Source organism: Prochlorococcus marinus XMU1405 (assembly GCF_017696275.1).
Classification (GTDB): Bacteria; Cyanobacteriota; Cyanobacteriia; order PCC-6307; family Cyanobiaceae; genus Prochlorococcus_A; species Prochlorococcus_A marinus_AB.
The window spans coordinates 284,469-339,498 of record NZ_JAAORF010000001.1 but is presented as its reverse complement, the minus strand read 5'-3'; the positions used below and the strand labels follow the sequence as shown (position 1 = coordinate 339,498).

General features: G+C 32.9%; 70 protein-coding genes, 4 tRNA genes and 3 rRNA genes (2 of these 77 only partly in view). 41 read left to right on the top strand and 36 right to left on the bottom strand.

Annotated elements, in window-relative coordinates; translation table 11 throughout:
• Both HA148_RS01925 and HA148_RS01920 read left to right on the top strand, forming a co-directional pair.
• Positions 1-348 carry the 3' end of an FAD-binding domain-containing protein gene (locus HA148_RS01925; protein ID WP_209129717.1) on the top strand. The gene continues 1,149 nt to the left of window position 1, outside the view, so 348 of the gene's 1,497 nt are visible here — the last part of the coding sequence; its start codon lies off the left edge, out of view; its stop codon occupies positions 346-348.
• 127 nt (positions 349-475) lie between these two features.
• Entirely contained in the window at positions 476-649 is a 174-nt protein-coding gene (locus HA148_RS01920; protein WP_179852285.1) for a hypothetical protein, read from the top strand.
• 23 nt (positions 650-672) lie between these two features.
• Here the strand turns inward: HA148_RS01920 and pip are convergent, their stop codons facing one another.
• From pip to HA148_RS01905, 3 genes are all read right to left on the bottom strand, one after another.
• On the bottom strand, positions 673-1,623 hold the full coding sequence (gene pip / locus HA148_RS01915) for a prolyl aminopeptidase (protein WP_209129715.1): 951 nt from the start codon (positions 1,621-1,623) through the stop codon (positions 673-675).
• A 507-nt stretch (positions 1,624-2,130) separates the two neighbouring features.
• Positions 2,131-2,313, bottom strand: coding sequence for a hypothetical protein (locus HA148_RS01910; protein WP_209129713.1), 183 nt, complete (start codon positions 2,311-2,313; stop codon positions 2,131-2,133).
• 2 nt (positions 2,314-2,315) lie between these two features.
• Positions 2,316-2,456 carry a hypothetical protein gene (locus HA148_RS01905; protein WP_209129711.1) on the bottom strand — a complete coding sequence of 47 codons (141 nt, stop codon included), beginning with the start codon at positions 2,454-2,456 and terminating at the stop codon, positions 2,316-2,318.
• 377 nt (positions 2,457-2,833) lie between these two features.
• On the opposite strand from HA148_RS01905, the gene HA148_RS01900 reads away from it, so the two are divergent.
• A complete protein-coding gene (locus HA148_RS01900) occupies positions 2,834-3,031 on the top strand; it encodes a hypothetical protein (RefSeq protein ID WP_209129709.1) in 198 nt (65 codons plus the stop codon).
• A gap of 29 nt (positions 3,032-3,060) precedes the next feature.
• Positions 3,061-3,909, top strand: a complete 849-nt coding sequence (locus HA148_RS01895; protein ID WP_245151976.1) for a CPBP family intramembrane glutamic endopeptidase — start codon at positions 3,061-3,063, stop codon at positions 3,907-3,909.
• A 254-nt stretch (positions 3,910-4,163) separates the two neighbouring features.
• On the opposite strand, the gene HA148_RS01890 is transcribed toward HA148_RS01895, so the two are convergent.
• Positions 4,164-4,412: a DUF1651 domain-containing protein gene (locus HA148_RS01890; RefSeq protein ID WP_209129705.1), complete on the bottom strand. Its 249-nt coding sequence runs from the start codon at positions 4,410-4,412 to the stop codon at positions 4,164-4,166.
• Between the two features lie 72 nt (positions 4,413-4,484).
• On the bottom strand, positions 4,485-4,913 hold the full coding sequence (arfB, locus tag HA148_RS01885) for an alternative ribosome rescue aminoacyl-tRNA hydrolase ArfB (protein WP_209129703.1): 429 nt from the start codon (positions 4,911-4,913) through the stop codon (positions 4,485-4,487).
• Between the two features lie 66 nt (positions 4,914-4,979).
• Between arfB and HA148_RS09545 the strand changes: the two genes are divergently transcribed.
• Complete coding sequence (locus HA148_RS09545; protein WP_245151975.1) at positions 4,980-5,354, top strand: hypothetical protein; 375 nt, start codon at positions 4,980-4,982, stop codon at positions 5,352-5,354.
• A gap of 229 nt (positions 5,355-5,583) precedes the next feature.
• Positions 5,584-5,928 (top strand): hypothetical protein, encoded by a 345-nt coding sequence (locus HA148_RS01875; protein ID WP_209129701.1) that lies wholly within the window; start codon positions 5,584-5,586, stop codon positions 5,926-5,928.
• A gap of 101 nt (positions 5,929-6,029) precedes the next feature.
• Here the strand turns inward: HA148_RS01875 and HA148_RS01870 are convergent, their stop codons facing one another.
• The 3 genes from HA148_RS01870 to HA148_RS01860 all read right to left on the bottom strand — a co-directional run bounded on the left by HA148_RS01870 (position 6,030) and on the right by HA148_RS01860 (position 7,360).
• Positions 6,030-6,302, bottom strand: coding sequence for a small RNA NsiR4-regulated ssr1528 family protein (locus tag HA148_RS01870; RefSeq protein WP_025953439.1), 273 nt, complete (start codon positions 6,300-6,302; stop codon positions 6,030-6,032).
• Positions 6,303-6,370: 68 nt separating this feature from the next.
• A complete protein-coding gene (locus tag HA148_RS01865) occupies positions 6,371-6,820 on the bottom strand; it encodes a peroxiredoxin (RefSeq protein WP_209129699.1) in 450 nt (149 codons plus the stop codon).
• Between the two features lie 300 nt (positions 6,821-7,120).
• Positions 7,121-7,360, bottom strand: a complete 240-nt coding sequence (locus HA148_RS01860) for a non-structural protein (NS2)-like protein (protein ID WP_209129697.1) — start codon at positions 7,358-7,360, stop codon at positions 7,121-7,123.
• A gap of 405 nt (positions 7,361-7,765) precedes the next feature.
• Between HA148_RS01860 and HA148_RS01855 the strand changes: the two genes are divergently transcribed.
• Entirely contained in the window at positions 7,766-8,032 is a 267-nt protein-coding gene (locus HA148_RS01855) for a TatA/E family twin arginine-targeting protein translocase (protein WP_209129695.1), read from the top strand.
• A gap of 4 nt (positions 8,033-8,036) precedes the next feature.
• Positions 8,037-8,429, top strand: a complete 393-nt coding sequence (locus tag HA148_RS01850; RefSeq protein WP_079299747.1) for a hypothetical protein — start codon at positions 8,037-8,039, stop codon at positions 8,427-8,429.
• A 1-nt stretch (position 8,430) separates the two neighbouring features.
• Here the strand turns inward: HA148_RS01850 and HA148_RS01845 are convergent, their stop codons facing one another.
• Positions 8,431-8,748, bottom strand: a complete 318-nt coding sequence (locus HA148_RS01845) for a hypothetical protein (RefSeq protein WP_209129693.1) — start codon at positions 8,746-8,748, stop codon at positions 8,431-8,433.
• A gap of 91 nt (positions 8,749-8,839) precedes the next feature.
• On the opposite strand from HA148_RS01845, the gene HA148_RS01840 reads away from it, so the two are divergent.
• Positions 8,840-9,055 (top strand): Nif11-like leader peptide family natural product precursor, encoded by a 216-nt coding sequence (locus tag HA148_RS01840; RefSeq protein WP_025891412.1) that lies wholly within the window; start codon positions 8,840-8,842, stop codon positions 9,053-9,055.
• Between the two features lies 1 nt (position 9,056).
• Here HA148_RS01840 and HA148_RS01835 read toward each other — a convergent pair whose 3' ends face one another.
• The gene (locus HA148_RS01835; protein WP_209129690.1) at positions 9,057-9,542 is read right to left on the bottom strand and encodes a hypothetical protein; all 486 of its coding nucleotides are present in this window, start codon (positions 9,540-9,542) and stop codon (positions 9,057-9,059) included.
• A 323-nt stretch (positions 9,543-9,865) separates the two neighbouring features.
• Here HA148_RS01835 and HA148_RS01830 point away from each other — a divergent pair, with 323 nt between their 5' ends.
• Together HA148_RS01830 and HA148_RS01825 are read left to right on the top strand one after the other, a co-directional pair.
• Positions 9,866-11,395, top strand: coding sequence for a phytoene desaturase family protein (locus HA148_RS01830; protein WP_209129688.1), 1,530 nt, complete (start codon positions 9,866-9,868; stop codon positions 11,393-11,395).
• Between the two features lie 117 nt (positions 11,396-11,512).
• Positions 11,513-11,716, top strand: coding sequence for a hypothetical protein (locus HA148_RS01825; protein WP_025931386.1), 204 nt, complete (start codon positions 11,513-11,515; stop codon positions 11,714-11,716).
• 11 nt (positions 11,717-11,727) lie between these two features.
• Here the strand turns inward: HA148_RS01825 and HA148_RS01820 are convergent, their stop codons facing one another.
• Positions 11,728-12,018 (bottom strand): TIGR03894 family protein, encoded by a 291-nt coding sequence (locus HA148_RS01820; RefSeq protein ID WP_025894015.1) that lies wholly within the window; start codon positions 12,016-12,018, stop codon positions 11,728-11,730.
• Positions 12,019-12,107: 89 nt separating this feature from the next.
• Positions 12,108-12,314 carry a hypothetical protein gene (locus tag HA148_RS01815; protein ID WP_209129686.1) on the bottom strand — a complete coding sequence of 69 codons (207 nt, stop codon included), beginning with the start codon at positions 12,312-12,314 and terminating at the stop codon, positions 12,108-12,110.
• Positions 12,315-12,614: 300 nt separating this feature from the next.
• Between HA148_RS01815 and HA148_RS01810 the strand changes: the two genes are divergently transcribed.
• The gene (locus tag HA148_RS01810) at positions 12,615-12,923 is read left to right on the top strand and encodes a hypothetical protein (protein WP_209130230.1); all 309 of its coding nucleotides are present in this window, start codon (positions 12,615-12,617) and stop codon (positions 12,921-12,923) included.
• 272 nt (positions 12,924-13,195) lie between these two features.
• On the opposite strand, the gene HA148_RS01805 is transcribed toward HA148_RS01810, so the two are convergent.
• Complete coding sequence (locus HA148_RS01805; protein ID WP_209129684.1) at positions 13,196-13,336, bottom strand: hypothetical protein; 141 nt, start codon at positions 13,334-13,336, stop codon at positions 13,196-13,198.
• A 154-nt stretch (positions 13,337-13,490) separates the two neighbouring features.
• Here HA148_RS01805 and HA148_RS01800 point away from each other — a divergent pair, with 154 nt between their 5' ends.
• Positions 13,491-14,000 carry an alternative oxidase gene (locus HA148_RS01800; protein ID WP_209129682.1) on the top strand — a complete coding sequence of 170 codons (510 nt, stop codon included), beginning with the start codon at positions 13,491-13,493 and terminating at the stop codon, positions 13,998-14,000.
• On the opposite strand, the gene HA148_RS01795 is transcribed toward HA148_RS01800, so the two are convergent.
• Positions 13,997-14,431, bottom strand: coding sequence for an NADH-quinone oxidoreductase (locus HA148_RS01795; protein WP_209129680.1), 435 nt, complete (start codon positions 14,429-14,431; stop codon positions 13,997-13,999). The genes HA148_RS01800 and HA148_RS01795 overlap by 4 nt on opposite strands.
• Before the next feature lie 359 nt (positions 14,432-14,790).
• On the opposite strand from HA148_RS01795, the gene HA148_RS01790 reads away from it, so the two are divergent.
• On the top strand, positions 14,791-14,928 hold the full coding sequence (locus HA148_RS01790) for a hypothetical protein (protein ID WP_002807298.1): 138 nt from the start codon (positions 14,791-14,793) through the stop codon (positions 14,926-14,928).
• Between the two features lie 450 nt (positions 14,929-15,378).
• A complete protein-coding gene (locus HA148_RS01785) occupies positions 15,379-15,627 on the top strand; it encodes a DUF3104 domain-containing protein (RefSeq protein WP_209129678.1) in 249 nt (82 codons plus the stop codon).
• Between the two features lie 65 nt (positions 15,628-15,692).
• Here the strand turns inward: HA148_RS01785 and HA148_RS01780 are convergent, their stop codons facing one another.
• Entirely contained in the window at positions 15,693-16,583 is an 891-nt protein-coding gene (locus HA148_RS01780; RefSeq protein WP_209129676.1) for a GNAT family N-acetyltransferase, read from the bottom strand.
• Positions 16,584-16,740: 157 nt separating this feature from the next.
• On the opposite strand from HA148_RS01780, the gene HA148_RS01775 reads away from it, so the two are divergent.
• The 4 genes from HA148_RS01775 to HA148_RS01760 all read left to right on the top strand — a co-directional run bounded on the left by HA148_RS01775 (position 16,741) and on the right by HA148_RS01760 (position 20,145).
• Positions 16,741-18,132: an aldehyde dehydrogenase family protein gene (locus tag HA148_RS01775; protein WP_209129673.1), complete on the top strand. Its 1,392-nt coding sequence runs from the start codon at positions 16,741-16,743 to the stop codon at positions 18,130-18,132.
• Between the two features lie 72 nt (positions 18,133-18,204).
• Complete coding sequence (locus HA148_RS01770) at positions 18,205-18,972, top strand: LysM peptidoglycan-binding domain-containing protein (RefSeq protein ID WP_209129671.1); 768 nt, start codon at positions 18,205-18,207, stop codon at positions 18,970-18,972.
• An 80-nt stretch (positions 18,973-19,052) separates the two neighbouring features.
• Positions 19,053-19,262 carry a photosystem I reaction center subunit IV gene (locus HA148_RS01765; RefSeq protein ID WP_011817817.1) on the top strand — a complete coding sequence of 70 codons (210 nt, stop codon included), beginning with the start codon at positions 19,053-19,055 and terminating at the stop codon, positions 19,260-19,262.
• A 4-nt stretch (positions 19,263-19,266) separates the two neighbouring features.
• On the top strand, positions 19,267-20,145 hold the full coding sequence (locus HA148_RS01760; protein ID WP_209129668.1) for a DNA-formamidopyrimidine glycosylase: 879 nt from the start codon (positions 19,267-19,269) through the stop codon (positions 20,143-20,145).
• Positions 20,146-20,188: 43 nt separating this feature from the next.
• On the opposite strand, the gene rrf is transcribed toward HA148_RS01760, so the two are convergent.
• From rrf to HA148_RS01730, 6 genes are all read right to left on the bottom strand, one after another.
• Positions 20,189-20,305: ribosomal RNA gene (gene rrf / locus HA148_RS01755) — 5S ribosomal RNA — on the bottom strand.
• A gap of 64 nt (positions 20,306-20,369) precedes the next feature.
• Positions 20,370-23,245 (bottom strand): 23S ribosomal RNA (locus HA148_RS01750).
• Positions 23,246-23,500: 255 nt separating this feature from the next.
• Positions 23,501-23,573, bottom strand: a tRNA-Ala gene (locus tag HA148_RS01745).
• A gap of 12 nt (positions 23,574-23,585) precedes the next feature.
• Positions 23,586-23,659 (bottom strand) — tRNA-Ile (locus HA148_RS01740).
• A 124-nt stretch (positions 23,660-23,783) separates the two neighbouring features.
• Positions 23,784-25,268, bottom strand: a 16S ribosomal RNA gene (locus tag HA148_RS01735).
• The 16S, 23S and 5S rRNA genes sit together here with 2 tRNA genes alongside, the layout of an rRNA operon.
• A gap of 102 nt (positions 25,269-25,370) precedes the next feature.
• Complete coding sequence (locus tag HA148_RS01730) at positions 25,371-25,601, bottom strand: hypothetical protein (protein WP_209129666.1); 231 nt, start codon at positions 25,599-25,601, stop codon at positions 25,371-25,373.
• Positions 25,602-25,869: 268 nt separating this feature from the next.
• Between HA148_RS01730 and HA148_RS01725 the strand changes: the two genes are divergently transcribed.
• Positions 25,870-27,309, top strand: coding sequence for a glycoside hydrolase 100 family protein (locus HA148_RS01725; RefSeq protein WP_209129664.1), 1,440 nt, complete (start codon positions 25,870-25,872; stop codon positions 27,307-27,309).
• A gap of 2 nt (positions 27,310-27,311) precedes the next feature.
• On the opposite strand, the gene petD is transcribed toward HA148_RS01725, so the two are convergent.
• Together petD and petB are read right to left on the bottom strand one after the other, a co-directional pair.
• Entirely contained in the window at positions 27,312-27,794 is a 483-nt protein-coding gene (petD, locus tag HA148_RS01720) for a cytochrome b6-f complex subunit IV (protein WP_002808353.1), read from the bottom strand.
• A 33-nt stretch (positions 27,795-27,827) separates the two neighbouring features.
• On the bottom strand, positions 27,828-28,484 hold the full coding sequence (gene petB, locus HA148_RS01715; protein WP_011817812.1) for a cytochrome b6: 657 nt from the start codon (positions 28,482-28,484) through the stop codon (positions 27,828-27,830).
• 71 nt (positions 28,485-28,555) lie between these two features.
• Here petB and ctpZ point away from each other — a divergent pair, with 71 nt between their 5' ends.
• The 6 genes from ctpZ (at position 28,556) to HA148_RS01685 (ending at position 33,200) form a co-directional block, all read left to right on the top strand.
• Positions 28,556-29,851 carry a carboxyl-terminal processing protease CtpZ gene (gene ctpZ, locus HA148_RS01710; RefSeq protein ID WP_209129662.1) on the top strand — a complete coding sequence of 432 codons (1,296 nt, stop codon included), beginning with the start codon at positions 28,556-28,558 and terminating at the stop codon, positions 29,849-29,851.
• Positions 29,852-29,878: 27 nt separating this feature from the next.
• A complete protein-coding gene (locus HA148_RS01705; protein ID WP_209129660.1) occupies positions 29,879-31,135 on the top strand; it encodes an HD domain-containing protein in 1,257 nt (418 codons plus the stop codon).
• A 10-nt stretch (positions 31,136-31,145) separates the two neighbouring features.
• Positions 31,146-31,808 carry a septum site-determining protein MinC gene (locus HA148_RS01700; RefSeq protein ID WP_209129658.1) on the top strand — a complete coding sequence of 221 codons (663 nt, stop codon included), beginning with the start codon at positions 31,146-31,148 and terminating at the stop codon, positions 31,806-31,808.
• Between the two features lie 111 nt (positions 31,809-31,919).
• On the top strand, positions 31,920-32,735 hold the full coding sequence (gene minD / locus HA148_RS01695) for a septum site-determining protein MinD (RefSeq protein ID WP_025945660.1): 816 nt from the start codon (positions 31,920-31,922) through the stop codon (positions 32,733-32,735).
• Between the two features lies 1 nt (position 32,736).
• The gene (minE, locus tag HA148_RS01690; protein WP_209129656.1) at positions 32,737-33,063 is read left to right on the top strand and encodes a cell division topological specificity factor MinE; all 327 of its coding nucleotides are present in this window, start codon (positions 32,737-32,739) and stop codon (positions 33,061-33,063) included.
• A gap of 65 nt (positions 33,064-33,128) precedes the next feature.
• A tRNA-Thr gene (locus tag HA148_RS01685) sits at positions 33,129-33,200 on the top strand.
• A 178-nt stretch (positions 33,201-33,378) separates the two neighbouring features.
• Here the strand turns inward: HA148_RS01685 and HA148_RS01680 are convergent.
• From HA148_RS01680 to HA148_RS01665, 4 genes are all read right to left on the bottom strand, one after another.
• Positions 33,379-33,960 carry an L-threonylcarbamoyladenylate synthase gene (locus tag HA148_RS01680; protein ID WP_209129654.1) on the bottom strand — a complete coding sequence of 194 codons (582 nt, stop codon included), beginning with the start codon at positions 33,958-33,960 and terminating at the stop codon, positions 33,379-33,381.
• Positions 33,961-33,983: 23 nt separating this feature from the next.
• The gene (gene prmC, locus HA148_RS01675; RefSeq protein WP_209129651.1) at positions 33,984-34,853 is read right to left on the bottom strand and encodes a peptide chain release factor N(5)-glutamine methyltransferase; all 870 of its coding nucleotides are present in this window, start codon (positions 34,851-34,853) and stop codon (positions 33,984-33,986) included.
• An 11-nt stretch (positions 34,854-34,864) separates the two neighbouring features.
• On the bottom strand, positions 34,865-35,017 hold the full coding sequence (gene psbM, locus HA148_RS01670) for a photosystem II reaction center protein PsbM (RefSeq protein WP_042849813.1): 153 nt from the start codon (positions 35,015-35,017) through the stop codon (positions 34,865-34,867).
• A 102-nt stretch (positions 35,018-35,119) separates the two neighbouring features.
• Entirely contained in the window at positions 35,120-35,482 is a 363-nt protein-coding gene (locus HA148_RS01665) for a 2Fe-2S iron-sulfur cluster-binding protein (RefSeq protein ID WP_209129649.1), read from the bottom strand.
• A gap of 222 nt (positions 35,483-35,704) precedes the next feature.
• Between HA148_RS01665 and psbB the strand changes: the two genes are divergently transcribed.
• The 7 genes from psbB (at position 35,705) to HA148_RS01630 (ending at position 41,918) form a co-directional block, all read left to right on the top strand.
• Complete coding sequence (gene psbB, locus HA148_RS01660) at positions 35,705-37,228, top strand: photosystem II chlorophyll-binding protein CP47 (protein WP_209129647.1); 1,524 nt, start codon at positions 35,705-35,707, stop codon at positions 37,226-37,228.
• Between the two features lie 23 nt (positions 37,229-37,251).
• A complete protein-coding gene (locus tag HA148_RS01655) occupies positions 37,252-37,350 on the top strand; it encodes a photosystem II reaction center protein T (protein WP_032527597.1) in 99 nt (32 codons plus the stop codon).
• A 102-nt stretch (positions 37,351-37,452) separates the two neighbouring features.
• Positions 37,453-37,932: a transcriptional regulator NrdR gene (gene nrdR / locus HA148_RS01650; RefSeq protein ID WP_079332025.1), complete on the top strand. Its 480-nt coding sequence runs from the start codon at positions 37,453-37,455 to the stop codon at positions 37,930-37,932.
• 108 nt (positions 37,933-38,040) lie between these two features.
• Positions 38,041-39,132, top strand: coding sequence for a 30S ribosomal protein S1 (locus HA148_RS01645; RefSeq protein WP_209129645.1), 1,092 nt, complete (start codon positions 38,041-38,043; stop codon positions 39,130-39,132).
• 136 nt (positions 39,133-39,268) lie between these two features.
• On the top strand, positions 39,269-40,510 hold the full coding sequence (gene metK, locus HA148_RS01640; RefSeq protein WP_209129643.1) for a methionine adenosyltransferase: 1,242 nt from the start codon (positions 39,269-39,271) through the stop codon (positions 40,508-40,510).
• Between the two features lie 13 nt (positions 40,511-40,523).
• On the top strand, positions 40,524-41,753 hold the full coding sequence (locus HA148_RS01635) for an FGGY-family carbohydrate kinase (RefSeq protein WP_209129641.1): 1,230 nt from the start codon (positions 40,524-40,526) through the stop codon (positions 41,751-41,753).
• A 92-nt stretch (positions 41,754-41,845) separates the two neighbouring features.
• Positions 41,846-41,918, top strand: a tRNA-Phe gene (locus HA148_RS01630).
• Positions 41,919-42,006: 88 nt separating this feature from the next.
• Here the strand turns inward: HA148_RS01630 and HA148_RS01625 are convergent.
• Positions 42,007-42,426 (bottom strand): hypothetical protein, encoded by a 420-nt coding sequence (locus tag HA148_RS01625; protein ID WP_209129639.1) that lies wholly within the window; start codon positions 42,424-42,426, stop codon positions 42,007-42,009.
• Positions 42,427-42,573: 147 nt separating this feature from the next.
• On the opposite strand from HA148_RS01625, the gene HA148_RS01620 reads away from it, so the two are divergent.
• From HA148_RS01620 to HA148_RS01610, 3 genes are all read left to right on the top strand, one after another.
• Complete coding sequence (locus HA148_RS01620) at positions 42,574-43,209, top strand: TVP38/TMEM64 family protein (RefSeq protein ID WP_209129637.1); 636 nt, start codon at positions 42,574-42,576, stop codon at positions 43,207-43,209.
• Between the two features lie 116 nt (positions 43,210-43,325).
• Positions 43,326-43,505: a hypothetical protein gene (locus HA148_RS01615; RefSeq protein ID WP_209129634.1), complete on the top strand. Its 180-nt coding sequence runs from the start codon at positions 43,326-43,328 to the stop codon at positions 43,503-43,505.
• Positions 43,480-44,031, top strand: a complete 552-nt coding sequence (locus HA148_RS01610) for a phycobiliprotein lyase (RefSeq protein WP_209129632.1) — start codon at positions 43,480-43,482, stop codon at positions 44,029-44,031. The genes HA148_RS01615 and HA148_RS01610 overlap by 26 nt, the downstream gene beginning before the upstream one ends.
• Here HA148_RS01610 and HA148_RS01605 read toward each other — a convergent pair.
• Positions 44,015-44,527 (bottom strand): R-phycoerythrin subunit beta, encoded by a 513-nt coding sequence (locus HA148_RS01605; RefSeq protein WP_209129630.1) that lies wholly within the window; start codon positions 44,525-44,527, stop codon positions 44,015-44,017. The genes HA148_RS01610 and HA148_RS01605 overlap by 17 nt on opposite strands.
• Positions 44,528-44,933: 406 nt before the next feature.
• Between HA148_RS01605 and HA148_RS01595 the strand changes: the two genes are divergently transcribed.
• Together HA148_RS01595 and HA148_RS01590 are read left to right on the top strand one after the other, a co-directional pair.
• On the top strand, positions 44,934-47,342 hold the full coding sequence (locus HA148_RS01595) for a UvrD-helicase domain-containing protein (protein ID WP_209129625.1): 2,409 nt from the start codon (positions 44,934-44,936) through the stop codon (positions 47,340-47,342).
• Positions 47,343-47,347: 5 nt separating this feature from the next.
• Entirely contained in the window at positions 47,348-48,595 is a 1,248-nt protein-coding gene (locus tag HA148_RS01590; RefSeq protein WP_209129623.1) for a CCA tRNA nucleotidyltransferase, read from the top strand.
• Here HA148_RS01590 and selD read toward each other — a convergent pair whose 3' ends face one another.
• Positions 48,596-50,767: a selenide, water dikinase SelD gene (gene selD / locus HA148_RS01585; protein WP_209129620.1), complete on the bottom strand. Its 2,172-nt coding sequence runs from the start codon at positions 50,765-50,767 to the stop codon at positions 48,596-48,598.
• Positions 50,768-50,777: 10 nt separating this feature from the next.
• Between selD and mtnP the strand changes: the two genes are divergently transcribed.
• Positions 50,778-51,671, top strand: a complete 894-nt coding sequence (gene mtnP, locus HA148_RS01580; protein ID WP_209129617.1) for an S-methyl-5'-thioadenosine phosphorylase — start codon at positions 50,778-50,780, stop codon at positions 51,669-51,671.
• Positions 51,672-51,714: 43 nt separating this feature from the next.
• Here mtnP and HA148_RS01575 read toward each other — a convergent pair whose 3' ends face one another.
• From HA148_RS01575 to HA148_RS01550, 6 genes are all read right to left on the bottom strand, one after another.
• The gene (locus tag HA148_RS01575) at positions 51,715-51,912 is read right to left on the bottom strand and encodes a photosystem II reaction center protein J (RefSeq protein ID WP_025922884.1); all 198 of its coding nucleotides are present in this window, start codon (positions 51,910-51,912) and stop codon (positions 51,715-51,717) included.
• A gap of 9 nt (positions 51,913-51,921) precedes the next feature.
• Positions 51,922-52,041 carry a photosystem II reaction center protein L gene (locus HA148_RS01570; protein ID WP_002806119.1) on the bottom strand — a complete coding sequence of 40 codons (120 nt, stop codon included), beginning with the start codon at positions 52,039-52,041 and terminating at the stop codon, positions 51,922-51,924.
• An 11-nt stretch (positions 52,042-52,052) separates the two neighbouring features.
• Positions 52,053-52,199 (bottom strand): cytochrome b559 subunit beta, encoded by a 147-nt coding sequence (gene psbF / locus HA148_RS01565; protein ID WP_011375863.1) that lies wholly within the window; start codon positions 52,197-52,199, stop codon positions 52,053-52,055.
• Between the two features lie 2 nt (positions 52,200-52,201).
• The gene (gene psbE, locus HA148_RS01560) at positions 52,202-52,450 is read right to left on the bottom strand and encodes a cytochrome b559 subunit alpha (RefSeq protein WP_002806020.1); all 249 of its coding nucleotides are present in this window, start codon (positions 52,448-52,450) and stop codon (positions 52,202-52,204) included.
• 136 nt (positions 52,451-52,586) lie between these two features.
• Positions 52,587-53,603, bottom strand: a complete 1,017-nt coding sequence (locus tag HA148_RS01555) for a photosynthesis system II assembly factor Ycf48 (RefSeq protein WP_209129615.1) — start codon at positions 53,601-53,603, stop codon at positions 52,587-52,589.
• Between the two features lie 9 nt (positions 53,604-53,612).
• Entirely contained in the window at positions 53,613-54,041 is a 429-nt protein-coding gene (locus HA148_RS01550; RefSeq protein WP_209129613.1) for a rubredoxin, read from the bottom strand.
• A gap of 77 nt (positions 54,042-54,118) precedes the next feature.
• Here HA148_RS01550 and HA148_RS01545 point away from each other — a divergent pair, with 77 nt between their 5' ends.
• Both HA148_RS01545 and HA148_RS01540 read left to right on the top strand, forming a co-directional pair.
• The gene (locus HA148_RS01545; RefSeq protein ID WP_209129611.1) at positions 54,119-54,481 is read left to right on the top strand and encodes an NAD(P)H-quinone oxidoreductase subunit 3; all 363 of its coding nucleotides are present in this window, start codon (positions 54,119-54,121) and stop codon (positions 54,479-54,481) included.
• A 4-nt stretch (positions 54,482-54,485) separates the two neighbouring features.
• A protein-coding gene (locus tag HA148_RS01540; protein ID WP_209129609.1) for an NADH dehydrogenase subunit K crosses the window boundary here: on the top strand, positions 54,486-55,030 show its 5' portion. 184 nt of this gene lie beyond the right edge of the window; the window shows 545 of its 729 coding nt (coding positions 1-545); the start codon lies at positions 54,486-54,488; the stop codon falls past the right edge of the window.

Here is a 55,030-nt window from a genome sequence, read left to right as displayed (position 1 = left end):
AAGCAGGGAAAAGATCATGATCCTCAAGGAAAATTTATAAAAAAATGGATACCAGAATTAAAGTATATATCTCTTAATTTCATTCATGAACCATGGTTATTATCTAGATTTAATAAAGAAGAATATGAACAAATTAATTACATAAGACCAATAATTGACATCCCAAATAGCACTAAAACTGCAAAGAAGAAAATTCAGGAAATAACTAAAAAGGATGGATATTGGGATATCTCAAAAGAAATTTATTTAAAACATGGTTCTAGAAAAAGGCTTAGAAAAAATATAAGTAATAAAAAAATTGTTTCTAAAGAAAAGGAAATACAATACGAACTGAAATTAGATTTCTAAATTTTATTGTCAGAAATTTCCAGATTCTTTTTAGTGAATAGGTTAGTTTTTTAAATTTTGAAATTGAATATATAAATCCACGATGAAGTAATGCAAGCTTTAATGTATTTATTAGAATTTATTAATTATGTCTGAAAGATTTGAATGGGACGATACCAATAGTTCAGGTATATGGTGGAGTACTAATGTAAGTATTAGAGACGAGTGCATTTTGCTTAAAGAAGATACTCAATGCGAAGATTCTGATATCGTCGAACTCCTTAGGAGTATTGCACAAAATATTGAAGATAATGGCCTTTAATTTTTAAAGGAATATTCTCTCTTTTAGAGATTTTGAATTCCTTTTACAGCTTTTATTAATTCGATAGTAATACCTTTTTCACTCATTGAATGACCAGCATCATTAACAATAATTAATTCAGAATTCTTTAATTTCTTATTTAGATCCCAAGCACTCCTAACAGGACATACAACGTCATACCTCCCTTGAATTATTTTTGTTGGAATCGATTCTATTGCTCTTATATTTTTCAAAATAAAATCATCTTCTAAGAAAATATTATTAATAAAATAATGACATTCGATCCTTGCAAAGGCATCTGAAAAAGAATTAACTTGAGACTTATCAAAATCAAATTTTTTATTTATTAAATGACTAGTTGAGAGTTCCCATTTTGTCCAAGCTGCTGCTGCTTTTGATCTAAGATTTGCATCTGAAGATGTTAGATATTTATAAAAAGAACTTATTAAATCATTTCTTTCTTCTTTTGGTATTACAGAAATATATTTTTCAAATTCATCAGGGAATATCTCACTTGCACCATATTGATAGAACCACAATAATTCAAACTTTCTACATAAAAATATTCCTCTCAAAGTTAAGCTCGTAACTCTTGAGGGATTTTTAATTGCATATATAAGTGAAAGTGTTGAGCCCCAAGATCCACCAAACAAATGCCAACTATCTATTTTTAATAGAATCCTTAATTTCTCAATATCATCAACTAAATGATTAGTCGTATTTTCTTTTAATTCGGAGAAAGGAGTTGAAGAACCGCAACCCCTTTGATCAAACTGTATAATATCAAATTTATCTGGATCAAAGTATCTTCTATATCTTGGTTGACTGCCTCCTCCTGGGCCTCCATGAATAACTAGTATTTTTTTACCATTTGGATTGCCAGATCTTTCCCAATAAATCTTATGAATATCACTTACTTGTAAAAAACCCTTTTCACGAACTTCAATTTTAGGAAACAAGACTTGATCTTTCATTGTAAAATATTTTTAAACACTTAATAAATCCATATTATCCAAAAAGAAGTCTAGTTTAGAAGTAGTTTATAAAAAAAAAGGACTGGTGGTACAGTCCTTTTTGATATTTGATTTCCTTCTAACAGGATATAAAATTACATATTTTAAAGTCTATTTACTCATAAACCTAGAATACGTGAAATCGGGGATTTCTCTCGATAATTTCAGTCCCTATTGTCGCTAGTAATTATAAAGCGAAGTCTTATCAGACTAATTGATTGAACTTTAATTTTCGAATAATCCCATTCTCAGGAATACGCTTCCTATATTTTGGAATTTGCTAAATTTCAGGCGGACTATCAATCATTTAGATTGCCTCCGAACTCAACATTTATAAATTACTCCTTTTTATATTTTCAGTAAATCCGTAAATATGCTGATTTACTTTTTTCTTAATTTGTTAGAGGATTTTAATGATCCTTTGTTTTTTATAGATAAATATAAATAATACAGTCTATAATCTCTTAGTTATTCAGATTCATAGAGCAAAATTGATTCAATTATTCTTTTATCACTATCAGAAAGTTTATAATCTTCCAATTTCCACTGAACAAATTTTACACACTCATCAATAGAAGGATTCTTATCCCGGCACTTACTCCACTCTCTAATCCAATCTGCCAAGGCAAAAGTTATTTTTGTAGTAAGCATATTTACCAATCAGGGTAATTAAAATCTCCTCCTATAGTTTCTTCATAAAATTCCCCTTCTTTTATACCTTTATCATATTTTTCAATTATCTTTTTATAAAAAGCTATTGAGGGAAGTAAATCTCCTACATATATGGGTTCCATTCTAATTGTTATAATAATTTTAATTATTTATTATTTTATATAAGAATTTAATAAATAGATTATTTATATGCATTATGGATTTCATCAAAAAGAACAAGATCTTAACAGTAATGGCCGTAATTGCAGTTTTATCATTTGCATTAGAAAAAGTAGGCATAATACACCCTTAAAATAATTAATTTCATTTGTTAAATACTTCCTAATGAAATAAGTAAACCGATACTATTACTGCAAAAATAAGCAATGGGGATAATAACGTAAAAATTAAAGTTGAAAGATTAATCAGCATAAATTTTAAATAAATAAACAAATTTAATAAACATCACTTTTAAACATTTGCAATAAGTAAAATTTAAATTATTACGATATAAAAAAATTTGAATAAAGAAAGATATAAAGAAGAATATGAAGAGGGGTCAGACTTACTATGGCCTAGTGATAAAGAAGATAAAATAACTCGGCAATTTTATAAAGATTTATCTAATCTTTCAAAAAACATAAACTATAATAAAAAGAAAAAGCTAAAACTTTTTGAACAATTAGTTAGAATAATAAAAGGCAAAGGCTGGGGTTAATTAATATTCAAACTAAAATGAAAAATTTAATGATATTAATTAAAAGTTTTTTTCTTTTAAGACCAAGATTTTTATCCACAATATTTTTTATTCCAATTCTTTATGGCATTGGCTGGGCTTTATCTCAGCCACTTTTATTGTTTAATGTTGAAGAACAAAATTTATCCTTAATTGGAACTATTATTACTTTCTTTCTTTTTATCTTTTTACTCCCATATTGGTTTTACATCAAACGAAACAAATCAAGTGCTTGGGTACTTCTTGGGATAACTAAAGAAAATTTTTTAAAAAACTTTGTCAATTTTTCTAAAGGTATCTTATTTTCCTTAGTTTTAATAATTCTAATTCTGGTACCACTATTGCAAAAAAATTATATTTCTTGGATAGGTGAATTCTCTCCAATAATGTTATTAAATTCTATTGTACTGGGATTAGGTGTTGGATTCGCAGAGGAAATAATTTTTAGAGGATGGTTACTAGAAGAACTAAAATTTGAATATGGTACAAAAATATCAATAGCTTTACAAGCTATAGTTTTTAGCTTTGTCCATAATTTATCAAATGACATATTTTGGAACATAATAGGATTACGTATAGGATTTATTTTACTTGGGATATTTCTATCATTAGTCAAAATTAGAGATAAAGGTTCTCTATGGAATTGCGTAGGACTTCATGGGGGACTTGTGGGTATTTGGTTTTTTATAAATAACGGATTAATAGAATTCAAAGAAAATACACCTTCTTTTTTAGCAGGTCCTTTTACACAAAATATTCCAAACCCAATCGGAAGCTTTAGTGCAATTTTAATATTACTTTTGTTATGTATTTTTTATGCAGTAAAATCAAAAAAAAATTTCCGTAGACGTTCTAATTAGATATAAATACCGATTGATTTTTGATTAGTAATTGTCAGATTAAAATAAAGCTTAATTCTCATATGAACTTTGAGGCAGGAATAAGATTTATTGTCTTTTTAGTAATTTTTGGAGTTACAAACTATCTAATTATGTTGAGAAGATATGAAAAAGACATCAAAAAAAAGAAATATTTACAACAGGAAAAAATTTCCAGGCTATACCCTAAAGGTTCATTTATTTTCTGAAATTAAAAAAGTTTTTGTAAAATCTACTCACCATTTTTTATTAGTTTTTTGCCAACCTTCATTTAACAATTTTTGCCACAATAATCTTGCTTCTTCTATTAAAATTTTTTTTCTAGTTTTCATCAATGGAGGATTTTCTCCATGTATTCCCATAATAATTCCTTCTTCAATAAACATATAATCAATAGATTTATCAGAATGATCTTTATCTTTGTAGAAACGCATCACCCCTACAAAATTGGAGTCTATTAACCAGAAATCATTAGTTGAATTCAATAAACCAAAAATTAAATTAAATTTATCACATGTTTAATTGCAATCTGCGAGAAAAATATTTATTTAGTTTATTCATATTTGATACATTTTTTCTTTTTGTCTACTTTTTTTCAATTCGCCACGTTTTTTCTTAACCTCAACTCTTTTCTTTTGTGATGCTTTAGTGGGTTGTGTAGATTTTCTTAATTTAAATGGTTTATTTAAAGCATTTTTTAGGATTGAACTAAATTTCATTAAAGCTAGCTGCCTATTTAATAATTGATTTCTGTGTTCTTGAACCGCTAAACGTAAGCTATTATTCACTAATTTGGTTTTCAAGTTTCTCTTAAGAATTTCTTTCTGATAATCATTTAATACTTTGGAATCTTCTAAATTAAAAATAATCTCTACTCTACTTTCAATTTTATTTACATTTTGTCCTCCAGGACCGGAGGATCTGGAAAATCGCCACTTAATTTCGTTGGATGGTATTACTAATGTTTTAGTAATTTTTAAATCCATTTTTATTTCTTTTTGATTTAGATCTTTAGAATCATTTCCTTAATACTTTAAAACATATCTTGAAATTTGATCGGTAAATACTGGGCGGTTAAGTTAGGTAAACCGAAATTCGGTGTATTTGCCGTATCAATATCTTCGGTATTTATCCTTTCATATTTCAAAGAATTATCAGATATTGAGCATGTACTAATTCAAAGGTCACTTATGTATTCAATGTTTGATCTTCTTTTTGAAACACCTTCATATCGCCCAGTATATGTTATTTCCGATAGTGAAATGAAGGAGTTAAAGAAAAACCAACATCAAGAAGAGCTTGATGAAATTACAAAACAAAAAGTAAGGCTTGAAGATGCTTTTAAAGCTCAACTAAAACATCTTGAAGAAAGAGAAAAAGAAGTAAAAAAAGAACTTAAAGTACTCTCAGCTTCAAAAGATAAATAATTTATTTTTAGAGAAATTATTTTTTCCAAAGACGGTTTTTAACCGTCTTTTTTAATTCTTTTAATCTTAAGGAATCCATTAAATCCACAGATTTAAAAAATATTTTCCATAATAAAAAAATGAATAATAATAAAGAAAAAATAAGAATGTTCTTACCCTTTAGCTGGGTAATTTGCGCAGCAATATCTTTCGCTTATATAAATTCACATTTAATAAATACCTAATATAGATGTCTTATCCCTCAAGAGACGAAATACTTGCATCTTCAAAAGGGTGGGTGGCATCTTTTTTAAATTTTCTTCCAGGTTTAGGATCGGGTTACTTATATCAAAGAAGATGGAAACCCTATTTTATTACCATCACTGCTAGTACTGCATGGTTCGCTTTAGGTTTTTTTTTGCAGGGAGATTCAGAACCCTCTCAAAGTGAACAAATAATTGGAATTTCTGGTCTTTTTTTTATATCAATAGTTACAGTTATAGAAGCCAACTTGGCTTTCAAAAAAGCAATTAATAGAACAAAAGCTGAAAAAGAGAAAATAATTTCGTCTGAAAAAAAAGGATGGTTTAAATAAATCAAAAAATTAGATCTAAAAAAATATTTAATTATTTCTCAGTTTATTTATTTATATAATTAATTACCATAAATGATATTTAAGATAATTAAAAAATTTTTTTAGTTATAAAAAAATAAAATTTCCTTTTCTTTAAGACCTTCCCATCCAGAGTCTATTAATAATTGATTCAATGTTTCTTTATCAAAATGCTTAGAACCCGTTTTGACGCATCTATTTCTCATTGATTTTTTAACACCACTCCTTTGTCTTTTATTCTCCTCATCCATAATTCTATTGTATAGATCTAGCATTTTTTGAGGGATTGGAGTACCGTCAAGATCCACTCCATTTTCAATAGCAAGATCAACAGCCTGCATTCCCATTTTCTTCATATATTTAAAAAAAAGCTGAAACAATAATAAAACAAAATTTATTAATCTAAAATTCTTTGAATAATAATTTATTGATTTTGAATTTCCTTAAGTACTCTAATTGCCTCTTTAATGTGTTCAGGACCATTCAATAAATCTCTAAAAATATGCCTAACTGTCCCTTTGCGATCGATAACGTAAGTTACCCTACCATCCATAAAACCTAATACTTTAGGAACTTTAAAAGCTTTCCTAAGAGAGTCATTCGTATCACAAAGTAATGGATATTGTAATTTATTTTTATTGGCAAATGCTAAATGACTTGATGTACTTCCATTACTTACTCCCCAAACTTGTGCACCTAATACTTTAAATAAGTCATACTTATCTCTAAATCCGCAAACTTCTATAGTGCAACCCGGAGTATCATCTTTTGGATAAAAGAACAAAACAAGGGGATTTTTTAGTCCCTTATTTGATCTTTTAACTCCATTTTGATCCAGTAAAGAAAATTCGGGAATTTTATCTCCAATCTTCACAATGATTCTTATAAAGCTCCATATTAGAGGTTAATATGTTTTTATTGTGGCCTTAAAGTAAATAGCAAATATTAAAGTCGGTTTTTTTGTTTTAAAAGATACTAAAAAATTATTGAAATAAACTAAGGTGAATTTATTAATTCAATAATATGGAATTAATAATTTATATTTTTTTATTTCTTCTTCTTTTTTTAGGAGTTATTTTTAATTTAAAAATAAATAATTTCAAAAAAGTTAAAGAAATACGAAACAAAGCTAAAGGTTATTCAAAAGAGAATAACTAAATATGTATTACTAAGTTTAAAATTCAATTTTTTCATTTGGAGTAAATACTGCGCAATATTTTTTTACTAGGTCCTTTGGCTCACTAGTGGAAGAATTTGTTAATTTTAATTTTAGTTTTTCTATAGCCTCATTAGCATTAATCTCACCGAGTCGATATCTTGCACAAGTATCCAATACTTTAAACATTTTTGTAGTAACGGCTTCAGCTGGATTAATTAGAAAAAAAAGGTAAAAAACAACAAATAAGTACTTCATTTTTTTTGTTAGTAGATATTTAGCCAATAGTTTCAATAATTTAGAAAAAAATTAATTTAGAAAAAGATTAAAATTAAATAGAAAAATCTAATTTGAGGTGAGTATAAGATTTCTACAAATTAATAATAAAAGAAATTAAGATAAAATAAGTGATAGGAATAAATAATCTCGGTGAAAATGAGAAAATTAATAGCTAAACATAAAACTCTTATAAATTGGTACCAAAAAAAATTCAAATTGAGTGATTATCAATTACTTTGGTTAGTTTTCTTTAAAGGAGTATTAATAACAATAATATTTTTCAAAATTTTTTAATATTAAAAAAGCTTTTCCAAGAATGAAATTTTCACATGATTTGACTATATTTAATAGTAGATTTCCTAATTAGTTAAATAGTTATCAGTTATGAATATTTTTGGTGTAGGTTTGCCTGAAGTTACTGTAATACTTATCTTAGCTCTTTTAATTTTTGGTCCCAAAAAGCTTCCAGAATTAGGAAAACAGCTTGGTAAAACTTTGAAAAGTCTTAAAAAAGCGTCGAATGAATTTCAAAATGAAATCGATCAAGTTATTAACGAAGAAGATAAAGATGAATCTCCTAAATCTATAGAAAGCAATCAAACCAATGAAATTAATCAAGAAAAAATAGATTCAGAAAACAGCAAAAATTAATATCTTGGATAGGCCCATAACCCCCATAGACGAATTTGAAAGAGCATTAGATAAAGCAGCTCTTACTAAAGAAGAATATGAATTAATAGACTACATCCGCTATACAAGTGTTTTTACGCAGACTAGTCTTATTAAAGATTTAAAAAGGCCATCAAAGCCTCCTCTTTTGTCAGTTCTATGTCAAATTTGTAGAAAAATTGGTTCGGAGATGCCAGATCATTTCAAAAAAGTAATTGAGTGGTCAATTGAAATAAGTGATCACGATACAAAATGGGATGCTCATTTAATTTGCGCAGAAGCATTGAATATAGACAAAATCCCATTAAGTCCTATTCATGGAACAACTTTATTTGATGTTCTTGTTGTACACAAAGAATTATTTCTTGGATTTGATTAAATTAATCATCTAAAGGCACAGAATCAGTATCTATAACTTCCGAATCATCATACTTATTTATTTTATTTTCAATCCAGTTATTTATATAACTAACTAAAGGCAATGAACCTCTAAAAATAAAAATAGAGGTAGGCAAAGCGCTTAGTAAACCGACTACAGGACTTTTAAAAAGTAATCTTCCGGCTTTAATATTAAATAAAATAATAAGCGCGGAGGGAACTATAACTTTAACTACTGTTTTGAGCGCCTCAATCCAACCAACGCGATATATCCACCAAATTAAAATTATGCCAACTATGTAGAGGAATAAGTAAGTCATAAAAATAGTATAATGATTATCTATTTATCTTGTTCTTACTAAGAAAAAGATTTTATAAATTTCTTTTACATCAATCAATCAAATTCTAGTAATGAGTTTTTCTGAAATAAGAAAATTTTTAATCAAGATGCAATCTGATGAAGACTTAAAAAAGCAGGTTACATCATCCTCTACAGCGGATGATGTAGCCCTAATTGGTCAACGCTTAGGTTATGACTTTTCAGGAGATGATCTTTTAAGATTTAATGGACAAAAAGTTGATAAAGTTACCGTAAGAAAGGTAGATCATCCAGGAGAATATCACTAAATTAAGACTTAACCCATATTGCAAGCCCTCCGCCCCTTCCTCGAGCACATAACCAATTATCTTTAGTGCTAATTCCTATAAGAGAGAAAAAAGGCATTTTTTTTTCTTCTGGTTTTTTTAATTCCTTATTAAAAACTGGAAAACTACTAATACTAATTTTCAATTTTTCAAAATAAAAAGCCAATAAAGGTCTAAGCCCTTTTAATTCTGCACTGCCTATAAAAGTAATATTTAATAATCCGAAATTAATTGAATTTTTTATTTCATAATTTATTTGATCCTCTTTATTTTTATTTTTCAATTCGAGTCTTGCCGACAATACTTGGAGAATCGAACTTGGTATATTTTTGATTTCATTTGACTCCTTACCCCATACATACTTAAACTTCCATATTCCTAACAATTCCTCATATACAATTCCGCTACCATTTTTTTGGGAATTTTTTTCTAATAGTTTTATCTCATTAATATCAGGAAAGTGTTTCATAAGAGATTTTAATCTAAGAATCAAATACTAAGATAACTTCATAAAAAATGTTCTTAGTTAAAAAATCTCTCATAAAAGATTTCTTTATTTCAATATATTTCCAAAAAAATAATTTTTTGGCACACATAAGGAACAAGAACTCGCTATTATGTTTACATTAAGTAACTAAATCAATGGATTTTATTTCTAAAAGCCAAGGATACATTCCTCTTAAAGCAGTCCCTTATATATTTTTCCTTGCAGTTGTTCTAAGCATTACAACTTCAACAAATACATTTGTCTAAAACGCATTAGTTTTACGAGCAGAGTAAAGTAAATATTTAATGAAGAAGTACGATGTAGTAATAGTCGGTAGTGGAATAGGAGGATTATGCTGTGGATCGATTCTCGCTTTATCAGGTAAGAAAGTTCTCATATGTGAAGCACATACTCAGCCGGGAGGTGTTGCTCACAGTTTCAAAAGAAAAGGTTACACTTTCGAATCAGGCCCTTCATTATGGAGTGGAATAGGCAAATGGCCGACAACTAATCCCCTAGGGCAAATTCTTAAATTACTAGATGAAGAAGTTGAACTATTTCAATACAAAGGTTGGCAAGTAATCGTCCCAGAAGGCAATTTTAATCTTGATGTTGGGGAAGAACCTTTTAAACAAACAATTAAAACTTTAAGAGGTGAGAAATCTGTTAAAGAATGGGAATCATTTATTTCCGGTATAAAACCTCTTAGCCAAATAATAAATGAAATACCTTTACTCTCATTTTCTCCCGAATCAATAAATTTCTTAGATCTAATAAATTTAATCTCAAAATTTTTACCTAATATCAATCAAATACCAAAAATTAATAAAGGCTTTGGGAATTTAGTAAATAATCATCTAGAGGATCCTTTTCTCAGAAATTGGGTTGATTTATTGAGCTTTTTGATAAGTGGTATGTCAATGCATGATACAAATACAGCTGCGATGGCTACTTTATTCAACGAATGGTTTGAACCAAATTCATACCTTGAATACCCTAAAGGAGGTAGTGAATCTATAGTAAAAGCCTTAATTAATGGATTTAAAAAAAATGGAGGAGAATTAATTCTCTCTTCGAGAGTAAAGACAATTAACTTTAATAAAAATTTAGCAACAGGAATAACTCTAAATAATGGTTCTAGCTATAGTTGTGAATCTGTTGTCACGAATACTGATATTTGGAATTTAAAAAAGTTAATTCCAAATGAAATTTCAAATAAATGGAATACAAAAGTTTTGAACCCTAATAAATGTGATTCTTTCCTTCATATACATCTAGGTTTTGATTCTGATGGTCTTGAAAATTTGCCAATACATGCGATACATGTTGATGAGTGGGAAAAAGGTATAACCGCAGAAAGAAATATAGCTGTATTTTCAATCCCATCTGTTTTAGATAAAAATATGGCCCCTGAAGGAAAACATGTTCTTCATGGATATACTCCCGCAAATGAACCTTGGGAAATTTGGGAAAACCTAAATCCAAAGGAATTAGAATATAGAAATTTGAAAGAAGAAAGATGTTCAATATTCCTTAATGCAGTGCGAAAATTCATCCCTGATATAGATGAAAGGATTGATTTAAAGATGCTAGGAACCCCAATCACTCATAAAAAATTCACAAATACCTATTGCGGTAGTTATGGCCCTGCATTATCTGCAGCAAAAGGTCTTTTCCCAGGCTGCAAAACTCCTGTGAAAAATTTATTTACTTGCGGTGCAAGTACATTTCCAGGTATTGGAATTCCTGCTGTTTCAGCAAGTGGCGCTTACGCAGCTGAAAAAATTATTGGTAAAAAAGAATTTAAAACTATTCTTAAGAAAATAAATTTATGAATCAAGTTCTTTTTTATAACTCTACAAATACTTAGTTAAGAAATAAGAATAAAGAAAGCAAAAACGTTCAATAATGATAATCTTTATCTGAACATAAACTTAACTTATAGCTCTTATATGTTTTTCTTATCAATTCCTCAAGCATGGCATTTAGTTGGCACTTGGTCGGAACAACTTCCAAGCGAGTCAAATCTTATAGGAATGGGCCAAACAGAATTAATGATGACTTTACATTCAATATTCGTTCCTCTCTTACTTGTAATTTCATATTACCTATTCAATAGACTTAATAAAAACGAATCAAAGAAAATTAAAGGATGATAGTTTAAGGTTTATTTGGCTGAACTTCTTCTGACTACTTTTCTACCAGTAGAAGTATCAACTCCGCTTGAATCTTGAGTTTGCGAATTAGTTCCAACATTATCAACATCACTCTTATCCATTTCTGCGCAAACACCTACTACCATGGCAGCTTGCATTTGATCTGGCAAATCACCAATAGTTAATAAGGCCTTTAAAACTAATTGAAGTCGAGTTTGCCGATCAATTTCAGGTCTTAGTTTTTTTACGGTATTCCAAAGTTCTTGGGTAACTTCTTTTAAAAGTTCTCGATCTACAGCCAAATTAAATCCTTCTTGTATTTCTACTAATCTAACAAAAAATGGGATCTCTTAAAATAATATTCAATAAAAAGATTGTTAGTTAATATTTTCTAACCGAATACAAGTTGCATTTGTTGATGCAATTCATACTTCTCTTGCAAAAGTTCATCTTTTTCAATTTTTTTTAGAGTAAAAGTTTTATAAAATTTTTTTTGAATCTTTATTGGAGTATTTTCAAACTTTGCATTTTTGCTTATTAGAGAATTCCACTCTTTTGAATTAAAAGGGGCATAAGGAGAAGATGAAATCACTTTCATATCTTAATAATACATCTGTACTAATATTAGTACATTTTTACTATAGCGCAACAACTGCATCCACTCATCATAATTTTAAAGTATCCTCATGAATGGATTGATTTTTATTATCTAATTTGTAGGAATTATAAGTTTGATAAATGAATAAACGTATCAAGCGTAACTTATTGATCCCTTTTTTTAGTGTCTTAAAACTTTTCTTGCTTAAAAACCTTTTAAGAGGGTTAATTTGTTGAAATTAACATTGACAAGATATATTTAATAATCCTTCCTATAAAAAGAATAATGAACTTATTAAAAATGCTTCTTAGTAATTCAAAAAGACTAAAGATCCAAGGAATAATTAAAAGAATTGCTCAAGATAAATCAATTACATTAGAAGAAAGGATATATGTTGAGAAATTTGCGCACCATAACTCTACAATTTCTCTTTGGCTGAAAAAAGCTAACAGCTTTAGAAGGAATGGTACAAAAAATGATGGGGGGATTGATAACCTCTTGCAATCATTTGGGATAGATGGACTAAATAAAGAAAATCATTTCAACCCAAATGAAGATGATATATCGGATTGGTTTGGAGGTGCTCCTGGTTGGCTAAAGAGAAGCTAGTTTCATTAATTATTCAATTTACCCAGGCCATCTTACACAAATATATACTCATAAAAGTTATAAATACCCAAAAAACCCATGGTATAAATTTAATCGGAACTAAATATTTTTTTGAAAAGGTTTTCATATAGATTTTTCTTTTAGACTATTTCTTTCTTACCGTTTTTGAGAATAGGTTTAATTGCTCTATTTATAAATTAAACAATATTCGAAACCTGAAAGATATTAAATCACTTTAAGTGGATAAGTTAGTCAGCCTTAATCATCAAAATCTAAGCAACTTTATTTACACTATTGATATTAAAATTTACTATTTTTGCCTCATCACGTTCTGAATCATTCCAATATTTTATAAGTCTTTCTAATTCATCAATCCTCTTTTTGGCATTTGCAATTTTTTCAGTAGTTGTCATATAAAATTTTTATCTATCCAATTAATGCATGAAAAAAAAATATTTCAATGGAAGTAACAATTTTTAGAATATAAATATTAATTTTTGGTTAATTACTTCAATACTTTATAGACCTCAAGTGGCTGGGTAATTATACTTAAAGAAAAAGGTATTTATGAAAAAATTAAATTCTTTGATTTTGAATAGTACTGTTAACTTCTTAGACTTCATATACTCTGGTAGATCTTTACAAAGATTTTGGGTTTTAGAAGTAATAGCTAGATCTCCTTATTTTGCATTTCTTTCGGTTCTTCATTTTAAAGAATCCTTAGGAATTAAAAATGAAAAAACAATGATTTTAATGAAAGAACATTTTTATCAAGCTATTAACGAAACTGAGCATCTACAAGAAATGGAAAAAAGAGGAGGAGATAGGTTCTGGATTGATAGATTTTTTGCAAGACACCTTGTGCTTGTCTATTACTGGATTATGGTTTTTTATTATTTTTTCTCTCCATCTAATGCTTATGACGTCAACATAAAAATCGAAGAACATGCATTTGAAACTTATTCCAAATATTTAATAGATAATCCAAATGATCAAAAAATAAGAGAAATTGCTCAAGATGAATTAAATCATGTCCAAGAACTTAACCAAGCTTTGTCAATGCTTACAACAGTTTAGATTAGTGCTGAGAAATCTATTAGCAATATTGAGAGTATCACCGAAGAAGAAATTAATCCTAGGCTAATCATTAATGAGATATAACCTTTTTTTCTAGGCAATTTATAAAAAGATGTTCCAATAATTAATATCATTATCAATGAGAAAAAAATTATAATTTTTTCATTTAATAAATTGAGATGAATAACTAAATTTTTTTCTTCAAAAAATTTGAGAAATTCAGATAAAACTAATTCTTTTTCTATTTTCTTAAAATAGTCAAATGAGCTTATAAAAGCAGAACTTAATAAAGATAATGCAACCAGTGCAGTAACTGGTTTTGTTAACCTGTTAAGTGTTCTGTTAAAACTTGCCAATAAAATAAGAATAAATAAAGAGGTTACTAAAGGTATTAAAGGTATAAGAGTTGTTGAATTTATGAAATTTCCCACGGAAATAATATGTATCTAACTTAGAATTTTATATTATTTCGACGCGTTATTTTATTAAATAAGATTTTTTTTAAATGTAATTAGTACCTATTGCATTCTGTGTAAATTGATACCAAAATTAAATTAGTATTGAGAAATAAAATGCTAGCCATTTCGGAAATTATTATTGCAAGTGCTATCTTCCTAGGAATTGTATATTGGGAAGTTAAATTCCTATATACCAAAACTACTGTAGCGAAATAAATTAACTCAAAACAGGAAAATTAAAAACGTAGAAAATTTAAATAAAATTTAAGAATTTAAGTTGACAAAAAAAGCTCTAAATATGAGAGAATAAACACAAATTTCATTTCTCAATAATGAGCGAAGTCCAAAATCCTAATACTAACTCAACTCAGCAGCAGCAACAGCAACAGCAACAATCTTATTCAGACAGCAAAATTAATTCTGCTGAGAGCGAGAGACTTTATCTTGAGATGAAAGAAGCTTGGCTTTAAATTTAATTCGTGTTTGAAATAATATTTCTTTAATTTTTTTTTAATTTTGAAGTAATCAATACTTTTTTATTTTCTATACCCTTTAAATTTTGTTTAACCGCAAGGGTAATTTTGAGAAAACTAAAGCAGTTAGAAAAAATTAACGGAAGACTCGCAATGGGAGGGTTGATATATTTAGTTTTTACAAAATTAGTTTCCAACCGTGCCGACATATTAGACCAGCTTAAATCTTATTTAATTTAATAAATGAATTAGAAATATTATCCAGGAATATTTCTTTCTATATAAGCGTCAGTTAAAGCTAGAATTAATCCCAATAATGTTGAAAATATAGCAATTTCAGTTGATTCCATTTTATTTTTGAATTACCCCTAGTTTGCTAAATAATTCAAAGTTCAGCAACAAAACTAATAACTTACTATAGTACGTATATACTATTAGTTATTTATTGTGAGCTCAGTAACTCCTGAGTTTCTTTTCGTTAGGCCTGGTGATTATGTCGCAATTAAAAAAGAAAATTGCGAAGATACTAAAGAAAAGGATGAAAATTATTGGGTCGGTCAAGTTATCGACTGTATTGGAGGAGCTAGAAATCCAAATTCATGGACCTTGTTTCAAGTTGCCAATATTGACAATGGAGAGATCACTATAATCAACGCCGATATTGTAAAAAAAATTTTGAAAACTTCTGGAAGTTAATCTTAATCCAAAAAACTTCTTTCAGTATTACAGAAAAAAAGGGGGAATGAACGCCTTACAGGAAATCACCCCAGTTCCAAGCAGGCAAGTCCGTATACTTGATTCATAGGGCAGGGAAGTTGAATGCCTTTATACATTCTGTAAGTTTTTGATATTTCCTTAAATCCCAAACTTGATAAAAGATAATTTGCATAAGGGTTCAGATTAGAGCAATCCAATAAGATTTGAGCATCTAAATCACCAACTAACTCCCTTATTAATAATTCAGCAAGTGGTGGAGTATCAGCTAAAAGAGGGCCAATTCTCCAGCCTTGCTCATTATCCTCCAATACACAAGGTCTTATCCTGCCAAATCCATGGCACATCCCATTATTATCGACAATTGCACTGACATTACCATGAGAATTTTTCAACCAGTCATTTAGAAAATGTGGTCTGGGACTAGGTTCTCTTTGATCATCATAAATTAAGACTGCTTCAGAAGAAATTTTATTACCCGGGACAACTTTAAAAGAATGAAATTGATCTTTATAGAAATTTCTCAATGGCAAATCTTGAGAACTATTTAATTTCCATCGATTTGTAATGGAAGATTTTATAAACCCCCACTTTGCGTAATCATTTAATCTATCTGGGGCAGCCTCAAGACCAATACAATCAACATTTTTCAAATATTCGAGGGCATGTTTCCATAATCTCACTCCATATCCATTATTTCGGAATTCTTTTTTAACGATAAATAAACCTATAAAACCATACGATGAATTATATTTTATACACGCAATAGAGCCTATAGGATTATTGTCTAGACAAGCTACCCATACCCCTTGTTTATCTGTATTTCTATAAATTGATAAATCATCCATTCCAGGAGAAAATCCTTCTAACCTTGCCCAGTTTGTGACTTCTGGTATTTCATTTATAGATATCAATCTAATTGAAAAATTTTCCCTCATAGAAATATAGTAACCAAGAAAAATTTGAATTTTTAAAAGCAATATTAATAAATTTGATTATTTCTCATAAATCATTCGCTTTGATTTAACTGACTAAAAAACCTTAATTATTTTCAATTTATCCTCTGATATATTTAATACTATTCAAAGGTAAAAAATGAAAATTTCTGACAAATTTCATTTAGAAGACATCTATAAATTAAAAAATACAGTTCTCACTGGTAAAACTGAAGATATAAAATGGCGGATCCATCATATCAACATAGTTTCTAAACTTTTGGATGAAAATAAAAAAGAGATAATTAAATCACTTTTTGTTGATCTCGGCAAATCTGAAATTGAAGGGCTTTCAGAAATCCTTTTAGTGAAAGAAGAAATTTCACTTATAAAAAAGAAACTCAATTCTTGGATGCGACCAAAAAAGATTGATACCCCTTTTTATCTATTTCCATCATCCTCCAAAGTTATTTATGAACCTCTTGGATGTGTCTTAATTCTTGGTCCTTATAATTATCCATTACTTTATATTTTAAAGCCATTGATAAATATTTTTTCAGCAGGTAATACTGCAGTTATAAAACCATCAGAGAAATGTCCTGCGACCTCAAAACTTATTAAAAAGCTTACTTCCAAATATTTCCGTAAAGATGTTCTAATGACAGTAGAGGGTGATAATAAACAATCCATAAAATTAATTGAACAAAATTTTGACCACATTTTTTTTACAGGAAGTACTGAAACTGGAAAATCTATAATGAAATTAGCTTCAAAAAACTTAACTCCATTAACTCTTGAGTTAAGCGGAACAAATCCTGTAATTGTTTTCAAGAATGCAAATTTAGAAGTGACTGCAAAAAGAATTGTTTGGGGTAAATTTTTTAATTCTGGTCAATCCTGCATGGCTCCGAATCATATCTTTGTAGATAAAGAAATTGAAAATATTTTTATAGAAAAATTAAAGAAATACATAGAAAGTTTTTACGGAGTTAATCCAATTATTTCCGAAAACCTATCAAAATTGGAGAAAAAACAATTTTCATCAACTGTAGAAATTATCAAACAATACGAAAAAGAAAAAAGAATTTTATTTGGGGGGACTTTTAGTAAAAAAAAGTTGAAAATATCTCCTACAATTTTGAGAACTAAATTAAATGAAACAGATATTTTGCAGAAAGAATTATTCAGTTCACTACTTCCAGTAATTGGAATTGATGATAAGGAATCAGCTTTAAAACAAATTAGTCAAACATCAAAGCCCTTAGCAATCTACTTATTTGGAGGCAATAAAAAAATCCATAATTACATTTCAAAAGTAACCAGCTCAGGAACAATTTGTATAAATGATGTGATGCTACCAGTCCTTATTCCAAATTTACCTTTTGGAGGCGTTGGGCAAAGTGGTATTGGTAAATTTCATGGAGAAGAAGGGTTTCGAAATTTTTCAAATCAAAAATCTATTACTTTCAAAGGTTTTTTATTTGATTCAAATCTGCGGTATCCTCCCTACGAAAGAGTAAAGAAATTTTTAAAGTTTATTTTTCAGGTTTAAATTACTTAAATTTTTTTCAAAACCCTAGCGATTTTAAATTTAAAGATTATCTTTAAATAAATAGTGAGTTTTATGAAATTTGCATTTTTAGTAATTGCCATATTTATTAATTTTTTAAATCAATCATTGATAAAATCAGAAGAAAATATTTTTTCAGAAAAAAATAAAATTGAAAATATTGCTAGAAAAGAATCAATTACTGAAGAAAAAACTGAAATAAAAAAAATTCACATTGTTAAAAGTGGAGATACAATATCAAGTATTTCAAAATTCTATTCGATAAATAAAGATTTAATCATCAAATTAAATAACTTAAAAGACGAAAATTATATCTTTATTGGCCAAAATCTTATTATCTCCAAATCTACTGAAAATCTTGCAAAACAATCAGATTTGATAAATAATTATCATGTTGTTCAAACTGGTGAAAATCTTACTGAGATATCAAACAAATATAATTTAAAAGTAATCGATCTGATAGAGATTAATAAACTCAATAATCCTGATTCAATAAAAGTTGGTCAAAAACTGATAATAAGAAAAAAGAACATAATTAATTCAGAAAATTATAAAGCAACTGAAAATAAAAAAAATAATGAATTAGAATTACTTGAATTAGATAAAAAAATTTATGGTCCTATAGTTATTGAAAGTAAATCATATATAGATATTAAAGGTAGAAAAGTTTTAAACGTACTAAATCAAGAAAATAAAAAACTGATTCTTTCAATCAATTGTGATACAAATGAGTTAGATGTAAGAATTCCTGGCAGGAAATGGATGGGAAGTAAGCCTGCTAAAGAAGAATTCGAAAATAATTTAATAAATGATTTTTGTTAAAACTTTTAATTAATATGTGTGAATAATTTGTCTAAGAATATTAATGATGGGTTATTCTACAAAAAGTTAAATTAATAGAAATGGCTATTTCAAGAGGAGATCTCGTAAGAGTAAAAAGACCAGAATCATATTGGTACAATGAAATAGGCAAAGTTGCTTCAGTTGATACCTCAGGCATTAAATATAACTGTGTAGTCAGATTTGATAAAGTAAATTACGCTGGGATTAGCGGAACTGATGGTGGAGCAAATACAAATAATTTCGCTGAAAGTGAATTAGAAAAAGCTTAAATAATTGCCTGAATTACCTGAAGTAGAAACAGTTCGAAGAGGTTTAGAACAAAAACTCAATAACTTTATTATTAAAAAAGTAGAAGTCTGTAGGGATTCAACTGTTGCATTCCCAACAAAAAAAGAAGAATTCATTAAAGGACTTCGGAACTCACTTATTAATAAATGGGATAGAAGAGGAAAATATTTAATAGCTCAATTAAAAGAAGTTCAAAATGAGAATGCTCAATTTCCTCTAGAAAATCTACAAAATAACGGATTTCTTGTAGTTCATCTAAGAATGACTGGATATTTTAAATTTATTGAAAACTCAAGTCATCCTTGTAAACATACAAGAATAAGATTTTTCGATAAAAATAATAATGAGCTTAGGTACATTGACGTAAGAAGTTTTGGTCAAATGTGGTGGATTAATAAAGACCTATCGCTTAACAGAATAATTAAGGGATTAGGTTCATTAGGACCAGAGCCATTTTCTAAAGATTTTGATGCAAATTACCTCAAGAAAGTTATTTCAAAAAGAACAAAATCTATAAAGGCTATTTTATTAGATCAAACAATAGTCGCAGGTATAGGTAATATTTATGCTGATGAAAGTTTATACTCTGCTGGCATCTCCCCTTTTAGAGAAGCTCGAACAATAAAAAAGAATGAGTTAATAAAGCTCAAAGAATCAATTGTAAATGTATTAAAAAAAAGTATAGGTTCTGGGGGCACTACATTTAGTGATTTTAGGGACTTGGAAGGAGAAAATGGGAATTTTGGTTTACAGACAAATGTCTATAGGAGAACTGGAAAAGAATGTCGTAAATGCGGAAATTTAATTGAAAGAAAAAAAATAACTGGAAGAAGTACCCATTGGTGTCCTAGATGCCAAAAATAGAAAAGGGTTTACTCAAGAAGAGTAAACCCTTTTAAATATTTTTACCTGGCATTGAGCTATTTTCTCAAGGGGCTACCCCCTAAATATTTTCGCCGCTGATGCGTTTCACAACCGAGTTCGAGATGGATCGGAGTGGTTCCACATCGCCATGAACACCAGGATAGTGTGAACCTTGAGAACTGCATAGAAAATTATATAAATTAAAAACAATAAATTAAGTTTATTTGGTCAAGCCCTCGGTCTATTAGTACTCCTCCGCTGCACTTGTTACCAAGCTTCCACGTAGAGCCTATCAACGGGTGTTCTTCCCGTGACCTTACTGGCTTAAGCCATGGCAATACTCATCTTGAGGTGGGCTTCCCACTTAGATGCTTTCAGCGGTTATCCACTCCGCACATGGCTACCCAGCGTTTACCGTTGGCACGATAACTGGCACACCAGAGGTGCGTTCCTCCCGGTCCTCTCGTACTAGGGAGAAATCCTCTCAATATTCCTGCGCATACACCGGATATGGACCGAACTGTCTCACGACGTTCTGAACCCAGCTCGCGTACCGCTTTAATGGGCGAACAGCCCAACCCTTGGGACCGACTTCAGCCCCAGGTTGCGATGAGCCGACATCGAGGTGCCAAACCTCCCCGTCGATGTGAACTCTTGGGGGAGATCAGCCTGTTATCCCTAGAGTAACTTTTATCCGTTGAGCGACGGCCCTTCCACGCAGAACCGTCGGATCACTAAAACCGACTTTCGTCCCTGTTCGACTTGTAGGTCTCACAGTCAAGCTCCCTTCTGCTTTTGCACTCAACGACTGATTTCCAACCAGCCTGAGGGAACCTTTGTGCGCCTCCGTTACCTTTTAGGAGGCGACCGCCCCAGTCAAACTGCCCATCAGATACTGTCCGCTTCCCGGATAACGGGTAAGCGTTAGAACCCTAGCTCTAAAAGAGTGGTATCTCACCGATGACTCAATAGTACCCACAAGCACTATTTCAACGTCTCCCACCTATTCTGCGCATTCAGAGCCCGAGCACAATATCAAACTACAGTAAAGCTTCATAGGGTCTTTCTGTCCGGGTGTATGTAGTCCGCATCTTCACAGACAATTCTATTTCGCCGAGCCTCTCTCCGAGACAGCGCGCAAATCGTTACACCTTTCGTGCGGGTCGGAACTTACCCGACAAGGAATTTCGCTACCTTAGGACCGTTATAGTTACGGCCGCCGTTCACCGGGGCTTCAGTCGCCAGCTTCACTAAAAGCTAACCAGCTTCCTTAACCTTCCGGCACTGGGCAGGTGTCAGCCCCCATACATCGTCTTGCGACTTAGCGGAGACCTGTGTTTTTGGTAAACAGTCGCTTGCGCCTCTTCACTGCGACCAGCTCTCGCTGGCACCCCTTCTCCCGAAGTTACGGGGCCATTTTGCCGAGTTCCTTAGAGAGAGTTATCTCGCGCCCCTCGGTATTCTCTACCACCCCACCTGTGTCGGTTTCGGGTACTGGCATTTGTGCCTTAACGAGTATAGGGCTTTTCTTGGAAGCATGACATCACCAACTTCGCTGCCGTAGCAGCTCGTACTCACGCCTTAGCTCAAGATGTTTTCTCCATCTCTCAAAGCCTCGAACGCTTGAACCAGTAACCAACATCTGGCCTGGTTAGCCTTCTCCGTCCCCCTTCTCAAAACACATCTGGTACAGGAATATTGACCTGTTATCCATCGACTACGCCTTTCGGCCTCGCCTTAGGTCCAGACTAACCCTCCGCGGACGAGCCTGCCGGAGGAACCCTTAGGGTTTCGGGGCATGGGATTCTCACCCATGTTTTCGCTACTCAAGCCGACATTCTCACTTCTATGCCGTCCACGTCCGCTTACGCTAACGCTTCACCCAACATAGAACGCTCCCCTACCATAAATAAATTTATCCGCAGCTTCGGTATAACGCTTAGCCCCGTTCATTTTCGGCGCAGGATCGCTCGACCAGTGAGCTATTACGCACTCCTTTGAGGATGGCTGCTTCTAGGCAAACCTCCTGGTTGTCTGGGCAATCCCACCTCCTTTATCACTTAGCGTTAATTTTGGGACCTTAGCTGGCGGTCTGGGCTGTTTCCCTCTTGACTATGGAGCTTATCCCCCACAGTCTGACTGCCTAGTTACACACAGGGTATTCAGAGTTCATATCGATTTGGTACCGCTTTCGCAGCCCGCACCGAAATGGTTGCTTTACCCCCCTGCTGGAGCACTAGACGCTACGCCTCAACGTATTTCGGGGAGAACCAGCTAGCTCCTGGTTCGATTGGCATTTCACCCCTAACCACAGCTCATCCGCTGAATTTTCAACTTCAGTCGGTTCGGACCTCCACTTGGTATCACCCAAGCTTCATCCTGGCCATGGTTAGATCACCAGGGTTCGGGTCTATAAACACTGACAAACGCCCTATTAAGACTCGCTTTCGCTGTGGCTCCACCATTTCCGGTTTAACCCGCCAGTGCCTATAAGTCGCCGGCTCATTCTTCAACAGGCACACGGTCACCCGATTAGTCGGGCTCCCATTGCTTGTAAGCTCACGGTTTCATGTTCTATTTCACTCCCCTCCCGGGGTTCTTTTCACCTTTCCCTCGCGGTACTGTTTCACTATCGGTCACACAGTAGTACTTAGCCTTACGAGGTGGTCCTCGCAGATTCACACGGAATTCCACGTGCTCCGTGCTACTCGGGATACAGCTAGGTCAACTTATCTTTCGATTACGGGGCTTTCACCCTCTGTGGCACGCCATTCAAACGTTTCTTCTAGACTTGTTGATCCATATTGCTGTCCCACAACCCCGATAGTCAAGACTATCGGTTTGGGCTTTTCCCCGTTCGCTCGCCGCTACTGAGGGAGTCGTTATTTACTTTCTCTTCCTCCAGCTACTAAGATGTTTCAGTTCGCTGGGTTAGCTCGCACCAACCTATATATTCAGTTGGCCGTACATGGGGTTGCCCCATTCGGAAATTCCCGGATCAAAGTGTGCTTCCAACTCCCCGAGACTTATCGCAGGTAACCACGTCCTTCATCGCCTCTGTGTGCCTAGGTATCCTCCGTGAGCCCTTTGTAGCTTGACCAATAACTTCAAAATTGAAGCATCAGCTTAATAGAATTGTTATTAATGCATTCGCACAAATAATAAATCTGCATCACTAAAGATGCTTATTGTCTTTAAAATAATCTATGCAGTTGTCAAGGTTCTCTGAAAACAATGAAATTAATTCAATGAGTCCAGCATCTTAATGATTTAATTAGGAAGCTAGAATCGTTCAGAATTAGATCACAACTCAAAACATTTCCTTTCTACAGAATATGTAAGAGGTGGTAATCAGTGGAGGTAAGCGGACTCGAACCGCTGACATCCTGCTTGCAAAGCAGGCGCTCTACCAACTGAGCTATACCCCCAACATAGAGATATGGGCCATCCTGGACTTGAACCAGGGACCTCACCCTTATCAGGGGTGCGCTCTAACCACCTGAGCTAATGGCCCAGGAAAAATAATGGGTGTGACCTAGAAAAACTTAGGAAATGAAATTCTTAATAAATAAGAACGTGAGATACCGATCGACCTAAGGTGACAAAATAATAATATTAAACATTTTGTTGTCTCCCTGTTAGGAGGTGATCCAGCCGCACCTTCCGGTACGGCTACCTTGTTACGACTTCACCCCAGTCATTAGCCCCACCTTCGGCGTCCTCCTCCACAAGGGTTGGAGTAACGACTTCGGGCATGGCCAACTTCCATGGTGTGACGGGCGGTGTGTACAAGGCCCGGGAACGTATTCACCGCAGTATGCTGACCTGCGATTACTAGCGATTCCTACTTCACGTAGGCGAGTTGCAGCCTACGATCTGAACTGAGCCACGGTTTATGGGATTTGCTAGCTCTCGCGAGTTTGCTGCCCTTTGTCCGTAGCATTGTAGTACGTGTGTAGCCCAGGGTGTAAGGGGCATGATGACTTGACGTCATCCACACCTTCCTCCGGTTTATCACCGGCGGTCTTTCTAGAGTGCCCAACTAAATGCTGGCAACTAAAAACGTGGGTTGCGCTCGTTGCGGGACTTAACCCAACATCTCACGACACGAGCTGACGACAGCCATGCACCACCTGTCACTGCATTCCCGAAGGCACCCTCAAATTTCTAAGAGGTTCGCAGGATGTCAAACCCTGGTAAGGTTCTTCGCGTTGCATCGAATTAAACCACATACTCCACCGCTTGTGCGGGCCCCCGTCAATTCCTTTGAGTTTCACACTTGCGTGCGTACTCCCCAGGCGGAACACTTAACGCGTTAGCTACGACACCGAAGGGGTCGATTCCCCCGACACCTAGTGTTCATCGTTTACGGCCAGGACTACAGGGGTATCTAATCCCTTTCGCTCCCCTGGCTTTCGTCCATGAGCGTCAGTAATGGCCCAGCAGAGCGCCTTCGCCACTGGTGTTCTTCCCGATATCTACGCATTTCACCGCTACACCGGGAATTCCCTCTGCCCCTACCATACTCAAGCCTTTCAGTTTCCACTGCCATGATGGAGTTAAGCTCCACGCTTTAACAGCAGACTTGAAAAGCCGCCTGCGGACGCTTTACGCCCAATAATTCCGGATAACGCTTGCCACTCCCGTATTACCGCGGCTGCTGGCACGGAATTAGCCGTGGCTTATTCCTCAAGTACCGTCATATCTTCTTCCTTGAGAAAAGAGGTTTACAGCCCAGAGGCCTTCGTCCCTCACGCGGCGTTGCTCCGTCAGGCTTTCGCCCATTGCGGAAAATTCCCCACTGCTGCCTCCCGTAGGAGTCTGGGCCGTGTCTCAGTCCCAGTGTGGCTGATCATCCTCTCAGACCAGCTACTGATCGAAGCCTTGGTGAGCCATTACCTCACCAACTAGCTAATCAGACGCGAGCTCATCCTCAGGCGAAATTCATTTCACCAGTAGGCATATGGGGTATTAGCGGTCGTTTCCAACCGTTATCCCCCTCCTGAGGGCAGATTCTCACGCGTTACTCACCCGTCCGCCACTAACCCGAAGGTTCGTTCGACTTGCATGTGTTAAGCACGCCGCCAGCGTTCATCCTGAGCCAGGATCAAACTCTCCGTTGTGTTCAAATCCTTTTGTAGATAAATCTACTCAAATTGAATTGCTTAAACCAAATAAAAATTCAATTTTTTGTATTTAGTTTCAGCCTCCTTAAATTCTAAGGATTACATTGAGTGCACATTAAAAATATTTCTAAAGTGACTTTCCAAGATCTCAGATCCGTTTGCATCAAAGCCAAAAGTTAGCAATTGATGACATTTTATATATTCTTGACGGGACCTCACACCTTTATTGCATTTACATCTTGAAATAACCAAAAAATATTTAGTTATTCTTGACGCAATAAAAGCATCAGTTCCTAAGTTTTTAAATTTTCTAGGTGCAGAGTTAAACAATAAATGAATAACTCACTTCGAAGGGAAAACCCCTCTTCTGGCTGAAAATAATGACTGAAGTCAAATCTTCAAAAAATTCATTTATTTACCAAAAATCAGATTTAGGGTAATAAATTGAATAATGCAAAAAATATATTTTTGCCCAGAAGAAAATACTAAACCATCCGACTGTAATTGTGCAACCTTTTATACAAAAATTTTTTATTAATTTTTTATTTGATCAAAGTCTCATTAAACAACTAGGCTTAAATAAAGGGATATAAATGAAATGGCAGAAAGATTTAGTCAAAAAAATTTAAGAGTAAGGCCAAGTTCTGATGAGGAGAAAATTGTAACAAATGCAAAAAAACACTTCGAGAAGACTTTGGTTGAGATATCAGGCGAGTTAGTGGGAAGCGTCGCTGCACTAGAACACCCAACAAAAAATAAAAAATTAAATTATGGAGAAATATTTTTAAGAGACAATGTTCCCGTAATGATTTACCTCATTACCCAAAAACGTTACGAAATTGTCAAAAAGTTCCTAAGTGTATGCCTTGAGTTACAAAGCTCTAATTATCAAACGCGTGGTGTATTTCCTACTAGTTTCGTTGAAGAAAATGGACAGCTTATTGGAGACTATGGTCAGAGATCAATAGGGAGGATTACTTCAGCTGATGCAAGTTTATGGTGGCCAATTTTATGTTGGTATTATGTCAATAAAAGCGGTGATTATGCCTTTGGAAAAAGTCAAAGCGTTCAAAGAGGTATTCAACTTCTACTAGATCTAGTTCTACATCCAACATTTGAGGGTACTCCAGTACTTTTTGTTCCAGATTGCGCATTTATGATTGATAGACCCATGGATGTATGGGGAGCGCCTCTAGAAGTTGAAGTTTTACTTCATGGATGTTTAAAAAGTTGCATTAACTTAATGGAATTAAGTAGAGCAGATCATGTTAGTAGACTTTTAGACCAAAGACTTATTCTTACAAATCAATGGGTTAAGGATTTAGGAAGTTTTCTTTTAAAGCATTATTGGGTTACCAGCCAAACAATGCAAATTTTAAGAAGAAGGCCAACTGAGCAGTATGGTGATGATCAACACTTCAATGAATTTAACGTTCAACCTCAAGTGGTTCCCTCATGGCTACAAGATTGGTTAGAGAATAGAGGTGGTTACTTAATAGGAAATATTAGGACAGGAAGGCCTGACTTTCGATTTTACAGTTTAGGCAATTCTTTAGCATGTATGTTCGGAGTTCTGCCTCCTGAAGAACAAAGAGCCTTATTTAGATTAGTTTTACATAACAGACAGCATTTGATGGCTCAAATGCCGATGAGAATTTGTCATCCTCATATGGATGTCGAGGAATGGCAAAATAAAACTGGATCCGATCCAAAGAATTGGCCTTGGAGTTACCATAACGGTGGTCATTGGCCAAGCTTACTTTGGTTTTTTGGTACAGCTGTCCTATTACATCAAAAACATTACGGTTCAGATGATGTGATCCTCATGGAAGAAATGAAATCTTTAATAGAGGAATCATATTGGTGTCAACTTAATCAATTGCCTAAGCAAGAATGGGCAGAATATTTTGATGGCCCTACAGGTACTTGGGTTGGACAACAATCAAGAACATATCAAACTTGGACAATTGTTGGATTTTTATTAATGAATCATTTTTTAAGGAATGAGTATAACGATATAGATATGTTTGAAATTTGAGTCTAAAATAGACCTAAAGTTAATGATTTATCAATTGGCAAGCATGCCCCAATACCTAGGTATATTGTTAGAAAAGTTCCGAATAAAAAAACAGACATTGCTATTGGTCTTCTAAATGGATTAGAAAATTTATTAACGTTTTCGATAAAGGGTAAAATCATTAATCCAAGTGGAATTAATGTTTGGAGTGCAATACCCAAAAGTTTATTAGGAACAACTCTAAGTATTTGAAAAACTGGGTAAAGATACCATTCAGGAAGTATTTCAAGGGGTGTTGCAAAAGGGTTAGCTTTGTCTCCCAACATTGCAGGATCAAGAACTGCTAATCCAACTACACAGGCAATAGTTCCTAAGATGACTACCGGGAAGATATATAGTAAATCATTTGGCCAAGCTGGTTCACCATAATAATTATGGCCCATGCCTTTAGCTAACTTTGCTCTCAACTTTGGATCAGATAGATCTGGTTTTTTTAAAGTAGACATATGGAGAACGAATAATGGTTTAAGTATAGGAGTTTATAAAGGACCTGAAATACCCTGTTTACGAATCATTAAAAAGTGCATCAACATGAAGACTGCTAATGACCAAGGTAATACAAAAGTGTGAAGACTATAAAATCTGGTTAATGTGGATTGACCAACACTTTCTCCACCTCTAAGTAGTTCAACCATAAAGTCACCTATTACTGGTATTGCAGCAGGAACACCTGAAACAATCTTAACTGCCCAATAACCCACCTGATCCCAAGGTAGGGAGTATCCAGTCACTCCAAAAGCGACAGTTATAACTGCCATTACAACACCTGTAACCCAAGTTAATTCTCTTGGCCTCTTAAAACCTCCGGTAAGATAAACCCTAAAGACATGAAGGATTAACATCAATACCATCATTGATGCACTCCATCTATGCACAGATCTTATTAACCATCCAAAACTTACATCGGTCATTAAATAACTGACTGAACTATAAGCTTGTGTAACTGTTGGCTTATAGTAAAAAGTCATTGCAAAACCTGTTGCAAATTGAATTAGGAAGCATACTAAAGTTATGCCTCCTAAACAATAAAAAATATTTACGTGAGGGGGTACGTACTTGGAAGTTACGTCGTCAGTTATGTCTTGGATTTCAAGTCTTTCTTGAAACCAATCATAAACAGATGAAGAATTCGCCATCCAAAAAAAAATTAGCTTTGATATAAAGAGCTTACTTAAAATTCTTATACTTGGTGTTAACACTTAACCCAATGAATTCATCTTTTAACAAACTTTTAACATTCAAAACTATAATCACTGCATCAATGATTATAGTTTTTTCTATCAATCTTTTGTTGATGGAAAGAGTGGATGCTCTCAGTGATAGCAGGCAATTAGTACTTGACGCTTGGACCTTGGTAAACGAAGGTTTTTATGATCCAGAAAAGTTTGATGAAATCCAATGGAAAAGAATTAGACAAAAAACGTTACAGAAACAAATTGAAACAAGTGAAGAGGCTTATTCCGCAATTGAAGACATGTTAAGACCTCTAGACGATCCCTACACGAGAGTTTTACGCCCCAAAGATTATGAGCTACTGAAATCAAGTAATTTTGGGAGTGAAATTAATGGTGTGGGGCTTCAATTAGGTGAAGATGATAGCAATAAAGTTAAAGTTATTTCTACTCTTGGGGGGTCGCCAGCTGAAGAAGCTGGAATAGTAAGCGGGGACATTATCGAAACAGTGGATGGAATCTCATCAGAAAAATTAGGGCTTGCAAGTACCGCCTCTAAGTTAAGAGGTGAATCAGGAACAAAAGTTTTAATTGAATTATCTACGGAATCAGGAGAAATTAGGGAAGTCGATTTAGAGAGGAGATCAGTAGATCTAAGACCAGTTAGAACAAAAAGATTAAGAGACGATTCTCACACAATAGGATATTTAAGGATAACTCAATTTAGTGAAAGCGTACCTAAAAAAGTTGAAGAGGCTCTTCAAGAGTTAAAAGAGAAAGAGGTTGAAGGCTTAATCTTGGATCTTAGAAATAATTCAGGGGGACTAGTAAGCTCAGGTATTGCAGTTGCAGATTCATTTTTAATTGAGAAACCCGTAGTCGAGACAAAAGATAGAAATGGAATCAAAGATGCAATTATTTCTCAAAAAGAGACATCTTTTGATGGGCCAATGGTGACTTTAGTAAATAAAGGCACTGCAAGTGCTAGTGAAATACTTGCTGGTTCTTTACAAGATAATGAGAGGTCAATTCTTATGGGAGAACAAACTTATGGTAAAGGTTTAATTCAATCCCTAAAAAGTTTGGGAGAGGAAAGTGGTATTGCTATAACAGTGGCTAGTTACTTAACACCAGATGGTAATAATATTCAAGGCCAAGGTATAACACCTGACAAATTACTTGATCTACCTGATGCAAGTGATTTTGGAAGTACTGACGATAAATGGGTGAGGAATGCGGAATTATTTTTAGGGTCGCTTCTAGAAAAAAAAGAAGTTCCAGTTCAAACACTTGAATTAAACAATGAAGAAATTAAATCTTTAAATGGCTAAAGATTGAAAATAAAAAATCTTAAGAATATGAGTATTAAAAGAATTTTTCATGACCCAATTCATAAAGAAATAGTATTTGATGCAGGAAAGCCAGAAGAATTAATGATTATGGAATTAATTGATACAGTCGCTTTTCAAAGACTTAGAAGAATAAAACAACTTGGAGCGGCATCATTACTTTTCCATGGTGCAGAATCGAGTAGATTTACTCACTCAATTGGTGTTTTTTGTATAGCTAGAAAAATTTATAAGAGATTAATTGAAAGTAAACCTTCTTTTAGTGAAAATAAATTTGTTCTTTATGGAGCAGCTCTACTACATGATTTAGGTCATGGACCCTTAAGCCATACCAGTGAAACAATATTCATGCATGATCACGAACAATGGTCTGAAAACTTAGTGACAAATTATTCTCCAATAAAATCAATCCTCAAAAAGTATGACAACGAATTACCCAGAAAAATTGGAGGATTATATCAATCAAAACAACTATTTTCAAAACCTTTAAGAACATTGATAAGTAGTGAGATAGATTGCGATCGTCTTGATTATCTTTTACGCGATAGTTACAATACAGGGACTAATTATGGCTTAGTAGATTTAGAGAGAATAATTTCAGCTCTCACCTTTTTACCTGATGGAAATATCGGAATCAAACCAAAAGGAGTGATCGCTATTGAGCATTTCCTTGTACTTAGAAACTTGATGTATAGAACAATCTACAATCACAAGATAAACGAAATATCAACATGGATTCTGGGAAAAATATTACACACAATAAAACATAATTATGAAAAGAATATTTGGTTAGATAATTCTCTGCATAAATGGATTTTTTCACCATCAAAGGTTGATTTTGATGATTTCATAAGAAATGATGATGTAACCTTTTATTATCATTTGATTAGATGGAAAGATGAATCTTTTGAACCACTTTCTACACTATGTAAAATGTTTATTGACAGGGATTTATTAAAGGCATCAGACATAAGTTTTTTAAGTAAAATTAATAGATTAAAAATCCTTGCATTTGCCACAAAATTATGTGAAAAGAATGGTTATGATTCAGAAATATTTTGCGGGATTAAGGAAAGGTCTTTCAAAGGTTTTGAATCTAATAATGCTCTAAAAATATGGGACGGCACTTATCAAAGCGCATTAGAAAATAGTTCCGCATTAATAAAAACTTTAATGAGATCCGATGAAAGCTCTTTTATTATTTATCCAGATATGATCAAAAATGAAATTAAAAATGAAATTTCATTAATAAAAAACAATTCCTAGATTTAATTCAATGGAAATCGTTTTAAAAAACAGTAAAAGTAAATATTTAGAAATTTTTTCTTTGTTAGATTTAGATAATCTCCATGAAATTTTCAAAAGATTTTCATCCATCAAAGAACCTTTAGAAGCAAAAATTTTCGCAGTCAATGAGTCAATAAGTTCTCATCAATTATTAAAATTAAAAAATCATTTTGACAAAATTAATATTTGTTCCTTATGCATTTACTCAAATAATAGAGATACAATAATAAGTGGAAAGTTCTTAAAAATTGATTCAGCTTATGTAAAAGAGCAAGAGATGCAAAATCAGTTGCTATCATTCAATTCAAAAAAGAAAGACGATATTCTTCACAAAGGAACAGTACGATCGGGTGAAAGAATATCTTCAAATGGAAACCTATGCATTATTGGAGACGTTAATCCAGGAGCAATAGTTTCCGCTAAGAAAAATATTTACGTTTGGGGAAAATTACTAGGGATCGCATTCGCAGGGAAAAGTGGAAATAAAAATGCATCTATTGCATCACTTTATCTAAACCCTTTACAGTTAAGAATTGCAGATATAATAGCAATTGGACCAAAGGAAAAACCCAAAAATTGCTATCCAGAAATTGCAATAATAGATAAACAAACAATAATTATCAAACCACACCTAATAGAAAATAAAAATTAATCAATAATTTGCAATAAATAAATTTAAACTAGATAAATTTAAGAATTACTTAATCTTTAAAATATTTAACTTTCTGCAAGTGGCTTTATTATTTGTAAAATCTTAAAAATCGTGGGGAAGAATACTCGCACAATATTAATCTGTTCAGGTAAGGGAGGGGTTGGTAAAACAACTTTAACTGCAAACCTAGGAATAGCACTTGCTAATAGCGGAGCAACAACTGCTGTATTAGATGCTGATTTTGGCTTAAGAAATTTAGATCTTCTTCTAGGATTAGAAAATCGCATCATTTATACGGCTCAAGATGTTCTAGACAAGAACTGTCGTCTCGACCAAGCATTGGTTAGACATAAAAAGGAGCCTAATCTTGCTCTTCTACCTGCTGGAGATCCAAGGATGTTGGATTGGATGAAGCCAGAAGATATGAAAAAAATTAGTGAGCTACTTAGTGAGAACTTTGATTTTGTCTTAGTAGATTGTCCTGCTGGTGTAGAAGATGGCTTTAAAAATGCTCTTGCAGCCTGTAAAGAAGCTATTGTTGTTACTAACCCAGAATTATCCGCAGTGAGGGATGCAGATAGAGTAATAGGGATTCTCAATACTTCAGATATTGAGCCTATTCAACTTGTAATCAATAGAGTTCGCCCGAACATGATGGCTAGTCAAGAAATGTTATCCATCGAAGATGTTCAAGGGATCCTTTCTTTGCCTTTATTAGGTATTGTTTTAGAAGATGAACAGGTAATAATAAGTACAAATAGGGGGGAGCCACTGACACTCTCAGATAGTAGATCTCCTGCAAAAAAATGTTATTTGAATGTTTCTCAAAGACTTACAAATAAAGATGTACCAATTATCGATCCTAAAAAAGAAGGCAAAAGTCTTAAAGATAAATTCATGAGATTAATGCAAACAAAGGTTTTTTAAAATGATGACTCTTAGAGATCTTATAAATAAATTACTAGGCAGAGAAACGTCTAGTGCTAATACAGCAAGAGAAAGATTACAACTTGTACTGGCTCATGACAGAGTTGATATGAGTTCTTTAACAACTGATCTTTTAGATAAAATGAGGAAAGAGATTCTTGATGTTGTTGCTAAATATGTTGAAATTGATTTTGATGAGGTGGCAGTAAGTTTAGAGACTGAGGATAGAATGACTGCATTAGTGGCCAATTTACCAATCAAAAGAACTATTTCAGGAGAAATAAAATTCAAAAAAACTGATAAAGTTAATAAAGATATCAAAAAGTAATAAATTTAAAAAAAGCAAAAAAAATACTCATAATAGAGCCTTCCTGATTGTAAGATGGAGAGATTGCCGGCTTAGCTCAGCGGTAGAGCAGCGCTTTTGTAAAGCGAAGGTCATCAGTTCAAATCTGTTAGCCGGCATTTTGATTTATTTAATTCTGTTCAATATTCTTCGCTGAAAATAAAAAGACTAAACCTACCAGAGCAATTATAGGAATCAATCTTATTTCGAGAACATACTCTAAAAAAGATACAAGGGGTTCAAATATCCAATAAGTAAAAAATTGAATCAATAAAACAAAAAATAATAATAACAACATTAATACAATTCCCTTACTAATACTTCTCCTTCTCTAATCAGTCTCCAATCTCCACTTTTCTTCCAAAATATAATAGTACTTGCTTTTCCACTTCTTTTTCCCCAGGGGATAGGACCCAAAATTTTTACAGAAGGAAAGTCTAGAGCAATACCTTCAACTGTAATAGATCCTTTAAAACCTGAAATATTTGCACTTGAAGTTAACAATGGACCTGTTTCTCTCATGAGAGATTGAGCCATATATGAATTTGGAATCCTCAACCCAAGAGTGAGATCATTGCTTGTGAGGATTGTAGTCTGCTTTTCTGAAGCAGGAATAACCATTGTCAGAGCTCCAGGCCAATATTTTGAAGCTATATTTTCGTAATCTTCTTTAGCTGATTCGTGTACATAATCAATTAATTGTTTATGTTCTGACCCCATAAGAATTAAGGGTTTATCTCTATCCCTTTGTTTAAACTCATAAATAATATTTGAAAATTTTGGCAAGCATCCAATTGCAGGTAATGTATCAGTTGGGAAGATTATAGGTAAACCACTTTTAAGTGTCTTCAAAGCGGATTTGCAGTCTACTAGATTCATTTAAATTATGAACTTGTAATAATTTATTTATATCTTCCAATGGTAAACCTACCAATACCTGAAAAATCATTCACAATTTCTATTGATGTAAATTTATTTTTAATAAAAAGTTGTTTTACTTTTTCGCCTTGATCAAAATGATTCTCTAAAATTAACCAGCCCTTCTCTTTTAAAAATATGGGTGCTTTTTGTATTATTTCCCTAATGTGTTTTAAACCATCATCGCCGCCTAATAAAGCAACTTTAGGTTCGAAATTTTTAACTTCTTTGGGTAATTTTTCATAAGTATCTTTAGGAATATATGGCGGGTTTGAAATGGCAAGGTCTAATTTTCCTTTAAAATTTTCAAGAGGTGACCACCAATTTCCACAATAAAATTTCAAATTTGATTGTTTGGAAGAATTTATATAATTTTTAGTAGCTATTTCTAATGCGTCTTGATCTATATCAGTTGCTACACCTTCGCTAAATGGATAAGCCAATGCTAACGCAATACTTATAGCGCCTGATCCAGTTCCTAATTCAGCAAAAAATAATTTTTGTGAATTCTGTCTGAATATCTTCCTTACGATGTCGACTATAAGTTCTGTCTCTGGCCTAGGAATAAGTACTTTATCTGTAACTTCTAATTTTAGATCCCTCCAAAAAGCTATTCCACAAAGATATTGAATTGGGCAAGATTTCAATAAATGATCTTCCCAAATAGATTCTAAATAATCTAAGTTTTTTTTTAAATATAAGTTTCCTTCAGGTTTTATATTAAGCGAATTTAGATCACTTTTTGATATACCGCCTACAGAATCAAGTAAAAGAGCAAGAGATTGATGATCTCCCCCCTTAGAAAGTTGTGTTTTTTTCCAAAATAAAAATTCTTTTACAGAAATGCTAAGCATTTATAAAAGCTTTAGCGTTTTGGGCCAAGCTTACCTTTACCAGATTCTGAGTAAAAGCTTGATTTTTCGCCGTCTTGAGTAGAAATAAATAAACCTATAAGGAATATTGTTGGTACTCCTACAAATAAAAGGCTAGCTACGAATCCGAAATTAGTTGTTTCCATTTAGTGGACAGTTCTATTAGGTATTAAGACTATAGACATATAACTTGAAATAAAGTGGAAAAATAAACAAATTTTTATCAACTAATTAACAGTCTTAAACAATTAGCGAGGTAATTTTTTATTTTCGCTATTTTTTTTTAGTTCTTCTAAATTTGAAGGTGGAGATTGTGGTTTTGTTAAGATCACTGCAGAAGATTTTATTAACGTTTGGCACGCAAGTCGCCAATTATCCGGCCTATTTTTAAGTTTTTCTTCCTCAACAGAAGTAAGAGGGCTTAGAGAATTTTTGTTTCCTCCTTCAACTGAAATAAAACAAGTACTGCACTGCCCTGCCCCTCCACAATTTCCTAAAATACCTTTTAAACCATAAAGTTGTAAGTTCTCTTTCATTACTAGTTCCCTTAAATTTTCACCAGGGTTACATTGAACTTCTAAATCTTCGCGGATGAATCTGATAGTTGCCATTTTTTTAGTTATTTTTCTTATTTTGGCGTTTTACTTTGAGAATTGTGACCAAAATATTAACAATTTTTAGTCAAAAATTCCTTGAAAACTCAGTAATGCAAATTGATTTACCCAATTTTTGCAAGAAAATAAATTTATTTACAAAAATCCCTGAAAGACTAAAAAACCCTTACTATCATGATGTTTAGCTGTTTATTCAGCATAGTTACTAGAAATTAACCGATGGGATTGCCTTGGTATCGAGTTCACACAGTAGTTATTAATGACCCAGGTCGACTACTTGCTGTGCATCTTATGCATACTGCATTATTAGCCGGCTGGGCCGGTTCTATGGCTCTTTATGAATTAGCCATTTTTGATCCTTCTGATGCTGTTCTCAATCCAATGTGGAGACAGGGAATGTACGTTATGCCGTTCATGGCAAGGCTTGGTATCACAAGTAGTTGGAACGGATGGGATATTACTGGTGCTACAGGAGTTGACCCTGGATTCTGGAGTTTTGAAGGGGTTGCAGCAGCACACATAGTATTTAGTGGATTATTAATGTTGGCCTCAATTTGGCACTGGACATATTGGGACTTAGATTTATGGGAAGATTCAAGAACTGGTGAGCCTGCTCTTGATCTGCCAAGAATATTCGGAATTCATCTTCTTCTAGCTGGACTCACATGCTTTGGCTTTGGAGCTTTTCATTGCGCTAACGTAGGAATTTGGGTTTCTGATCCTTATGGTTTAACTGGCCATGTAGAGCCTGTTGCTCCTTCATGGGGGGTAGATGGTTTTAACCCCTTTAACCCAGGAGGAATAGTTGCAAATCATATCGCAGCGGGACTTATGGGGATTATTGGTGGTATTTTTCACATCACTAATAGGCCAGGGGAAAGACTTTATAGAGCATTAAAACTTGGAAGTCTTGAAGGAGTTCTGGCTAGTGCTCTAGCTGCAGTGCTATTTGTATCTTTCGTTGTAGCAGGAACAATGTGGTATGGTTCAGCCACAACTCCAGTCGAGTTATTTGGTCCTACTAGATATCAATGGGACTCTGGCTATTTCAAAACTGAAATTAATAGAAGGGTTCAAGCTGCTATAGACAATGGTGCCACTAAAGAAGAGGCATATGCATCTATTCCAGAGAAATTAGCCTTCTACGACTACGTTGGAAATAGTCCTGCTAAAGGAGGATTATTCAGAGTTGGAGCTCTTGTTAATGGTGATGGTTTACCAACAGGTTGGCAGGGTCACATTGCATTCCAAGACAAGGAAGGTAATGAATTAGAAGTTAGAAGAATACCTAATTTCTTTGAAAACTTCCCAGTTATACTTGAAGATAAAGAAGGTAATGTAAGAGCAGATATTCCATTTAGAAGAGCCGAAGCGAAGTATTCATTTGAGCAAACTGGCATTACAGCAACTATCTATGGAGGAGACTTAAATGGTCAAACATTTACTGATCCTGCAGTAGTTAAAAGATTAGCTAGAAAAGCACAGCTTGGAGAAGCATTCAAGTTCGATAGAGAGACATATAAATCAGATGGTGTATTCCGAAGCTCCCCAAGAGCATGGTTTACATATGCACATCTATGTTTCGGATTGCTATTCTTGTTTGGCCACTGGTGGCATGCTTCAAGAACTCTTTACAGAAATTCATTCGCTGGAATTGATGCTGAGATTGGTGACCAAGTTGAATTTGGTTTATTCAAGAAACTTGGTGACGAATCCACAAGAAGAATCCCAGGAAGGGTTTAACCTAAACTTTATTACTTAATCTTATGGAAGCTTTTGCTTACGTTCTTATTTTAACTCTCGCAGTTGTTACCTTATTCTTTGCTGTAGCCTTTAGAGATCCACCTAAATTCGATAAAAAATGAACTTAATAAAAAGACCTCTTTAGCAAGGGGTCTTTTTGTTTTACTTTTCATAATTATCATATTACTCTAGTATTAGAGTTACAGTTCATTTTATTTCACTACATGCAGTGTCCAACCTGTCAAAACACAGATAGCAGAGTTTTGGAATCAAGATCTGCTGATAGTGGTAAAAGTGTTCGAAGAAGAAGAGAGTGCTTAAATTGCAGCTTTAGATTCACAACTTATGAAAGAGTGGAAACAATGCCAGTTTCAGTTATAAAGAAAGACGGTGGCAGAGAATTATTTGATAAACAAAAATTATTTACTGGCATATCAAGGGCATGCGAAAAGACTAACTTCAGTAGTGAAGCAATTATTAATTTCGTAGATGGAATTGAATCACAAATCGTTCAAGACTCTAATAAAGATATTAAATCTTCACAAATCGGAGAATTAATACTTAAAAATCTTAGGAAAGAAAACGAAGTCGCCTATATAAGATACGCCTCAGTTTACAGAAAATTTAATGGGGTAAAAGATTTTATTTCTACTCTTGAATCTCTAAAAGGAAGTTCAAAAAACCAATTAGCTTCAATTTTATAAAATTAAGCATCTTAAAGTGTAGAATACATAACACAAATCTATTTGCTATTGGTTTGCAGGCTAATAGCATTCCTTTCTAACTACCTTAGGTAGTCTGCGATACAACAAATGAACGAAAATTCTTCCCAAACCATTAAAGAACTTTCTGAGGATCAAGAAATAAAAAATTCGACTGAGTTAAAAAATGATTCCACCTCTCAAAATGAGGAAGATTTATCATTCGAGAAGAGCGATATACCTTCTGCAGACTCTTCCTCTAGCAGAATAAATACTGATTTTGACAACGCAGGATTCACACAAGAAGAATTTGCATCACTTTTGGGTAAGTATGACTATAACTTTAAGCCTGGCGATTTAGTTAAAGGTACAGTTTTTGCTCTAGAGCCAAAAGGGGCCATGATAGATATAGGGGCAAAAACAGCTGCTTTTATGCCTGTTCAGGAGGTTTCAATAAATAGAGTTGAAGGACTTAATGATGTTTTACAACCTTCAGAAAGTAGAGAATTTTTCATAATGAGCGAAGAAAATGAAGATGGCCAATTAGCCCTCTCCATTCGAAGAATTGAATATCAAAGAGCATGGGAAAGGGTTAGACAACTTCAAAAAGAAGATGCGACTATATATTCTGAAGTTTTTGCAACAAACAGAGGAGGGGCTCTCGTCAGAGTAGAAGGCTTGAGAGGTTTTATCCCAGGCTCTCATATAAGTGCTCGAAAAATCAAAGATGACTTAGAAGGTGAATATTTACCTTTAAAATTTCTTGAAGTTGATGAAGAGAGAAATAGATTAGTACTAAGTCATAGAAGAGCTTTGGTTGAGAAGAAAATGAACCGACTTGAGGTAGGCGAAGTTGTTGTTGGTTCTGTAAAAGGTATTAAACCTTATGGAGCGTTTATTGATATTGGTGGAGTTAGTGGTCTATTGCACATTTCTGAGATTAGTCATGAACATATTGAGACTCCTCATAATGTTTTAAATGTGAGTGACCAAATGAAAGTAATGATAATTGACCTTGATTCAGAAAGAGGACGAATTTCATTATCAACTAAAGCACTTGAACCTGAACCAGGAGATATGCTAACTGACCCTCAAAAAGTTTTTAGTAAAGCTGAAGAAATGGCTGCTAAATATAAACAAATGTTATTTGAACAAACTGACGAGAACGAAGAGATCTCCACAGCTTCAGCTGAAACAGTATAACTTCACTTATTTATTTTGTGCACGCATATTAGAATTTAAGCCTCATTATTCTTATACAAGTATTTTTAATTAACAATAATTGATTTGTAACGATAATCTAATTTAGGATATTTAGTAATTCCAAAATAATTTGTAAATGAGTGATTTCATTTTCACTTCAGAATCTGTAACTGAAGGTCATCCTGACAAAATATGTGATCAAATTAGTGACGCTGTTTTAGACGCTTTATTGACAGAAGATCCAGAAAGCAGAGTTGCATGTGAAACTGTTGTAAATACGGGTCTTTGTTTACTTACTGGAGAAATAACTTCAAAAGCAAAAATCGATTATATAAAACTTGTTAGAAATGTAATTAAAGAAATTGGATATGAGGGCTATAGAGCAGGTGGTTTTGACGCAAATAGTTGTGCAGTTTTAGTAGCACTTGACGAGCAATCACCAGATATTTCTCAAGGAGTAAACGAAGCAGATGATATTAACGATGATTTGGAAGATAATACAGGTGCTGGCGACCAAGGCATAATGTTCGGCTATGCATGCGATGAGACGCCTGAATTAATGCCCTTACCGATTAGCTTGGCTCATAGATTAGCCATTCAACTTTCTAAGGTAAGGCACGAAAACGTACTTAATTATCTACTCCCTGATGGTAAAACTCAAGTAAGTATTGATTATAAAAATGGAGTACCACTATCGATTAATACCATTTTAATTTCAACTCAACATAATCCTGAGATAGATGGTATTACAAATGAAGAAGAAATTCGTCAAAGAATAAAAGAAGATTTATGGAAGAATGTTGTAATTCCTGCTACTGAAGATTTAGAAATCAAACCAAACATTCATACAACAAGATTTCTAGTAAATCCCACGGGCAAATTTGTCGTAGGGGGGCCTCAAGGTGATGCCGGACTTACTGGAAGAAAAATTATAGTAGATACATATGGCGGTTACGCAAGACACGGAGGAGGGGCATTTTCGGGTAAAGATCCCACAAAAGTGGATAGATCAGCTGCTTATGCAGCACGTTATGTAGCTAAAAGTATAGTTAAGGCAAAATTAGCAAAAAAGGCAGAAGTACAATTAAGTTATGCAATTGGAGTTGCAAAACCGATCTCCATTCTTGTTGAAACTTTTGATACTGGCGTTATTTCACAAGCTAATTTGACTGAGCTCATTAATAAGAACTTTGATTTAAGGCCAGCAGCAATTATAAAAGAATTTGATCTAAGAAATCTACCTCAAAAAATGGGTGGTACATTTTTCAGAAAGACTGCATCCTATGGACATTTTGGCAGAAGAGATCTAGATCTCCCTTGGGAAAAGGTAGAAGAAAAAGCAGCCCAATTAGCGGAGGCTTCCAAAGTATTTTTATAAAAATATTTATTCTATGCCTGATAATTTTTATGGGGGATTAGATTTTGGAACTAGTGGCGCAAGAATATCTATAATAAATTTTCATAAAGAATTGATATATTCAAATTCAGTTCCTTATTTATGTAGCTTTAAAAATCCAAATTCTTGGACTAATTCTTGTGAAAAACTCTTAGGGTGTTTACCTATTGAGGTAAGAAGTAACCTTCAAAAATTGGCTATATCTGGCACATCAGGAACCTTAACGGCATCAAATTTACGAGGAGAGCCAATAGGAGAAGCAATATCTTATGACCAAGCATGTAATGAAAATAAGATCCTTCTTGAATCATTAACTTCTGGAGAAGATCATCTGCGAACTCCATACAGTAGTCTTGCTAAAGCATTAAAACTAATAGATAAATATGGGACAAATATACTTTTACGACATCAATCTGATTGGATCACTGGTTGGTTTTTAAAAGATTGGACTTATGGAGAAGAAGGTAATAATCTAAAACTTGGTTGGGATCTAAAAAAAGAATCATGGCCAAAAAGCTATCTCAATACTTCATGGGGGAAATGCCTGCCTCAAATAATAAAAAGTGGGAAAATTATTGGACAAGTGAATTTTGATTTAGCAGAGAGATTTAACTTGAATAAGAATTTAATATTAATCTCAGGCACTACTGACTCTAATGCAAGTGTGATAGCTGCAGGTTTAGGCAAAGAAGATGGTCTTACGGTTTTAGGAACAACTATTGTAGTTAAGAAAATTATTGATAATCCTATAAAAAAACAAGGAATTACAAACCATAGAGTAAACGGCAATTGGATATGTGGAGGAGCATCAAACGCAGGCTGTGGTATATTGTCTCAGTTTTTCTCTGATTTAGAAATAAAAGAACTCAGTCGACAAATAAATCCATCAAAAAACACTTCTTTAAATCTTTTACCTCTTAATAGTAAAGGAGAAAGATTTCCTGTTAATGATTCTAATTTAAAGCCGATACTTTGTCCAAGGCCAGTAAGCGACTCACTTTATTTACATGCATTATTCGAGGGTCTAGCTAAGATCGAATTGAAAGGATGGGAAAAGCTAGGCGAACTAACAGGTTCACTTCCAAAAAAAATTATTACTATTGGTGGAGGCTCAAAAAACCCTCAGTGGAGAAAAATAAGAGAAAATATTATCAATATACCAATAGTTTCATGTAAAAAAACTACTTCATTTGGGACAGCCTTGTTAGCGATGAACTCAAAATAAAAGTTTTTTTTAGATATTTGATGAAGATATAAAATTTTTAATTAAAAGGGTTTCACAAACTACACATCTTAATTTAGAGTATATAGGTTAGAGCCGGGATAGCTCAGTTGGTAGAGCAGGCGACTGAAAATCGCCGTGTCCCCAGTTCAAATCTGGGTCCTGGCACCTTTAAAACCCCTTCTATGAAGGGGTTTTATATTTTCTAAAAAAGTAGAAACTTACTTTTTATTTTGTTTCTAGAATTTAAGATTTGTTAGTTTTCTACTCTGCAGACTTGACCAATAACACCCAAAATCAATTCATCTCCATTTGGATCTTGCCAATCAGCTAAATCATTAAAATTACTATTTACTTCATCTATAGAGACATCAACGTCTCTAAATGATTTTTCAAAACAATTTATATCCATTGTATAAAGTATATCCTTAGTAATTTCACTTTTTGTTTTGGGAATATATTTACTCAATACTCTCACAGAACCATCCTCATTCCTTTTAATACTTTGCCTGTCCCACAACTGTTCGCCATATTCACTTTTAGGGACTCCAACCCATTCATGAGGCAAAGCATTTGCTTGTTTTATAAAAAAACAAATGGGAACGATTATTGACAGAACTAAACCAATGCTATTTCTAATAAATATTGAACTAACTTTATTCTTAGAATCAACCATGAATACTTGTTAAATACAAAAATCTTTTATCTAGAGTAGATATAAGATTAAAAATTTGTAAAAATTTTTATTGATTAGTATTTCTATTATAGATAGAATCAAATATTAAATTCAAAACTTACTTCCCATAAGTTAATTATAAAGATAATGAATAAAATACAAAAATTTCTCTCAGTAGTTTTTTTTATAGCAATATTCGTTGTATTGATTTACTTAATCCAAAATTATGGGATTGAACCTCTTAGAAACAAAATAGAAAGTATGGGAATTTGGGCGCCTTTTGGAATATTCATACTTAGAGGAGTAAGTATTATTTTGCCCGCTCTTCCAAGTTCAGCTTATTCTCTGCTAGCTGGTTCATTATTAGGATTTCAAAAAGGTTATATGACAATAATCTTTTCTGATATTGTTTTTTGCCAAGCTGCTTTCTTTATTGCAAGAAATTATGGTCGGGTTCCTGTACGTAATTTAGTAGGCCCAAAAGCAATGAAAAAGATAGAAAGTTTTAATCAAAACCAGCTAGAAGAAAATTTCTTTCTCATGACAGGTCTTCTAATGACTGGCCTTTTTGATTTTCTAAGCTACGCAATTGGTATTGGAGGAACTCGATGGAAAATATTTACTCCTGCATTATTAATAAGTCTTCTAATCAGTGACTCTATACTTGTCGCAGTAGGAGCTGGAGTTAGTCAGGGAGCAGGATTACTTCTTGGGATTGCTCTATTGGGAATGTTTGCTTTAGCGACTATTTCAGGATTGGCAAAAAATAAAATGCCTAAATAACAAAACAGTTGATAACTCTGTAATCAAAGAAGAGAGATATGACATTTTCGCAAACAATAACTATATAAATAATGATTCATGCAAGAATAGAAATCGATTAATTTTTAAGTTATTAGATGACTCCATTTAGACCAACTTCATATGATCGCCCTGGAGAACAAATATCAACTACTCCTTCTGGATTAAAAGTAACTTCTGCAAAGAGATTAATGGTGGATTCAATGGTAAGAATGATACAAAAAGCAGAAAATCATTCCGTAGAAGAAAAACTTGACGAAGAATCTAACAATAATTAATCAATTCATTGATAAAAGTATAGGAGAGTGGAAATCTATAAGAAGTACTCACACTTTAGCTTTTCAGGAATTTGAAAACTCAACTAGTAAAATATATATAAAACATATCAACAAAAAAAATAAAAAAGTCGTTGCAATTTTTAAAAATTATAAATTTAGTTTAAACCTAGAGAGCATAGCCATTTCTATAAACTGGCAAGCTATTAGTGATTGGGACAATAATGATATCCGTGAGGGAGATGAAAATATTCTGATTTTTTTACCCAAAGATGAAAATTCAGGAATTGTTTTAAGAAATAAAGGTTATACAGAATCCTTTATTTCATCATCTAATTATTTTGTTGATGAACAAAATAATTTACACATTAAAACTATTTATAAATCAACAGTTTCCGAAGAAAGAATTTCCTTTTTATCCACTCATGTAAGATCCAGATTTTCTACTATTAAAAATCTTGAAAATAACTCAGTTATACAGACGTCCCATACTTCAGAGATAAGAAATTTAGCTAGTTTAAAAGATTAATTATCCTTTCAAATTGAAACTCTGTTTCAGATATTAATTTAGGAAGAAAGCCTTTGTTTCCACGCATACTATTAACTGTTGAATGCAAATCAGAGATAGTTGCATCTCGCATTAATTCAAAAACCCTTCTTGCATTTCTTAAAGGTACCCCAAGAGCAAGATAAGTATTTTTAAGATCCTTCAAACAACTTTTTTCTAAAACTGATTCGTCATTAGAAATTAAAAGATAAGCAACAATTCTTAGGATTATTTCTCCATCTCTTAAACAAACGGACATCTTGTTAGTTGTATTTAAAGATATTTTTGAATTAAGTGAATCTTGATTTTCGCAAATCATTGCTGTTACAGCGTCTGCTGCGATTGCATGTGAATTGTTGGTTATTGAGGTTATTGCATCTAATCTTGAGTTTGCAGTATTAATAAATTCTTTTATATTGCTTAAATCATTTAATTTCTTATCGGCTGACAATAGTTGATTATTCTTTGAAACTGACATTCCTGTAGTAAAAATTAAAGACCGATCTTAAGAATAATACAAAGCTAGTAAAAACAATACAATTTCAAACTTAACGCAACGCTTCTTAATTAATAACTTCATTCCAAAGTGATAGTTGAAATAATTCAAATAAAAAATTTTTTTCCGCTAATATGAAACTACATTTTTAATAAAGTTTTGGATCAACAGGATTTAAAATTATCAAAGAAACTTATTTCCTCATATAAAAAGAGATTGGAAAAAGAAATTCTAGACAGAAGTATGAAATTAAAGATGCCTCAAAATAAATTTGAAGAAATAATTAATAACAATAATGAGCTTATCAATTTAAAAAAAACTTTAGAAGATCTAGAAACGGAATCTGAATCTAATAGTAAAGTCTGATTTTTGAAAAACCCTTCCAAAAGTGCCTCAAACCAACAATTTCCTTTTTAAGTCCCTAAACAATCAACAACTTCAAGCAGTAAAACATGTTTATGGACCATTATTAGTTGTAGCTGGTGCAGGCAGCGGAAAAACTAAGGCTCTTACTCACAGAATTGCAAACCTTATTGAGGGTAACTCTATAGATCCCTATAACATTCTCGCAGTCACTTTCACTAACAAAGCTGCCAAAGAAATGAAAGCAAGATTAGAGGTTCTTCTAGCCCAAGAATTAGCTTTTAATCAATTTGGCCAGCCTTGGACAACTCTCAAAGAAATTGATCAAAATCAATTAAGAACAAATGTCCACCAAGAGAAGCTTCAGAACCTTTGGATTGGTACTTTCCATTCTTTATTTTCAAGACTTCTGAGATACGATATTGAAAAATATACTGATCCAGAAGGCCTAAAATGGACAAGGCAATTTTCAATTTACGATGAAACAGATTCTCAAACGTTAGTAAAAGAAATTATTAGTCAAGATATGAATCTTGACCCAAAAAGATATGATCCCAAAAAGATTAAAAGATTAATAAGTAATGCTAAAAATCAATGCTTAACTTCTAATGATCTTTTAGAAAAAGCAGATAATAATTTTGATAAAACAGTTGCAGAAGCCTACAAGAGATATAGAATTTCGCTCTCAAAAAATAATTCTTTAGACTTTGATGATCTTCTACTTTTGCCTGTTTTCTTATTGAGGCAAAATGATATAGTCAGAGATTACTGGCACAAAAGATTTAAACATATTTTAGTTGACGAATATCAAGATACAAATAGAACACAATATGAACTTATAAAATTAATTACGGCTGGGAATACTGAACCAAAAAAATTCTTGAATTGGGAAGATCGATCAATTTTTGTAGTTGGGGATGCTGATCAAAGTATTTATAGTTTCAGAGCAGCTGACTTCAGAATTTTAATTGGTTTTCAAGAAGATTTCAAAACTTCAATCAAAGACGATACAAAATCATCTTTAATTAAATTAGAAGAAAATTATAGGTCATCTGCCAATATCCTTGATGCTGCAAATTCACTAATTGAAAACAACTCTGAAAGAATTGACAAAGTTTTAAAGGCTACTAAAGAAAAAGGGGAACTTTTAACGTTACTCAGCTGTGATGATGAAATTTCGGAGGCAGAAGCAATTACCAATAAAATAAAATCAATCAATAACTATAATCAAAACCCAATTTGGAGAAATTTTGCAATTTTATATCGAACCAGAGCTCAGTCGAGAGTATTAGAAGAATCTCTTGTAAGGTGGCGCATTCCTTATACAATTTTTGGAGGATTACGTTTTTATGATAGAAGAGAAATTAAAGATGCCATAGCATATTTGAAAGTTCTGGTTAATTCTTCAGATAACGTTAGTCTTTTACGAATCATAAATGTTCCTAGAAGAGGGATTGGTAAGACTACTATTCAAAAACTTAATGAACTATCTAATAGGTTAAATATCCCATTATGGGAGGTTCTTAATGATAAGCAAAGTCTTGAAGAAACATTAGGCCGATCATCAAAAGGAATTAATAAATTTACTGAAGTTATGAATGATCTACTGTGTTACCTAGAAAATTCAGGTCCCGCTCAATTACTACAACTTATATTAGAAAAAAGTGGTTATTTAAGTGACTTACTCTCTAGTGGGACTGAAGAATCTGAAGATAGAAGAAATAACTTACAAGAACTAATTAATGCAGCTACTCAATATGAAGAAGAAACAGAAAGTGGAGATGTAGAGGGATTTCTTTCTACAGCAGCCTTAACAACTGATAATGATACGAAGAAAAATAATCCTAACTCTGTAACTCTCATGACTCTGCATAATAGTAAAGGTTTAGAATTTCAAAATGTTTTTATCACTGGGCTAGAACAAGGTCTCTTCCCTAGCCATAGATCAATAGATACTCCCTCACTTCTTGAAGAGGAAAGAAGATTATGCTACGTAGGTATTACCAGAGCTAAAGAAAGAGTTTTCTTAAGTCATGCCAGAGAAAGAAGATTATGGGGTGGAATACGTGAAGCAACAATTCCTTCAATATTTCTTTCGGAAATACCTGAAGATCTAATGGATGGCGAATTACCACAAACTGGTGGTGCTTCAATTAGAAGAGATTTGCATCTTGATCGTTTAACAAGAGTTGATCGAAACAATCCAAATGAATTTGTTAACAAACCAATAAATGCAGTAAGAAAATTATATTCAGGGCCAAGTAAAGGGAAAAGCTGGATAGTTGGAGATAAGCTAATTCACTCAAAATTTGGTAAAGGTGAAATTATACATATTTTTGGGAGTGGGGAAAAAATATCTCTAGCCGTAAAATTTGGTGATAAAGGAAGTAAAATTCTAGATCCCAGATTAGCTCCAATTCGTTATGTAATTTAAAACTCATGAACGATATCTCTGATTACATCCAAGGGGAATTAATCAAAACTCCATTTAATCTATATAACCTTATTACTAAATACATAGAATCTAATAACAATACTAAAGTGGCTTTTGTTGGCGGTTATTTGAGAGATTTGTTAATTAGTAAATTCCACAAAAAATCGTTTTCTAAACCTTTAGATATTGATCTTGTTATTGAAGGATCCTCTATTTCTCTTGCAAAATTTATAAAAAAAAATATTGTAAATGTAGATTTATGTTTAATCAAGGAATTTAATTTATACAATACTGTAGAAATAAATATTAATGACTATAAAATTGATATTGCTTCTGCAAGAAAAGAAATTTATTCTGCTCCAGGCTTAAATCCCACAGTAAATAAAAGTACTATTGAGGAGGATCTTAAGAGGAGAGATTTCACTATAAATTCAATAGCCTTCGAGGTCTCAAGAAGGGAAATCTATGATCTTTTTGGAGGAATTTCTGATATAAAAAGTAAAAGATTGAACTTACTTCACAGTAATAGTATTTCAGATGATCCAAGTAGATTAATTAGATGTGCAAAATATGCTTCAAGGTTAGATTTCAATATTTCAAATAATTCCCTCAAACAATCTCAAGAAACAGTTAGACAATGGCCATGGAAAAGTGCAGAAACTCATCAGAAAATGATTTTCCCTCCCGCACTAGGCATACGAATAAGGATGGAACTAGCTGAAATATACAAACACGATAATTTGACTAATGTGATTTCGATAATTCATAAATGGAAAATTATCTCAATCTTAAATGAAAATATTAAAGTCGATAAAAGATTTTTAAGAGGACTAAATTGGATTAAGAAGTTAAAGGGAAATCATATGCTTTACTTATTAAAAGATTCAGAAGATTTAGAAAAAGCATGTCAAAGATTTTTGATAAATAATAGTGAGATAAAAATATTAGAAGATTATATTAATCTCAAAAAGATATTAAATACAAACCAAAAAAATTTCAATCATTTTTCTCCATCAAGTTGGACAGAATTTATTGAGGACAGAAACCTTAATGATGAGACAGTCAAATTATTAATTTGTGATGGAGGACCATACTGGCGTAATTTATTTAAGTGGTTATTTATTTACAAATTCATAAAATCAAAAAAAGATGGAGAAACATTAAAAAAAGAAGGATGGAACCCAGGGAAGGAGATGGGAAAGGAAATCAAAAGATTAAGATATTTGGAAATTGACAAATTAAATAGAAATTAATTACATTTTTACAACCTCTCCAACCTTGTACCATTTATCCTTTAGAACATTTTCATATTTGCGATTGCAACTAATCAACAAGGGACCACATGTTTGAGGATCTAATAGTAATGATATTCTCTCGTCAAAAGTCTCTTGACCTAATGAATTTTGGTTTAAAAAATTAATTATTCTTTTCTGCTTATTTACTTGATAAATTTTGTCAAAAATTTCTTTATTAGATTCAAAGAAAGTACTTTTAACGTCTTTTCTTATTAAATCAAATACTCCAGGATAAGCTTTAAATGAAAATAAATCTAATAAAACTTTTAGTGGCTCAAGATTATTGCTTTGTCTATATAAATTAGATGATTCAACCATTTCTTTAAGATGTCCAATAAATCCATATCCAGTAATGTCAGTTGCAGCATTGACTAATGATTCTTTAAATTGATCTTGAAAAAGATAAATTTCATCAATCAAATATTGCTGACTCTTTACTAAATTATTAATTACTTCAGAAGAACTACCTAGCATATTAATATTTTGCATTTGACCGGCAAAGTAAATCCCAACACCAAGAGGTCTAGACATCATGAGAATATCTCCAATATTCATTCCAGATTTAAGCCATGGTTTTGCTCCATTTTTTAAAATACCTTGAACTGTTAAAGAAATATCCATTCCTAATGAATAAGGTTTATTTACTAAACTTCTTGCCTCGAAAGTATGGCCTCCAAGTAATTCGCCTCCATGATCCTCAACTGTTGATTTAATACCTTGAAGTGATTGAGAAAAGAGGTAACTCTGAAATTCCCTTTCAACTTTTGGTAATGAAATTAAAGCCTGCGCGGATGAAAGTTTTGCTCCGCATGCCCACAAATCTGAGCAAGCATGCAAAGTAGTAATTTTTGCATTAAGCCAAGGATCACTTACCAAAGCAGGAAATCCATCTACACTTTGCAAGATAATATCTTGACCATTTTGATATATTTCAACTGAATCTTCAGGTGATGAGGCAAAAGAATTTAAATTAGAATTTATTAATGATTTATTCAAAACTAACTGAGGGATTTTAGCTGCACATCCTCTGCAATCATTCAATGAAATATTTTTTTCACTACTCTTCATCATTAGCCTTTTTGATCTGAACTTTTTAATAAATTTGAGATCAATTTTATGCTTTAAAATCCAAAAAATAAAAGAAGGGCCGAAAACAAAATTGCCATAAATAGCAAAAGCCTTTGGATGATGGCTTGGAAATATATTTACTATTTGCAATCCGATCTTTTGAGGAAACCACTTTTTTAATGATCTACCTTCTGTATCTTTTTTTAGATTTTGTACTAATGTATTTACAACTTTTACTGCAAAAACTCCCGATGCTGGTCTTTTTGTTGAACCTACAACTGCACAATCACCGACAGCAAAGATTCCAGAAAAACTTTTTATCTGTAAATTCTGATTTGTAATTATTCTGCCATAAGAATCCGAATCTAATAATTTTTTTTGTGCCCATAACGGAGATGTATTTCCAGTACATAAAAGAATCTTGCCATAATCAAAATTAAGTTTTTCAACTAATTCAATATTGGAATTCCGTAAACTTTTTAGAATTGTATTATTAATTTTTCTTGAATCACATAATAGTTTTAAAGGTCTATCTCCCCATCTTTTTCGCAAAGCATATGATACTTCAATTGCAGCAAGGCCACTCCCAACAATTACAAATGGAAGTTCATTAAATGAATCAAAAATGTCCTCTTTTAGTATTAAGTCATAAGCCCTTAAAAAAGGTTTAATTGAAAAAGCATTTCGATTTTTAACTAGTGATTCAAATTCTTTTGGAATTATTGTTTGACTTCCATGATTAAGCACCAACTTTGAATAATTAATTGAAGGTCTATTACTTAAAACAATTTTCTTTAAATTGAAATCAATATCCTTTACTTCTTCTTCTATAAAAGAGACTTTTGCATTTTTTGCTAAAGATTTTATATCAATTAAACTCTCTTCTAGAGTGATTGATTTTGAAATCACCGATGGGAACATCGCCGAATAAACCAAATGAGAATCTCTAGATATAATTGAAACAGGAATTTCTGGCATTAATTTCGGAAACATTAACCATTTCTTCAATAAAGAAACATTTGAATGTCCTCCTCCAATTAGTACCAGATGATTAAAAGTCATTTACATCACTATGAATAAAGAACATTTATTGCCAATTAAAAAATCAAGATTAGGAGTGATTGGTGGAAGTGGATTTTATTCAATGGATCAAATAGAGTACTCAAGAGAACTTGAAATCAATACTCCCTATGGTAAACCTTCTGATTCAATAAAAGTATATAATCTTGGAAACCTAGAGATAGCATTTATTCCTAGACATGGCAGAACACATAGTTTAAATCCTTCTGAAATTCCTTACAAAGCTAATATTTGGGCTCTAAGATCAATAGGAGTAAGATGGATTATTGCTCCATCAGCAGTTGGTTCATTACAAGAACAGATAAGGCCACTTGATATAGTGGTTCCAGATCAATTTATAGACCGGACCAAAAATAGACCTGCAACCTTCTTTAACGAAGGAGCTGTTGCTCACGTAACTATGGGAGATCCCTTTTGCACAAATTTATCACGTATATTAAGTGAAATCGGAGAAAAAAATATTCCTGGCGGTAGACAATTACATAGAGGGGGTACCTATCTGGCAATGGAAGGTCCCGCTTTCTCAACTAGAGCAGAATCTAATTTATATAGGAGTTGGGGATGTTCAATAATTGGAATGACGAACCACACAGAAGCAAGATTAGCTAAAGAAGCTGAAATAGCTTACTCCTCCTTATCTATGGTTACTGATTATGATTGCTGGCATCAAACTCATCAAGAAGTTTCTGTAGAGATGGTTTTGGATAATCTTAGATCAAATACTGAAGTGGCTAATAAAATAATATTTGAAGTAGCTAAATTAATTGAAAAAGAAAGACCAAAAAGTAAGTCTCATTTTTCATTAAAAGATGGATTGATAACCCAAAAAGAAAATATCCCAAGCTCCACAAAAGATAAACTAAGGATATTTACTGATTCTTATTAAGCTTATTTGATATTAGTGATTATCAGGACAAGGTAAGGATTTGTTAGCCTCCACCTCCAACTCCTTGGTATGAACCATAGAAGAATATTCCTAAAACGAATATAACTGCTATTCCACCTGCTGTAGCGACAAGCCATAGAGGAAGAGTTCCTTCAGTCCATCTTCTTTCCCATGCAACTGCTGGTCTACCGTCGGGAAGTCTATCTGGAATTCTTCCATCTGGTCCTTTTAATTTACTCATGATTTTAATTTAATTGAAAAAGTAACTGGAAAATAATATTCCCAATACAAAAACTGATAATAAACCTAAATAAAGGCTTGTACGATTAAGTTCAACTGGAACTTTGTTAGGATTTTCGTTTACTTGCATGATAGTTAAATTTATCGGGCTACGAACTGCATAGCAGCAATAGAACCTAAAAAGAATACTGATGGAATAGCAAGAGCATGAACCGCTAGCCAACGGACAGTAAATATAGGATAAACGCGGACTTCCGCAGCCTGCATTGGAGCTTGAGAATTAGTCATTGTTATTTTGTTCTTAAATCTAGTTGAGATTTAGCTTCATATCTTTGAGTTACAACAGGTGCTTTAGATTCAGATGATTGGAAATAACTATCTGGACGAGGAGTTCCGAAAGCATCGTAGGCTAAGCCTGTATATACAAATAAGAAGCCTGCTATAAAGATAGCTGGTAATGTTACTGCATGAATAATCCAGTATCTAATACTGGTGATTATTTCAAAGAATGGGCGTTCACCCGTTGAACCTGCGGCCATAATCACAAATGTTTACCATATGATCTTACAGGGTAAAATCATAACTTCGCGAAGAAATTAACAGGTTGGTTACAGACAGTTGCTAAATCTTTCAAAAATTAATTTTTTTTTTATTATTAACTCAAGTTATTTAAGATTAGCTATTCCATTTAAGGATATAACCACGCTCGCCAAGTACAAATCCCTTTTGACTATCTAAAGCCTCCTTATCAAGAAAAACTATTTTAATGTAATTTGTGGGTAATTCAGAAGCAATGGGGTCTTTAATCCAAGTTTTACCTTGATCTTTACTTACTATTAAGGTTCCATTACCTCCACCAGCCCAAATATCACCATTTGGATCCCATCCCATGTCTAGATAATTGTATCCATTAAGAATTGGTATGATAGGCTTTGACCAATTTTCTAGATCATTAGTATCTTCATTAAATCTAATTTCTGCTCCTCTAGAAAGCATCCATAAACTTCCTTCTGGATTAAAACCAATGCTTTGAACTCTTTTGCTACTAGCTCTTTGATGAGCTATCCATGAATCACTATCTTTTTCCAAAGTAGAAAAGAAATTACCTAGACTACTTACACTGACATAATCTCCCTTATTAGTTCTTCTTAAATCTCTTACACCACCAGAACCAGATGCATCTACAACTTTTGCATTCCATGATTCACCACCATCTGAGGTTTCGTAGATAGCACCTGCAGTGGTAGCCAATTCTGCAACATCATTATCGACAGTTGTTATTAGAAATGGTTGGCCTGGTAATTTGTTACCTAGAGATAAACGTGTCCAATTCTTTCCTGCATCAAGTGTATGCATAACTAATGAAGGCTGACCTATTAACCATCCCTCTTCACCTTTAAAATCAATATCTAGGAGACGAAAGTTCTCTTCACTTGGTAAATCTAAATTTCTTTTTTCCCAATTTTCTCCTCCATCATTAGATTCCATAATAAGCCTGTTAGAGCCTACTAAAAATCCATTTCTATCATCTATAAAATCAACATCTAATGCATTAGCCTGGTCTTCAAACTTAATTGTTTTCCAAGGGCTGCTATCACTCATCTTTACTCCTGTAGATGAACAACTGCTCAATACAAAACAAAGAAGAACTGATAAAAGAAGATTGGGAATACTAGTAAAAATTTTTTTCATCTGTATATATTAATGCAAAGAGTACAAAGAAAGGAATATAGCAGCAGCAAAAGCCAGGCCTCCAAAAATCAATATGTTTTTTTGTCCAGGAGGTAAACTATTAAAACCAAACCCATAAACTAAATTTTCTTCAAAACCACTAGGTTTAGATTTGGGACCTATATCCTTGTAAAAATTTTTACCTGCTCGACAAACAGGGCAAGCGAAAGTATTCCCATCCAAATCTGAAAAAGGAGTATTTTTAGGTATGTTTAATTTTTTATTTCCTTCAGACGGATCATAAATGTATCCACAGCTTCTACATTCGAATCTATTTTGTTCTAAATTAAAGACAGGTTGTTCAACTTTTACTCCTGAGATATTTTCAGAAGGTTTTATCTTCTCAAGGTCTTCAACTATTTTGTTTTCCTCAGAGGCTGGTTGAATGTTTTCACTCACGGTTTATTATTGTTCTTTAAGAACTTTAAAAGATTTTGCTTCATTAAGCGACTTTTATTCAAAATTAATTTTTTAAGATGTTTGTATTAACTGGCTATGAATATTTTTTAGGTTTCCTTCTAATTGCCGCAGCAGTTCCAATTCTAGCTCTAATTACTAACCTCATCGTTGCCCCAAAAGGTAGAACAGGGGAAAGAAAGCTTACATACGAATCAGGAATGGAGCCTATAGGGGGAGCATGGATTCAATTTAATATTCGTTATTACATGTTTGCCTTAGTTTTCGTTATATTTGATGTTGAGACAGTATTCCTTTATCCTTGGGCTGTTGCTTTCAATAGATTAGGATTATTAGCCTTTATTGAGGCTTTAATTTTCATCGCAATACTTGTTATCGCTTTAGCATACGCATGGAGAAAAGGTGCTTTAGAATGGAGCTAAAAAAGTGAATCCACAATTATCCCCAAAAGCAATAAGAGAAATTCGAGAAGGAACTTGCAATCCTCTTGGTGCACCCCAAGTTACTACAGATTTAAGCGAAAATATTATATTAACAAGTTTAGACGATCTTCATAATTGGGCTAGATTAAGCAGTTTGTGGCCTCTCTTATACGGTACAGCTTGTTGTTTTATAGAATTTGCTGCCTTAATCGGATCTAGATTTGATTTTGATAGATTTGGTTTAGTACCTAGAAGCTCGCCAAGGCAAGCAGATCTGCTAATAGTTGCAGGAACAGTAACGATGAAGATGGCTCCAGCACTAGTAAGACTTTATGAACAAATGCCTGAACCTAAATATGTGATTGCGATGGGTGCCTGTACAATTACAGGAGGAATGTTCAGCGCTGATTCAACCACTGCTGTAAGAGGAGTTGATAAATTGATACCAGTAGATTTATACCTTCCTGGATGTCCACCAAGACCAGAAGCAATCTTTGATGCTGTTATTAAATTAAGAAAAAAAGTTGGTAATGAATCAATTTCAGAGAG

Coding starts and splice junctions, on each gene's coding strand:
- HA148_RS01920 (WP_179852285.1), top strand. CDS start 476: ATGTCTGAAAGATTTGAATGGGACGATACCAATAGTTCAGGTATATGG.
- pip (WP_209129715.1), bottom strand. CDS start 1,623: ATGAAAGATCAAGTCTTGTTTCCTAAAATTGAAGTTCGTGAAAAGGGT.
- HA148_RS01910 (WP_209129713.1), bottom strand. CDS start 2,313: ATGCTTACTACAAAAATAACTTTTGCCTTGGCAGATTGGATTAGAGAG.
- HA148_RS01905 (WP_209129711.1), bottom strand. CDS start 2,456: ATGGAACCCATATATGTAGGAGATTTACTTCCCTCAATAGCTTTTTAT.
- HA148_RS01895 (WP_245151976.1), top strand. CDS start 3,061: ATGATATTAATTAAAAGTTTTTTTCTTTTAAGACCAAGATTTTTATCC.
- arfB (WP_209129703.1), bottom strand. CDS start 4,913: ATGGATTTAAAAATTACTAAAACATTAGTAATACCATCCAACGAAATT.
- HA148_RS01875 (WP_209129701.1), top strand. CDS start 5,584: ATGTCTTATCCCTCAAGAGACGAAATACTTGCATCTTCAAAAGGGTGG.
- HA148_RS01870 (WP_025953439.1), bottom strand. CDS start 6,302: ATGAAGAAAATGGGAATGCAGGCTGTTGATCTTGCTATTGAAAATGGA.
- HA148_RS01860 (WP_209129697.1), bottom strand. CDS start 7,360: ATGAAGTACTTATTTGTTGTTTTTTACCTTTTTTTTCTAATTAATCCA.
- HA148_RS01855 (WP_209129695.1), top strand. CDS start 7,766: ATGAATATTTTTGGTGTAGGTTTGCCTGAAGTTACTGTAATACTTATC.
- HA148_RS01845 (WP_209129693.1), bottom strand. CDS start 8,748: ATGACTTACTTATTCCTCTACATAGTTGGCATAATTTTAATTTGGTGG.
- HA148_RS01840 (WP_025891412.1), top strand. CDS start 8,840: ATGAGTTTTTCTGAAATAAGAAAATTTTTAATCAAGATGCAATCTGAT.
- HA148_RS01835 (WP_209129690.1), bottom strand. CDS start 9,542: ATGAAACACTTTCCTGATATTAATGAGATAAAACTATTAGAAAAAAAT.
- HA148_RS01830 (WP_209129688.1), top strand. CDS start 9,866: ATGAAGAAGTACGATGTAGTAATAGTCGGTAGTGGAATAGGAGGATTA.
- HA148_RS01825 (WP_025931386.1), top strand. CDS start 11,513: ATGTTTTTCTTATCAATTCCTCAAGCATGGCATTTAGTTGGCACTTGG.
- HA148_RS01815 (WP_209129686.1), bottom strand. CDS start 12,314: ATGAAAGTGATTTCATCTTCTCCTTATGCCCCTTTTAATTCAAAAGAG.
- HA148_RS01810 (WP_209130230.1), top strand. CDS start 12,615: ATGCTTCTTAGTAATTCAAAAAGACTAAAGATCCAAGGAATAATTAAA.
- HA148_RS01805 (WP_209129684.1), bottom strand. CDS start 13,336: ATGACAACTACTGAAAAAATTGCAAATGCCAAAAAGAGGATTGATGAA.
- HA148_RS01800 (WP_209129682.1), top strand. CDS start 13,491: ATGAAAAAATTAAATTCTTTGATTTTGAATAGTACTGTTAACTTCTTA.
- HA148_RS01790 (WP_002807298.1), top strand. CDS start 14,791: ATGAGCGAAGTCCAAAATCCTAATACTAACTCAACTCAGCAGCAGCAA.
- HA148_RS01780 (WP_209129676.1), bottom strand. CDS start 16,583: ATGAGGGAAAATTTTTCAATTAGATTGATATCTATAAATGAAATACCA.
- HA148_RS01775 (WP_209129673.1), top strand. CDS start 16,741: ATGAAAATTTCTGACAAATTTCATTTAGAAGACATCTATAAATTAAAA.
- HA148_RS01770 (WP_209129671.1), top strand. CDS start 18,205: ATGAAATTTGCATTTTTAGTAATTGCCATATTTATTAATTTTTTAAAT.
- HA148_RS01765 (WP_011817817.1), top strand. CDS start 19,053: ATGGCTATTTCAAGAGGAGATCTCGTAAGAGTAAAAAGACCAGAATCA.
- HA148_RS01725 (WP_209129664.1), top strand. CDS start 25,870: ATGGCAGAAAGATTTAGTCAAAAAAATTTAAGAGTAAGGCCAAGTTCT.
- petD (WP_002808353.1), bottom strand. CDS start 27,794: ATGTCTACTTTAAAAAAACCAGATCTATCTGATCCAAAGTTGAGAGCA.
- petB (WP_011817812.1), bottom strand. CDS start 28,484: ATGGCGAATTCTTCATCTGTTTATGATTGGTTTCAAGAAAGACTTGAA.
- ctpZ (WP_209129662.1), top strand. CDS start 28,556: ATGAATTCATCTTTTAACAAACTTTTAACATTCAAAACTATAATCACT.
- HA148_RS01705 (WP_209129660.1), top strand. CDS start 29,879: ATGAGTATTAAAAGAATTTTTCATGACCCAATTCATAAAGAAATAGTA.
- HA148_RS01700 (WP_209129658.1), top strand. CDS start 31,146: ATGGAAATCGTTTTAAAAAACAGTAAAAGTAAATATTTAGAAATTTTT.
- minE (WP_209129656.1), top strand. CDS start 32,737: ATGATGACTCTTAGAGATCTTATAAATAAATTACTAGGCAGAGAAACG.
- HA148_RS01680 (WP_209129654.1), bottom strand. CDS start 33,960: ATGAATCTAGTAGACTGCAAATCCGCTTTGAAGACACTTAAAAGTGGT.
- prmC (WP_209129651.1), bottom strand. CDS start 34,853: ATGCTTAGCATTTCTGTAAAAGAATTTTTATTTTGGAAAAAAACACAA.
- psbM (WP_042849813.1), bottom strand. CDS start 35,017: ATGGAAACAACTAATTTCGGATTCGTAGCTAGCCTTTTATTTGTAGGA.
- HA148_RS01665 (WP_209129649.1), bottom strand. CDS start 35,482: ATGGCAACTATCAGATTCATCCGCGAAGATTTAGAAGTTCAATGTAAC.
- psbB (WP_209129647.1), top strand. CDS start 35,705: ATGGGATTGCCTTGGTATCGAGTTCACACAGTAGTTATTAATGACCCA.
- HA148_RS01655 (WP_032527597.1), top strand. CDS start 37,252: ATGGAAGCTTTTGCTTACGTTCTTATTTTAACTCTCGCAGTTGTTACC.
- nrdR (WP_079332025.1), top strand. CDS start 37,453: ATGCAGTGTCCAACCTGTCAAAACACAGATAGCAGAGTTTTGGAATCA.
- HA148_RS01645 (WP_209129645.1), top strand. CDS start 38,041: ATGAACGAAAATTCTTCCCAAACCATTAAAGAACTTTCTGAGGATCAA.
- metK (WP_209129643.1), top strand. CDS start 39,269: ATGAGTGATTTCATTTTCACTTCAGAATCTGTAACTGAAGGTCATCCT.
- HA148_RS01635 (WP_209129641.1), top strand. CDS start 40,524: ATGCCTGATAATTTTTATGGGGGATTAGATTTTGGAACTAGTGGCGCA.
- HA148_RS01625 (WP_209129639.1), bottom strand. CDS start 42,426: ATGGTTGATTCTAAGAATAAAGTTAGTTCAATATTTATTAGAAATAGC.
- HA148_RS01620 (WP_209129637.1), top strand. CDS start 42,574: ATGAATAAAATACAAAAATTTCTCTCAGTAGTTTTTTTTATAGCAATA.
- HA148_RS01615 (WP_209129634.1), top strand. CDS start 43,326: ATGACTCCATTTAGACCAACTTCATATGATCGCCCTGGAGAACAAATA.
- HA148_RS01605 (WP_209129630.1), bottom strand. CDS start 44,527: ATGTCAGTTTCAAAGAATAATCAACTATTGTCAGCCGATAAGAAATTA.
- HA148_RS01590 (WP_209129623.1), top strand. CDS start 47,348: ATGAACGATATCTCTGATTACATCCAAGGGGAATTAATCAAAACTCCA.
- selD (WP_209129620.1), bottom strand. CDS start 50,767: ATGACTTTTAATCATCTGGTACTAATTGGAGGAGGACATTCAAATGTT.
- mtnP (WP_209129617.1), top strand. CDS start 50,778: ATGAATAAAGAACATTTATTGCCAATTAAAAAATCAAGATTAGGAGTG.
- HA148_RS01575 (WP_025922884.1), bottom strand. CDS start 51,912: ATGAGTAAATTAAAAGGACCAGATGGAAGAATTCCAGATAGACTTCCC.
- HA148_RS01570 (WP_002806119.1), bottom strand. CDS start 52,041: ATGCAAGTAAACGAAAATCCTAACAAAGTTCCAGTTGAACTTAATCGT.
- psbF (WP_011375863.1), bottom strand. CDS start 52,199: ATGACTAATTCTCAAGCTCCAATGCAGGCTGCGGAAGTCCGCGTTTAT.
- psbE (WP_002806020.1), bottom strand. CDS start 52,450: ATGGCCGCAGGTTCAACGGGTGAACGCCCATTCTTTGAAATAATCACC.
- HA148_RS01555 (WP_209129615.1), bottom strand. CDS start 53,603: ATGAAAAAAATTTTTACTAGTATTCCCAATCTTCTTTTATCAGTTCTT.
- HA148_RS01545 (WP_209129611.1), top strand. CDS start 54,119: ATGTTTGTATTAACTGGCTATGAATATTTTTTAGGTTTCCTTCTAATT.